Raw genomic sequence first — 57,295 nt, 5'->3', positions numbered from 1 at the left:
GCATCGGTGGGAGTGGCCTGCCGCTCGACCAGGTCGGCGATGCCACCACCGAGCCGGTCGAGCAGGACGCGGGCGCCGCGATAGCCGTAGCGTGGCCAGTGCACCGAGGTGTCGGCGAGGGCCTCGACCGTGACGACCGCCTGGTCCAGCTCGGCCGACCGCACCCGCTGCCACCGGGCCAGCGCCGGCCCGGCCACCACGACGGTGACGTCACAGTCCGAGTGGGCGGTGACCATGCCCCGAGCATGCGACCCGGTCAGCACGACCCCGCGCACGTCAGGATCGGTCTCCGTGTCGGCCAACAGCCGGTCCAGCACCGCACTCCCATCCATGCCCGCCATCGTGGCACGCCCCTACGACACTTTCCGGAGCCGCCCGATCGCCTCCGGCCCGTCACTGCCCACGATCCTCCTGGCGCTGAACTCCCTTGGGAGCCGGTCAGCTGGCGGTGCCGGTGCCGCGGATGGGCTGGGTGGCGGGGGCGGTGCGCTGGAGGACGATGATGCGGCCGCCGTTGTAGACCTGGCGGAAGCCCATCTGGTCGAGCTGTTTCATGATCTGCGGGATCTCGGTGCGGCCGATCGGGCAGCTCGGGTTCCAGATGTCGACGACCGCCCAGTCGCCCTTGTCGACGTTCGAGCCGATCAGGGTGACCTCGTTGGTGGGTAGCAGCGGGATCAGCAGGTTGTTGCTGGCCCGGACGGTGACGCCCTTCGGGATGCGCTCGAGGGCGTCGGTGGCCTCCGCGACCACGGTGGCGTTGTTGAACGGGGCCGCCGTCCCCTCGTACCAATCGACGATCTTGTGATTTTGAAGGTCCTGGACGGCGAAGAAGATGAACACCGGCGCGGCGATGGCGGCCATGACGGTCGCGGTGCGGAACTGGTACCAGGGGCGTTTCGGTTCCTCGACGGGTGTGCCGCGGGGCGCCATCGCGAGATCCGGGTCGGGGCCCAGGCCGCGGGCCCGGTCGACGAGGCTGCCGATCCGGCGGAAGCCGTCGGCGACCGCGGCGAACAGGATCGGGATGAGCGGCATGTCGTAGTAGAGGTCGGAGGACCACTGGGTGTCGCGCGACGACAGCATCCGGCTCAGCATCACCGGCGCGATCATCAGGATCAGCGGGGACGCGAGCGCCGCGAAGCCGACCGGGATCAGCAGCTGTTCCCAGGTGGTGAGCTTGGCGGGCTCGTTCGTCATCAGGTTCAGGATCTCGAGCGGGTGCGTGATCATGTACGGGATGCCGGCGAAGATCCCGTCCGCGTGCAGGCTGGCCTGGTAGTCCTTGGCGTAGGTGAAGCCGCCCGGGTTCAGGTTCGGGATGATGAACTTGAGCGTCACCAGGAACCACGAGGCGCCCCAGGCGATCAGGAACCCGCCGTGCTTCCACCGCCGGTTGAGCAGGGCGTAGAGGCCGAGCATGGCGCACAGCAGGCCGCCGTCCTCCTTGACCGTGACCAGCGCCGCGGACAGGATCGTCGCCTGCGTCCACTTCCCGGCGAGCATCCGCTCCAGGCCCCAGGCCAGGAACAGCGCGCCGAACATCACCTCGTGCACCGGGAAGGCGACGGTGCCGAACACGGCATGACTGCACAGGTACGCGATGAGCATCCCGGTGCCGACCGCGATGCCGTGGCGGCGGCGGAAGATGTGGTAGATCGGGATGCCGGATAGACAGATCAGGACGATCTGGGCGTACACCAGGGTTATCGCCGAGTCGTGGATCCACACCAGCGGCGCCAGCAGTGCGAAGACCGGTGAGAAGTGGTCGCCGAGCTGCACGTACCCCTTGATCGGCACCATCGGCCAGGCGCCGTTCGCCCAGCCCTGCACGGCCTGGTAGAAGATGCCGAGGTCGCACGCGCCGACGCTGAGGGCGTCGTATTGGGCCTGCGCCCACCGGGCGAACAGATAGATCGCCACCCCCACGATCCATCCGCAGGGGGACAGGAGCGTCCGGATCGCGGTGTCCCGCACTCTGATCAGCACGGATGCACAACCTAGTAGATCTCCTCGAGGCGGCTCGGCGGGGGCATGCAAGGGATATCCCTCTTGTGTGCTTCGGCCGATATGTGCGGGCATATCACGACCGGAATAGGTCACCCGTGATCTACCGGCATAGATCCAATCGTCCGTAGTGTCCGCTGCTGAAAGCCGTTAGGGGGACGACGGCTCCCTTCCAGAACCGACCGAAAGGGAACAGGGGACGTGAGACTCCGAACGATCGCCGGCATGGGCACCCTCGCGCTGACCGTCACCACGCTCGCCGCCTTCGGCGCGCCCGCCACGGCCGCCGAGCCGACCGGCGCCATCCGGCAGGCGAACTCGCCCGACGCCATCGAGGGCAGCTACATCGTCGTGCTCAAGGACGGCACCACCAGCACCCTCGGCAGCCGGGCCGGGAAACTGGCCGACCGGTACGACGGCGCCGTCGAAGAGGTGTACGCCAAGGTTCTGAAAGGCTTCGAGGCGCGCATCGACGCGAGCGACGCCGCCCGGCTGGCCGCCGACCCGGCCGTGGCCTACGTCGAGCAGAACCAGATCATCCGGCTGGCCGAGGGCACCCAGACCGGCGCCACCTGGGGCCTGGACCGCATCGACCAGGAGAGTCTGCCGCTGTCGACCACCTACACCTATCCGAACACCGCCTTCGGCGTGCACGCCTACATCATCGACACCGGCATCCTGACCACGCACGGCCAGTTCGGCGGGCGCGCGGTCAGCGGCTACGACTTCGTCGACAGCGACAGCGACGCCACCGACTGCAACGGCCACGGCACGCACGTCGCCGGGACGGTCGGCGGATCGACGTACGGTGTGGCCAAGGCGGTGCAACTGGTCGGCGTCCGGGTCCTCGACTGTGAGGGCAGCGGCACCACGGCCGGCGTCATCTCCGGCGTCAACTGGGTGACCAGCAACGCGATCAAGCCGGCGGTCGCCAACATGAGCCTCGGCGGCGGCGCCAGCACCAGCCTCGACACGGCGGTCGCCAACTCGATCGCGGCCGGCATCACCTACGGCGTCGCGGCCGGCAACGACAACGCGAACGCCTCCACCTACTCCCCGGCCCGGGTCGCCAGCGCCATCACCGTCGGCGCCACCACCAGCACCGACGCCCGCGCCAGCTACTCCAACTACGGCAGCAGCCTGGACATCTTCGCGCCGGGCTCGTCGATCACCTCCGCCTGGTACACCAGCACCACCGCGACAAACACCATCAGCGGTACGTCGATGGCCACCCCGCACGTCGTCGGCGCCGCCGCCCTCGTGCTCCAGGACAACCCGTCCTACACCCCGGCACAGGTCGCGTCGGCACTCGTCGCGAACGCGGTCAGCGGCAAGGTCACCAGCGCCGGAACCGGCTCACCCAACCTGCTGCTCCAGGTCGGCGACAGCGGCGGCGGCGAGACGCCGGCGGGATGCACCGGCACCAACGGTACGGACGTCGCGATCCCGGACGCCGGATCCGCGGTGACCAGCTCCATCACCATCTCCGGCTGCGGGCGGTCCGCCTCGTCCACCTCCACCGTGGCGGTCGACATCACCCACACGTACCGGGGTGACCTGGTCGTCACCCTGGTCGCGCCGGACGGCTCCACCTACACCCTGAAGAGCAGCAGCAGCTCGGACAGCGCCGACAACGTGAAGACCACCTACACGGCGAACCTGTCGAGCGAGGCGGCCGACGGCACCTGGCAGCTGCGGGTGCAGGACGTCTACTCCTCCGACACCGGCACCATCGGCTCCTGGACCCTGACGGTCTGATCTCACGACGTTCACCGAACGGCTCGGCGGGTGTTCGCCGGGCCGTTCCCTCCTGGGTGACAGACTCTGCGGTATGGGGTTGTTCACGCTCGCCGAAGCACGTACCGAACTGGCCCGGCTGCGCCCGGTCCTCGATGAGGTCATCACCCTGCGTGCCGACATGGTCGAGCTGTCCGCCGCGCTGGTCCCCGGCGGGGAGCCGACCAGCCTGGGCGGGCTGCCGGAGCGCAAGGCCGCCGAGGCCCGCCTCAACGAGCTGATGACCGAGATCCAGGAGACCGGCGCCGAACTCAAAGGTGTCGCCCCGCTGCTGGTCGACTTCCCGGCCGACCTGGACGGCGTCCCGGTCCTGCTGTGCTGGCTCGAAGGCGACACCGACATCACCTGGTACCACCGCGCCGACCTCGGCTTCGCCGGCCGCCGCCCGCTCCCCGACGACGCCGTCTGACCGGCGTCCCAGCCGGTCACGGCCCCATCGGAAAGCCCGGCCCGGCAGCTCAGCCCGGCGGGCGCGGCACAGGCGCGAGTGGGCAGCGCCTCGCGTGGCCGCCACGGTTCTGGTCGCCGCTCGTACGAAATAGGGGGGAAGGTCTCGCTGCGCTCAGGGTGAGAGATAAGTGGGGGTTTCTGCTTGACGCGGCGGTTCAGTGCGATGAAGGGGTGCCGGGGTTTTGCCGAGCTCCGGACCGCAAGGGGGCCGGCCGGCGGCCGTGTGTGGGATCGGCCGCCGGTGGGGGCGGTCTCAACCGTGATATGTCAGCGAGATCACGTCACGGCGGCGCTGGCTCAGATACCAGTCGCCTGACTCGGCCGGGTCGAAAGTGAGCCGGAGCAGGCCCTTCTCGCCCATCGGCAGCTCGGCGAGCACCTCACCGCGCGGAGAAACGATCATGCTCGGGCAATGCTGCGCCGGATCGGGGATGTTGGCGGAGAGTACGAAACGCTGGTTCTCGGCGGCCCGGCTGACCAGGTGGGAACGCCAGACACCGTCCGGCTCGCGGGGGTTCGCGGCGTTGGTCAGATAGACGAGGAATCGCGCGCCGGCGGCGGCCAGATGCTGCCACTGCTCCGGGAAGCGGATCTCCCGGCAGAGCTGGATCGCCGCGGTGACGCCGTGCACGGTCGTCGTCTCCAGACGGTCACCCGGTGTCATCCGGCCACGCTCGTTCATCGCCAGGTTGATCTTCCGGTAGACGTGCGGCGGGCCGTCGGGACAGAGGTGCAGGGCGGCGTTCGACCAGCCCTGCTCTTCGGGCAGCACGGACCCGCAGAACACGTGGACCTGCTTCTCCCTGGCCAGGTCGGCGGCCTGATGGACGGCGGCGCGGATCTCCACGGGATCGATGGTGTCCAATGGCGACAGGTCCTCGGCGTAGCCGGAGAGCATCCCCTCCGGGAACAGGACCACGTCGCCGGGCCGGGCCTCGGCCAGGACCTCACGGTAGGTGGCCAGATTGGTGGCGACGTCCCAGACGGTGGGGACCTGGGCGATCAGTACGGACATCTGCACCCCGACATTCTGTCGTACCCCCGGTCTAGCCTTCGTGGTCCAGTGATCGAAGCGGGGAGATGCTGTGCTGCCGAACGACAACTGCCGAGATCCGGTACGCGCCCGGCTACTACTGGGACGATCCCGACGTGCCCCAGAAGGTGACCGGCGTGTCCGCTGAGGACCTCGATCCGGTCGCCTACTCCGAGGTGGCCCGTGACCTCCGCTACCTCACGACTGCCTAGGATCCGCGCATGACGACACGGGAATCGGCCCTCGCCACCATGACCGAGCGGTTTCCGCTGGTCGCCGAACGCGTCCAGCGGGTGTACGGGCTACGCCTGCCCCGGCACGTGGCGGTCTTCGCCGCGCTCTGGGCCAGCGACCGGGCCGCTGTCATGGAGATGGAGCACTCGGCGTGGGGCGTCACCGACTACTTCCGTGACGGCGGTCTGGATCTGGTCGGCCGCGACGGGCTCGACGAGCGGCTGCACGCCCGGTTCCGGTGCGACCCGGCCGAGTTCGTCACCGTCATGGGCGGCGGGACGGACGGGTTGCACTACGGCCTCTGGTACGACGACCCCGCCCAACTGCCCACCCTGATCGCCCACAACTACGCCCGCGACAGCGCCGAGACCTGGGCGTCCCGGCCACCGACCCTGATCGGCGTGCTCCGCGAGCAGACCGAGCGGTTCCTCGCCGACTACGGCGACGAGCCGGAGGACGCCGAACGGGCCGTACCGCTGATCGAGGCCCTCGACTGGTATGCGGACGCCGACGTCGAGGCGCTCCGGCAGGACGGGCCACCCCGCTGGGCGTCCGGGACACGGCGGCGCACCGCGGTCTCGCTGTTTCCGATGCTGCCGCCCCGCAGCGGCAAGCCGCACCTGCCCTCGTCGGGGATGCGCCTGGAGGCCTTCCAGAAGGATCCGGCCAAGGCGGCCGAGTGGATCGCCGACGCCGAGAGCGAACTCGCCGCGGGCCGGCCGGCGCTCGCCCTCTCCGTCGGGAGCGAGCTGCACTGGGTGGACCGTGACGAGTACCGGGAGGTCGGCCTGGCCCTGCTGACCGGGGCCTACCGGGCGCTCGGGCGGGACGCGCTGGCCGAGATCGCCGAGGTGCACGCCGCCCACCGCGATCTACGGTCGGTGCAGGTGCTGACCACGCCGTGAGCCGGGGCCTATGCCGCCGCCCACCGGATGCCGTCGACCACGTGGGTCAGGAAGAGGGCGTCCGACCAGGCCTCCTCCCGGTGGCCGAGCCCGGTGTACCAGGAACGGCCCGCGCCCACCTCGCGAAACCAAGCCTGTGGGTGCGGCGACGGCATCCCGAATTCCGCCGGGGCGTAGGTGGACTCATCGACGCCGAGCAGCAGTGTGGAGCCGGGGCGGACGTCGGAGAAGGCGTACCACTCGTCGGTGAAGCGCCAGGCCGCAGGCAGATGCGCTGTCGACGGATGGCCGGTGGGAACGACGTCGACGGTTGCGGGCTGCACGCCTTCGGGATGGCCGGCGAAACGGGCGCCGAGCAGATCCGGCCACCAGTCCCAGGACGGTTCGGTGGTGGCTGCGGCGTGCACCCCGGCGAACCCGCGGCCGCCCTCGACGAACGAGCGCAGGGCGTCCCGGGCCCGCTCGCCCAGCACATCGCCCGAGGTCGAGACGAAGGCGACGGCGTCGAAACGGTCGCAGGCGGCGATGTCGGCCGGATCCTCGGAGGCGGTCACCCGGAGGTCGTCCCGCCCGGTGAGCGCGGCGATCGCGGACGGGATCGAGTCGTGCCGGAAATCGGTCGTGCGGGTGAAGAGGAGTACCCGTGGCGGCATCGGTCCATCCTGATCCCTCGGGAGGAGGGCCGTGCGGAACCGGAGCGCCGCGCGTGTCGCTGTGATCACCGGCGTGAGCTCACCCTCCACTCGCCGACCAGGGCCGGCACCTCTCCGATGTGCAGGGGAACCGGCCGGCGCTCCGGAAGATCAGGCGGCCCGCTCTCGCGAGGCGGGGGAGGGCGTCAGCGTCCCCCGTACGCGATCCGGGGGTTGATCTGGATCTTCGGACCGGGCCCCGCGCCTGCCGGGCGTGAACCGGACAGGACGGCCGCGGCCTCCTCGAGGCCGACCGTCGCGGCGACCAGCGGCCGCGGATCGATCGCCCCCGCCGCGAATGCTGCGATGGCGTCCGCGAGGCCGGCTGACGCGCCGAGGATCCCGACCGTGGTGACGTCCTTCAGCACGGCGTCCCGGGTGTCGATCATGCTGGGTGTCCCGGACAGGCCGATGTGGACCACCCGGCGTCCCGGTTCGACGAGCGAGATCGCGAGGCCCGGCATCGACGGCGCGTTGGTGGCGTCGACAACCGCGTCCCAGGACAGCGTGGGCAGGGTTGTTGAGGGCAGGGTTGTTGAGGGCAGGGTTGTTGAGGGCAGGGATGCCACATCCCAGGATTGCGAGAATCCGAGTGACCGGGCGAACTCCAGCTCCTGGCCGAGCAGGTGCACCTCCAGCCCGCGCGCCCGGGCCAGCATCGCGGTGAGCAGGCCGATCGTGCCGGTGCCCAGGATCAGCAACCGTTCCCCGGCCGCGAGATCGGCGGCATCGACGCAACGCTGGGCGTTGCCGGCCGGCTCGACCATCGCGCCGGCCACCGCGTCCACCGAGTCCGGGAGCGGGTGCAGGTAGGCCGCCGGAAACGCCATCCGCTCGGCCAGCGCTCCCGGGAGCCCGTCGCGAATGCCCAGCTCATGCCGTTCAGGGCAGACGTGATGTCGCCCCGCGAGGCATCGCCGGCAGTCACCGCAGCCGATCATGGTGTCGCCGGTGACCCGTCGCCCGATCCATGACTCGCCGACGCCCGCCCCGACCGAGCGCACCGTTCCGGACCACTCGTGTCCGGGCCGTAGCGGGTACGACGACGCCCCGCTGTGCAGGTAACTCATCTCGCCGGTGAACAGTTCGACGTCGGTGCCGCATACGCCGACCCGCTCGACGTCGACGATCACCTGCCCGGGTGCGGCGATCGGCATCGGCACCTCACGTACCTCGGCCTTGCCCGGAGCAGTGACCACCAGCGCCCGCATCATGATCAGGATCCTAGGACCCCCGCCCAGATCTCCATCACACCCAGATCTCCATTACGCCCAGATCTCCATTACGCCCAGATCTCCATTACGCCCGGGCCCGCTCCCAGGATCTGCCCCGTTCCCGCCCTCAGGATCGGGACCGGGCTCCCATGAGCCCCGCCCCGACCTGCAACACGCCCAACCCCACGATCATGACCAACGTCGCGTCCCATGCGTCGGTCCGCTCGGCGAGGACCCCGGCCGCCACCGGCCCCGCCGCCGCGAGCAGATACCCGAGCGACTGCGCCATCCCGGACAGCCGGGTGGTCTCCGCCGCGGTCCGCCCACCCAGGCTGATCAGCGTCAACGCCGTCACCAGCGCGGCGCCCTGCCCCAGCCCGGCGATGCCCGCCCACACGACGGCGAGCCCCGGCGCGGCCAGCAGCCCCAGCATCGCGACGATCACCGGGAGGCTCGCCACGACCGCACCCAGCCGACGGGTCCCGGGATCACGCAGCAGCAGCGGAATCGCCAGCCCTCCCAGGATCCCCATCCCCTGGAACAGGAACAGGTGCAACCCCGCGACCCGCTCCGGGAACCCGGCCGCGATCTCGATCGTCGGCAGCCATGTCACCAACACGTAGAAGCACGTCGACTGCAGACCCATGAACGCGGTGATCATCCAGGCCCGAGGCTGCCGCCACACCGCCACCGAACCCGTGACCGCGACCACCTCAGGAACGGGAGAGATCCGCGCCCGGGGCAGCCACAGCGCCGCCACGGCCAGCGCCAGCCCGCCCCACACGGCAAGCGACAATCGCCAGTCCACGGCGTCCGCGATCGGCACCGCGACCGCCGAAGCCGCCGACGCCCCGATCGTGATGAATGCCGTATAGAACCCGGTCGCCCGTGACACATTCGACGCGTAGTCACGTTTCACGATGGCCGGAACCAGCACGTTCCCGACCGCGATCGCACACCCGATCACCATCGTGCCCACCCACAGCCCCGCATGCCCGGTGTAGGACCGCACCAGCGTCCCCACCGCCAGCACCAGCAGCGCCGCGAGTATCGCCCGCGCCATCCCGAGCCGCCCGGCCATCCGGTGCACCTGCGGCGACACGAACGCGAACGCCAGCAACGGCAGCGCCCCCAACAGTCCCTGCGCCGCCTCGCCGAGCCCGACGTCCGTACTGATCTGCGGCAACAACGGCCCGACCGCGGTGATCGCGGGCCGCAGACAGAGCGCCACCAGGAAGATGGTGGCGGCAGTCGCCGCCGTCCCGGTCAAGGCAGGCATGACACGTTTCATCCGAGTGAGCCTCTTACGCGATGATCCACTCGGTCAAGAAGCCTGGCGCCCAGCGGTGCCGGATGAGGTCGCCTCATCCGGGCTGATCCGTGATCACGGTCCTTGGCCGGCGTACTAGCCTCGAACCCGCTACGACGTCGAGAACGATCTCCATGGAGGTGCCATGCCGCGGGACACCTTCGCCGCGCCGCCCGATCCTGCCGAGGCCGACACCGTCGACGACCTCGTCGAACGGTTACGCCTGCTGAAGGTCTGGGCCGGCGACCCCTCGTACGAGACGATCAAGGAGCGGGTCAACGCGGCCTGGACCGCGCAGGGCCGGCCGGCCGGCGAGCTGGCGCGACGGTCGACGGTGGCGAACTGCTTTCAGTCCGGCCGGCGACGGCTGAACACCGACCTGGTCGTCGCCGTGGTCCAGGCCCTACGCGACGATACCGGGTACGTGACGCAATGGCGGCAGGCCCTGCGCGTCATCGGCGGAGAGGTCGAGGCGGTCTCCCAGGTACGGGTCCAGGACACCCTGCCGCGGGATCTGGTGGAATTCACCGGCCGGACCGGCGAGCTGAACCGGCTGAGCGACGCCGTCCGGCAAGCCTCCCGGGCCGGCAGCGCGGTAGTGATCTCGGCGATCGAGGGCATGGCCGGGGTCGGCAAGACCCAGCTGGCCGTCCACGCCGGACACCTGCTCCTCCGGGAGGAACAGTTCGACCGGGTCCTGTTCGTCAATCTGCGCGGCTTCCACCCCGACCCCACCCAGCCGCCGGCCGACCCGGCGGCTGTCCTCGACGGATTCCTGCGGCTGCTCGGCATGCCCGGCCATCAGATACCCCACCAGCTGGCCGCCCGCGCCGCCGCCTACCGCAACCGTCTCGCCGGCACCCGGGCCCTGATCGTGCTCGACAACGCCGCCACCGCCGAACAGGTCGGTCCGCTCCTGCCCGACGTGTCGGGCTGCGTCACCCTGGTCACCAGCCGGCGCAGCCTCGCCGAGCTGCAGCCCACCGCCCAGCTCACCGTCGACGTCTTCGACCCGGACGAGGCGACGGCCTTCCTTGCCGCCGCCGTGTCCGGGCTGCCCGTAGGCCCGAATCCGGATGCGATCGCCCGGATCGCGCGACGCTGCGGCTACCTACCTTTGGCACTGGGCCTCATCGCCGGCCACATCCGCAACACCGCGGGCTGGACACTGACCGACCACGCCGATCGGCTCGACGAGCGCCACCATGACCGGCGCCTCGAGGCCGGCGTCGAACTGGCTCTCGACCTGTCCTACCGGCACCTCCCCACCGACCAGCAGCGTCTGCTCCGCCTGGTCGCCCTGCACCCCGGCCAGGACTTCGACGCGTACGCGGCAGCCGCCCTCACCGACACCGCCCTCGACACCGCCGAAGCCTGCCTGGGCGCCCTGTTCCGTGATCACCTCATCCAGCAGGCCACGGCCGGCCGGTACGTCCTCCACGACCTGGTCCGCGCCTACGCCACCGCGCGCGCCCACGACCACGACTCCCCACCCGCACGCCGCGCCGCCCTCACCCGCCTGTACGACTACTACCTGGCCACCACCGCGGCCGCGATGGAGATCCTGCTGCCCGGCGAGGCGAACGTCCGACCGCACGTCTCCCCGGCCGGCACCCCCGTCCCGCCCCTGGCCGATCGCCCGGACGCGCTCGACTGGCTGGACACCGAACGGCCCACCCTGGTCGCCGTCGCCAACCACACCGCTACGCACGGGTGGCCGGACCACACCACCCGGCTGGCCCGCACCCTGTCCCGCTACCTTCAAGGCGGCCACCACAACGACGCCCTGACCATGCACGGCCACGCCCACCGCGCCGCCCGCGGCAGCGGTGACCTGAAGGGGCAGGCCCACGCCCTGAGCGGTCTTGCCATCGCCCACCTGCGGCTGGGCCGGCCCGACGCGGCCGACGACCACCTCCGGCAGGCTCTCGAGCTGTTCCGCCAGACCGCCGACACGGCTGGGCAGGCCCGGGCTCTCTTCAACATCGGCCTCATCGCGGAACGGGCCGGCCGATACCCGGATGCCATCGAATACAAGCAGCAGGCCCTGGAACTCGACCGGCGCAACGGCGACCGCATCGGAGAGGCCACCACGCTGGGCGGGCTCGGCGCCGTCATGGAACGGGCGGGCCGCCTCGACGAGGCCACCGACTACTACCGTCAGTCGCTGACCGTGTCCCGCGAGACCGGCAACCCGCGCGGTGAAGCCCTGGCGCTGCACGGCCTCGGCGAACTCGCCGTTCGCATGGGCCGGTACGAGCCGGCCGGCGACCACCTCGAGCAGGCAATGCGGCTGTACCGGCAGATCGGCGACCGCACCTCCGAAGCCGGCGCGCTGGAGAGCCTCGGCTCACTGCACACCCGCCTCGACCGGCTCGCCGAGGCCACCGAGTACTACCAGCAGGCACTGACCGTCTTCCAGGAGACCGGCAACCAGGACAACGAGGCATGGGTGTGCAACGGGCTCGGCGAGGTGTCCCGCGCCGCCGGACGGACCGCTGACGCACTGACCCACCACACTGCCGCCTTCGCCATCGCCAGCGTCACCGGCAACCGTCATCAGCAGGCCCGTGCCCACGCCGGTCTCGGCGACGTCCACCGGGCCCTCGCCGACCCCGGGCGGGCCCGCGACGAGTACCGGCAGGCCCTCACCCACTACGTCGACCTCGGACTGCCCGAGGCTGACCAGATCCGCGTTCACCTGGCCGAACTCGACGCACCCGAGCAGAGCTGACCCTGACATCGGCCGCTCGCCGTGCGTCGCGTCACCCTCGCGTCCAAATTCGTCCAGACTCCGCCCACGCCACCTCGTCGAGGCGGATGCTCGACAGCGCCGGATCTTCCCAGGGATGGGCGGCGCTGGTCACGGGGGTCGAGGAGCGCAGAATCCTTGGCCGGCCAGCCACAGAGATCGGCCCTGCGCCTCGCCGCCGGGGCCGATCTCTCATCCGGTGTCCACGGTGTTCGCCGTGCACGCCTCGGTGACGGGCCAGCGTCGCGTGGTGAAGGCGTACGGGGTCGTGCCCATGACGCGGTGGAATTCGGCGGTCATGTGCGACTGGTCGTAGTAACCCGCTCGGGCCGACACCTCCGGCAGCCTCTGCTGGATACGGGCGAGCACCGCCCGAACGCGGTCGAGGCGCACGAACTGGCTGGGCGTCAGGCCGACTCCATCGGCGAACACCGTACGAAGATGTCGCTCGCTCACATTGAGGCGCCGGGCGACGCGATGGACGGACTCGCGTGACGAACCGTCGCCGATGGACAGCAGCGCCGTCGCCTCGGCGACGATGTGCCGGCGGAGAGCGGCGCGGTCGCCATGGGCCGACGGGGCATCCGGCAACGCCGCGGTCAGCGATCGCAGTCGTGCCGCGTGCGACTGCGAGGCGACCAGTGGACCGCTGTCGGCGATCGCCTGGACGAACGCTGTCAACGACCTACTGTCCAGATCGGCGGCGGCAACGGCCCGGTCGGCAAGGTCGCGCAGGGGAAGGCCGAGGAAGTCGGCAGCCCGTCCTGGCCGGAAACGTAGTTGTAGGCAGTCCCGGCCGGGCCGCCCGAGATGGTACCTGGCTTGAGTCCGGGGTCCCATGATCACGATGTCATGCGGGTCGTCGGAGCCGACCCGCCACGTCAGTGTGGCGGCATGGTCGGGCTGTTCCAGTACGGCCGGCGCATCGTGGATGACAGGTTGCGCTCCCACAGTGACACCGGAGAACCATGGCCGCAGCAGGTGGGCCATCTCCGGGGTGATCAATCTGTCGCGCTGCACAGTTCAGCACCGTACTTCGTGGTGCGGGAGAACATGGGTGCCCACATCGGGCTGTGCCGAAAGTTCCTAGGCCTGGCCACGGTGGTCCTGCAACGGTGACACCCATGATCCTCGTTACCGGTGCCTCCGGAACCATCGGCCGCCACGTTGTGCAGCTTCTGCGGCAGAGCGGGCAGCCCGTTCGCGCGATGACCAGGGCCCGGCCCGGCCACGCCATGCCGCCGGGCGTCGATGTGGTGCAGGCCGACTTCGAAGACCCTGCCTCTCTGCGCCGGGCGGTGGCCGACGTACGCGCCGTGTTCCTGCTGACCGCTCCGGCTACACCTACGCCAGATCATGACCTGGCGTTGCTGACGGAAGCTCGGGCGGCGCGGGTCGGCTCGGTGGTGAAACTCTCCGCGATCGGCACCGGCGAACGATTCGGCAGCGCAACCGTCGGCGCCTGGCACCAGACGGCTGAGGACGCCGTCCGCACCAGTGACCTGTCGTGGACGGTTCTGCGGCCGTCGGCCTTCGCCTCGAACTGCCTCCACTGGTCGGGCGCCATCCGCGCTGGACAACCCGTATCCAATATGACAGGCGACGGCGCGCAGGGCGTCATCGATCCGCGCGACATCGCCGCGGTCGCGGTCGCCGCCCTCACTGATCCCGCGCATGCCGGCAAGACCTACACGCTCACCGGTCCGGAGCTGCTCAGCGTTCCCGATCAGGCGCGTCAACTAGCCGAGGTCATCGGCCGCCCCGTCGTCAGCGTCGACGTCCCCTCGACCAGCGCATCCCAACAGCTCCTTTCCTCAGGGATGCCCCCGGCGGCCGTGGAGGCCACCGTCATCGGGACCGCCTGGGCGCGTGCCGGGCACAACCGCATCCTCACCGAGGATGTAGCGACGGTGCTGGCACGCCCCCCTGCGACCTTCCGGGACTGGGCACAGCGTCATCGGGAGGCCTTCATCGGAACCCCATGACGACAACTACAGGTTGTTGATCCGGGCCAGCAGCTCTGCCTCGGTCAGGTTCTCCAGGACCGCGTCCTGCTTGCGCCCCAGGACTGCCAACAGCTTTTCCTTCTCCAGCTTCTTGGCCGCCGCTGCCTTCGCCGCCTGCTCCTCCGCGAGGCGTACGGCGATGACGTGCTTGACGACCTCCAACTTGGTCTCCAGGGTTGCCTTGGCCGGATTGGTCTCGGTGGCCACGAACGACTCGGTGTCGATGGCCTTGAGTTCGGCGTTCACGGCCTTGGCCACGTCATCGAGGCTGAACCCGGACTTGGCGGTCAGTGGAAGCTCCCACAGCTGTTCCGTGGTCAGCAGGCCCTTGGCCGACGGGTAGCGGAACTTCTCCCGCGTGGCCTTTTCGAAAATGGTCACGGTGGCCTCTCTCGGATGTCCGGGTAGGGAATCAGAACTGGATGCTGATGAGGCGGCGCCGCCCGCCGGTCATGGTCACCTTGGCGACCACTGAATTGCGGACCGTGGAGCTGAAGCCGAGGCCGGACAGCTGATCCTCCGACGGCTCGCACTTGGTGCGGTCGCCGAGAACCTCGAACACCTTGCGGTGCGGGTGCAGGTCGCCGCGGAGGAACTCGTTGTAGATCCCCCGGGCCGGCTGGTCGTTCACGCACCCTTTCAGCATGAAGAAGTAGTGGCGGTTGCCGACCTCGTTGTCGTCGAAGTAGTTCGGCGAGTACATGACGGTGGACACCGGCACGAACTGTTCGGTGGTGATGCCCCACAGATCCTTGCCGACGCTGCCCGACCGCATGTCCTTACCCGGCCGGAAAGCGGTGATCACCTCGCCGGCGACCGTCATCCGGCCCACCTCGACGGTCTCCTTCTGGCCGACCGCCCGCTCGTGGCTGTAATGCTCGATCTTTCCGTTGTTCTCGGTCTCGATCACGAAGCCGACCCCGGCGCTGTCCCGCTTGCGGAACTGGTTCACCTCGATCCGGTACTCGCCGTCGGCGATCTTGCCGGCCCAGGTGACGTTCTCCACCGGCTCGCGCGAGAACGGCCCGTTCGCGTTCATGTCGACGTCCAGTTTGTTGCGCTTCTCCTGGTACCAGATGTGGTCGCCGTTGGGTTCGAACACGTGCAGGTCGAGGTCGTCGTGGTTGAACCAGGACAGGCTCACCCGCAGCTTGCCGGTGACGTTGCCGCCGGCCCGCTTGACCTTCTCCTTGATCGAGTCGGTGACGTTGCCGCCGTAGGACCAGCCGAAATCGTTGTCCCAGGTGAACAGTCGCGGGGCGTCCGGGTTCCGGCCGGTGGTGAGACTGACGAAGTGCGGTTCGTGGCTGTTGGCGACCCACAGGTCGATGGACGCGGCGCCGGGCAGGATGTCCTTCATGAAGGCGATCACGGGAATCTCCTCCGGCTTCGCGTCCCGAAGGCGCGCACCTGCCGAACCGGTGGTGGCCGCCTGCATGAGCAACCCTTCGATGCCGTCCTTCATCCGCGACTGCGTGTCGTTGTCGACCCACAGCACGTTGGTGACCGACACGTCGGACAGCCGGGCGAAGCGTCGCTGCAGCGACTCCTCGATGCCCAGCTCGCCGATGGTCTTCATGGCGGCCTTGACCATGGCCGGAGTGATCAACGCCGTGGGCCGCTGGTAATTCTGCGGCGCCACCTTCGCCTCGAACGACCGGACCGCCTGCTCCAGGTCGACGCCCGCGGAGAGATCCTGGACGAGGGTGCCGATCACCGTGTTGCGGAACCGGGCCGCCGGGTTCATGGCGTTGGCGAAAATGAAGGCCCGTCCGTCGGCCGCCTGCGTCCACTGGTTCCGCAGCGACCGGAACTCGGTCACCGCCCGGCGATGCTCCGTGCCGCGGTAGAGGGCGTTGTCGTCGATGAGGTCCACGACGGTGTCCAGAGCGTGCTGGGTCAGCTCGGCCAGGCCACGCTGGAACACCTGCACCGCGGCGTCGAAGGCGCCCCGTGCCGCGCCGACATCCCCGGTGTGGTGCCGCTTCTCTACCCGGCCGTGCAGGTGGTGCCACACCTCGACCTGGCCGTCGCGCAGCGTCCGGGTCGTCTTCGTCCCGTACTGCGCCTCGGCGGACCGGAAAACGCCGGACAACGGCAGCGAGCCGACGAATTCGTCCATTGCGGCGGCGACGACCGAGAAGACCGGGTCAAATGCAGAAACCCCGGACCAGACGGTACGGACATGTCCGTTGTGGATCTCGACGACGTTACCGAAGTTCTTGACGAACCCGCGGCAGGTCGAGCAGTCGTACTCGGACCGCTCACGGAACCGAGGATTGGTGCCGGCGGGAAAGGAATCGAGAAAGGTGAGCCAGAGCGAGTCCCGGTCGAGACCGTCGCCGACGACGTACAACTCGCCCTTGGACATCGCGGACAGACGTGTAGTCACATCCGTCACGAACTGCTGAAAATCGCCCACCGTGTCATCCCCCTTGATCACGAAGATCCTATGGAGCGCACGCCATCGGAGAAACGTATTTCCAGCCGTCCGCACGGTCACGGACGGGTGCCGGAGCCGGCGGTCAGTCGACCGGATCCGCGTACGGCGATGATGTGCCGAGCCGGCTCATCTGCGCGCTCGCCGCGACGGTCTGTTCCGTTGGCTCCCGGCGGATCGCCTCGTAGGCGGCGAAGGCCCCGGCGGCGTCCGTCTGCTCGCGGAGGCAGCGCGCCAGTGCCACCGCGTCCTCCAATGCCATCGACGCGCCCTGGGCCGCCGCCGGCGACGCGGCGTGTGCGGCATCACCGGCGAGCACCATGGATCCGCGATGCCAGATCGGCGTGGTCGGTACGTCGTACGAGTCGCCGCCCGTCACGTCGTCGCCGGTGGCACGGATGACGGCGGCGGCCGGCGACGCGTCGTCGGCGAACGCCAGCAACGCCCGCTCGCGCCACTGCGCGGCCGTGATCGTGGAAGGTCCCGCCTGCGGTCCGGGAATCCGCGCGAACCACCAGGTACGCCCGTCGGGGGCCGCCGTGTAGCCGAAGAACGCCCGGCTACCGAAGATCATGTGGTACGCGTCCGGGGCGGTGGGTGCCGGCACGCTGGACGCATAGCCGTAGACCACCGCCTGGCCGGTGTAGCGCGGGCGCGGGGCATCCGGGTCGATCAGGGTGCGGGTCGCCGAATGGATGCCGTCCGCGCCGACGAGGATGTCGCCGGCAGCGGAACCGCCGTCGGCGAAGGTCGCCCGCACCCCACCACCGGCGATCATCCCGGCGTGGACCAGCCGGCGTCCGTGCTCGATGCGCACTCCGCGCGACACCGCCTCGCCCTGCAGCGCCCGGTACAGCGTGGACCGCAGCAGGGTGCGCGGCCCCGCGTCGTCCGCGTCGCCGATCCCGCGGGTCTCCAGCAGGCGCCCTCCGGCGTCGTAGATCTCCACACTGGCGGCCGGGTACGACCCGGCGATCACCGGTCGGTGCGCGTCGAGGGCGCGCAGCGCCGCCATGCCGTTGCCCATCACGGTGAGGAACGCGCCCGCATCGTCCCCGCCGGCCGGATACGCCTCGTACACGACGGGCTCGTATCCCACTGCCTGCAACGCGATGGCGGTTGCGCAACCGGCGATGCCACCGCCGATGACAAGAGCCTTGGTCATCAGATTCCTCCCGTGAAATGCCCGGCGCGGCGGCACCCGCCGGGCGCTCCGGCAGCACACGCTACCCGGGCCGTCGTAGTGAGCTCTGGGCCTTCAGCAGCGACATGCAGCATTGGCTCAAGCCGGCGCCCGCCGATCCGGAGCTCGTCCTGCCGCAGATCATGCGCCCAGGAGACCCGGAAGCGCCGCCCGGGAACCGGGCGGCGCTTCTCGTACCAGGGAAAAGATCGGGTCAGCCGATCTTGACGTTGAAGATGGGGTCGGCGGCGAGCTTCTTGAACGACGCCAGGCTGGCCTTGGTGCTGTCGATGCTGATGTCGCGGTCGCCCTGGTCGTCCTTCTGGGTGTCGAAGTGCACGATCGCCTTGATCTGCGGGCGCTTCTTCAGCTCCGGGATGACGTTGTTGTAGAGGGCGGACTTGTCGGTGTTCTTACCGACGCGGTGGTAGGCGCCCCACTCGGCGACCATGAACGGCTTGTCGGCGTGCTTGCTGGCGGCCCAGTCGTAGAAGCCCTGACCGCCGCCCTTGGGCTTGCGGTCGAGCAGGCTGGCGAAGTTGCCGTGGTGGTAGTAGCCCTTCTCGACCGAGGAGTAGGAGTCCAGGCCGATCCAGTCGACGACGTCGTCGCCGGGGTAGAGGTCCTTCCACCAGGACTGGGCCATCCACTTCTCGTTGCCCATGTAGGCCATCACGTTGACGACGTTGGTGACGCCCTGCGCCTCGAGGCGCTCGATGGTGTGCCGGTACATCGCGGCGAAGTCCTTGGCCTCCCAGCCGGACCCCTTCTTCGCGATCACGTCGTTCTCCGGCTCGTGGTTGAGCGCGAGGAAGAACGGCTTGCCGTACGCCTTGGCCCGCTCGGCGAACGCGTCGATCCGGTCGTCCTGCTCGCCCTTGGCGACCTTCGCCCAGGTCGAGCCTTCGGCGACCTTCCAGTTCTCCAGCAGGATCCGCGGGTTCGCCGGGTCCTGGGTCATCGCGATCTCGGCCTTGGTCGGGAAGACCTCGTCACCCTTGTGGTACTGGTGGAAGATCGTCGCGGTCCGGCCCGACGCCTTCTCCCAGCTCTTGAGGGCCTGGTCACGCGGGGTGCTGGTGAAGCCACCCGCGGCGCCGCCCCACAGCACGCCGCAGGTCGGGACGAGGTTGTCACCGGTGGTGCACGTACGCGGCGCGGCGGACGCGGACGTCGGCGCCACGACAGCGGTGGCTCCGGTGATCACGGCGGTCAGAGCTGTCACGAGCATCGGCAGCTTGGCACGTCGCAAGATGAATCTCCCCCGGTAGTCGGCCGCGTTTCGGCCGGCATGTGAAAGAGATTCCAGGACCGCCAGAGCAGGCCCGGGACCCAACCGGGTGCCACCCGGTTGCCCTACTTGAGGAAACCCACGGTTGCATTCCGGTTGCCGGACCGGCGGGTTCGGATGGGTACGACAGAGCAGCCCGCCGGGCGCCGATAGGCGTCAATGGGTCAGTGCCTCGGTGGGTGCGAGGCGGGCCGCTGCCGCCGCGGGGTAGAGGCCCGCCACCGCGCCGACCGTGATGGTGGCGGCCAGGCCACCCATGAGCGCCCAGCCGGGTATCACCGCAGGCCACGTCCGGTACCAGGCGTAGCCGGCGGTGGCGATGGAGCCGAACAGAACGCCCGCGCCGCCGCCGAGAGTGGCCAGCAGCAGCGATTCGCACAGGAACTGCAGGCGGATCTGTCCGCGGGTGGCGCCCAGGGCCCGGCGCAGGCCGATCTCGGCGCGGCGTTCGAGCACGGAGATCACCATGGTGTTGGCGACGCCGACCCCACCGACGATCAGGGCGACCGCGCCCAGCCCCAGCAGCATCCCGTTGAGCGTGTTGCCGGCCACCCGGGCCGCCGACAACGCGTCCGAGGGCCGGGAGACCTTCACCTCGTTGGGGGCCTGCGGGTTGACCGTCGCGGCGAGCACGGCGCGGACCTGCTCGACCGACGCGTCCGTGGTGCGGGTGTAGATGGTGGTCGGCGATCCGTCGAAGTCGAGCAGGCGCTGGGCCGCCGGCCAGCCGACGAGCGCCGCCGAGTCCAGCTCGGGCGCGAGCGGGATCGGCGCCAGGATGCCCACCACGCTGAACCAGCGGCCGCCCAGCCAGACCCGGGGGCCGGGGGAGTCGATGCCGAGGCGAAGCGCTGCGCCGGCGCCGAGCACGACGGTCGGCCCGTCGGCCCCCTCGGTGAGCCAGCGTCCCGCGGTCAGCCGGGCGCCGACGTGTTCGAGCAGGTCCGCCCGCGCGGCCAGCACGGAGATGCTGCCGTTCTGCCCCGCGGGGATGTGCTCGTTGCGGTAGACCTTCGCCGCGAGCCTGCCGGTGGCGGTGACGCTCTGCACGGGACCGATGCGCCGTACCATCGCCGTTGATTCGGGCGGCAGTTTCGCCTGCGCGCCGGCGAGGGTGTTGCCGGGCGCCACCGTCAGCAGGTTGGTGCCCAGGGCGCGCAGGGTGCGGTCCAGTTCGGCGCGGCTGGACGCCGAGATCCCGACGACGGCGAGCATCGCGGCGATGCCGATCGCGATGCCCAGCGCCGACAGGACGATCCGCAGCGGCCGGGTACGCAGGCCGGCGGCCCCGACCCGGACCACGTCGTCCGGGGCGAGCCGGGCGGGTACCGGCCTCGTCGGCGCGCTCACGACTCACCCAGCCGGCCGTCGCGCATCGTCAGGCGGCGGGGGAGTCCCGCGGCGATCTTCTGATCGTGCGTGATGACCACGACGGTGGCGCCGTCCGCGTGCAGGCCGTGCAGCAGCGTCATCACCGCGGCGCTGGCGCTCGAGTCGAGGTTGCCGGTCGGCTCGTCGGCGAGCAGCACCGCCGGGTCGCCGACGACCGCCCGGGCGATCGCCACCCGTTGCCGTTCCCCGCCGGACATCTCGTGCGGCCGGTGGCCCGCCCGGTGGTCGAGGCCCACCCGCGCAAGGGCCAGGGCCGCCCGGCGTCGCCGTTCGCGCCGCCGTACGCCGCAGTAGAGCAGCCCGTCGGCGACGTTGTCGAGCGCGGACACCCCGGGCGCGAGGTGGAACTGCTGGAAGACGAAGCCGATGGTGCGGGCCCGCAGGGCGGACAGCGACCGGTCGGGCAGGTCCGCCACGTCGTGGCCGTCGATGCGTACGGTGCCGGCGGACGGGCGGTCAAGCGCGCCGAGCAGGTGCAGCATCGTCGACTTTCCGGAGCCCGAGGGGCCGACGATGCCGACCAGTTCACCGGCGGCCACGGTGGCCGACACACCGGCGAGCGCGGTGACCCCGCCCGGGTAGGTCTTCGCCACGTCGATCATCTGGATCATGCGGGCATCCCGACGGTCATGCCTTCGGCCAGGCCGGAGCCGCTGACCTCGGCGCGTCCCTCGGCGAACATGCCGACCTGTACGGCCAGGTACCGGGATGTGCCGTTCTCGACGACCTGCAGGCCGTATCCGCCGTCCGCCAGCGCGAGCAGGGCGGGGACCGGCACGGTGAGCACGTCGTTGCGCTGCCGGCCGGTGTAGGTGACCTCCACCGGGGATTCGCGCGGGCCGCCGGTGTCCGGGCGGCCGGTCAGCGCGATGGTGACCGGCACCGTCGGGTCCTCGCCCTCGGCGCCGGTCGCCCTCGCGCCGACGTGCTTCACCTTGCCGGAGGCCTGCTTGCCGCCGGGCAGCGCCACCGAAACCTTCACGCCGGGTGCGGCCCAGGCGGCGTCGGCGGCCGGAGCCTTGACGGTGACCACCGCAGCGGTGCCGGTGTAGGTGAGCACCGCACCGGTCCCCGGATCGCCGATCCGTACCTTGAGCTCGGCGATCCGGATGCTTCCGGGCGCCACGACCGCCCAGGACGTGGTGACGGTTCCGGTTCGTGGCAGGCCGAGCCGCTCCTGCCAGCGCCGTACGGCCTGGGCGGTCGACGCGGTGTACTCGTCGTCGACGGTGAAGCCGTCGTAGCCGAACGCGCGCAGGTTGCGCTCGAACTGCCGCACGTCGGGGCCCTCGGTGCCGGGCGCCAGCGGGCGGTACAGCGGCAGGACGCCGCCCAGCAGCACCACCGGCCGGTTGTCGACGCGTAGCAGGGTGCCGCCGGGCCTGATCGTGGCGGTCTCCTTCGGCAGCCACGTCACGGTGCCGGTGGCGCCCGACCTCATCGGCGCCGGGTCCCCGTACCCGAGACTGCCGTCGATCTTGATCTGTTCGGCGAGAGTCTGGCGCCGCACCGTGGTGGTGGCCGCCGGGCCGTCGGGGGTGGGCTCCGGTTCCTTCTCGCGGCCGAGGATCGCCGCGGCCGTGCCCGCGGCGCCGAGCGTCACCAGCGTGACCAGCAGCGCCGCCGTTGTCCGGCGGGTCATCCGTCCACCCGGATGGCCGGCATGGCGGCGCCCCCGCCGAGCTGCTGGCACTTCGGCGCCGCCGCGTCCAGCTTGTCGAGAACGCCGGCCTTGTCCTTGCCGATGCTGAACTCGCCGGTCTCCGGATCGGGGTCCGGGAACTCCGGCACTCCGTTCTCCCGCAGGCATTCGGCGTATTCGCGGCGCTTCGCGACATCCTCGGCCGGCATCTTCCCGGGTTCCCCGCCGTTGGGCAGGAACTCGCGGCACCTGGTCGACGCGGCCGTCAGCTTCGCCTCGTTCGCCTTGGTCACCTCGAGCCCGCGCATCATGCCGTCCGGGCCGGGATCCTCCATGTCGACGCCGTTCTCCCGCATGCACTGCGCGAATCTGCGGCCCTGCGCGGCCGCGTCCTGCGCCTGCGGCGCGGTCGCACCGGCACTGGCCGTCGGTTTCCCGCCGGCCGACGCCACCGACGGCTCCTGCTTCTGTTCCGCGCAACCGCCGAGCACGGCCGCGAGCAGCACCGGTACGACGATCAGCCGGGTTCTGTCGGCGAATGTCATCGTGGTTCCTCCCTGGGTTCGGGAACCACCACACCAGTTCGCCCGTTAAATGATCATTAGTGCTGGCGCTAACAGCTTTCTAACGGGTCCGCGCGGCAGGATGGCCCGATGCGTGTACTGGTGGCAGAGGACGAGGTCGTGCTGGCGGACTCGATAGCCGAGGGCCTGCGACTGCAGGCCCTCGCCGTGGACACCGCCTACGACGGCGACGCCGCATTGCGACGTCTCGCTGTCAACAGCTACGACGTCCTCGTCCTCGACCGGGACCTGCCGGTGGTGCACGGCGACGACGTGTGCCGGGCAGTGATGAACGCCGGTTGGGACGTGCGCATGCTGATGCTGACCGCCTCCGGGGGCCTCAGCGACCGGGTCGCGGGCCTTTCGCTGGGCGCCGACGACTACCTGCCCAAGCCGTTCGCGTTCGCGGAGCTGGTCGCCCGGGTCCGGGCGCTGGGCCGGCGTGCCCGCCCGGCCGCCCCGCCGGTGCTGGAACGCGCCGGCATCCGGCTCGACACGTCGCGCCGTCAGGTGTACCGCGACGGCCATCACGTCGCGCTGTCCCGCAAGGAGTTCGCCGTGCTCGAGGAGTTGCTGCGCGCCGACGGCGCGGTGGTGAGCACCGAGCAGCTGCTGGAACGTGCCTGGGACGAGCACACCGACCCGTTCACCGGCGTGGTCCGGGTCACCATGCTGACCTTGCGGCGCAAGCTCGGGCCGCCGCAGGTGGTGACCACCGTGACCGGAGTGGGGTACCAGATCCCGTGACGACGCACCGGCTGACCATCCGGGCCCGCCTGACCGCCCTGTACGGCGGACTGTTCCTGCTGGTCGGCACCGCGCTGCTCGGCATCACCTACCTGCTGCTCGCGTCTGCCCTGAGCAACCCGAGCTTCGGTCGTACCGCGGTCGTCGCGGCGATACCCGGGATCGAGATCACCGCCGTCGACACCGGCGTGGCGCAGCCGTCGGACGACGCCGCGACCGAACCGCAGCCGACCAGCCCCGACCCGGCCTGGACACCCGAACAGCAGCGGCAGGCCGAGAAGACCATGCGGCTCGCGGCGACGCTGCAGGAGCAGTTCCGCCAGCAGACCCTCACCTCCCTGCTGCGCCAGGGCGCCCTCGCCCTGGCCGGGGTCGGCGTCATCGGCGTCTGGCTCGGCTGGCTCGCGGCCGGCCGCACCCTGCGACCACTGCAGGAGATCACCGCGACCGCCCGCCGGGTGGCCGAAAGCAACCTGCACCAACGCATCGGCCTCAGCGGACCGCAGGACGAGCTGCGGCAACTCGCCGACACCTTCGACGACATGCTCGCCCGCCTCGACGCCGCGTTCGGCGCCCAGCGCCGGTTCGTGGCGAACGCCTCCCACGAACTGCGCACCCCGCTGACCATCAACCGGACCCTGATCGAGGTCGCGCTCAGCCACCCCGACCCGCCCCCCGAGCTGCGCCGGCTGGGTACGGCCCTGCTGGCGATGAACGCCCGGCACGAGAAGCTGATCGAAGGGCTGCTGGTGCTCGCCGGCTCCGAACAGCGGCTCACCACACGCGACCGCGTCGACCTCGCCGAGGTGACCGGTCGCCTCGTGGACGCCGCCCGGCCCGGCGCCGTCGCCGCCGGCGTTGACCTGCGGTTCTCCGGGGCGCCGGTCCAGGCGATCGGCGATCCGGTGCTGCTCGAACGCGCCGTGCAGAACCTGCTGCAGAACGCGATCGCCTACAACGTGCCGGACGGCGACGTGACGGTGACCTGCGCCGGATCCGTGGTCACTGTCGCCAACACCGGGCCGGTCGTCGCCGCCGACGAGATACCCGGCCTCTTCGAACCCTTCCACCGCCTGTCCGGCCGCACCGGCCCCGTCGACGGCAGCGGGCTCGGCCTGTCGATCGTCCGGTCCGTCGTCACCGCGCACGGGGGCGAGATCACCGCCGAGCCCCGCCCGGCCGGCGGACTCCGTATCTCCCTGCGGTTCCCCGTGCCTCCGCGACCCCGGTGAGGCTTCCTCAGCCGGATGTCAGCGGAACCGGGGGACCGGGTCCGCCGTCGAGCCGACCGTCGGATCGTGGAGATCGAGCGGCCGGCGGCGGACCCGTGACCCGGGCTACCGCTCGTCGAGCAGGTCGCGCAGCTCACGCAACGCTTCGCGGAGCCGGTCGGCAAACGTGTACATCATGCCGGCGACCGGGCGAGGTGTGCTGAGGTACAGGTTGAACCGGTCCGGCAGCAGCACGTACGCGATCCCGATGCAGCGACTGCTGGTGGCCCCGAACCCGAAGTAGCGGATGCCGGCCGACGGCGCCGAGCTGGTGCTCAGGTAGTCATCGCGCATCGTGAGCCACCCCGGCGTCTCGTACAGCCGGGACGCCTCCGGCACGCCGAGCTCGAGTCCACGCCGCTTCTGGATCAGCTGCAGCTCCCACAGGTGCTGTTCCGGTGCGGCACCGGCCTGGCACTGCTTCGCCCGCTCGACATGCTTGTCGGCCGCGGCCCGGAACGCTGCCCGCCGCTCGCCGGGTGACGCGGCGGGGTCGTCGAACGTGGACACGAACCGCAGCACCTCGGGCGTGACGACGCGCATCGCCTCGGTCCGCCCTCGCCGGTACTGACGGGTGGCGATGGACTCGTACGTGGCACCGATGAAGTCCTTGGCCCGCTTGTGCGCGAGCTGGTAAGCCATCTGCACGAACGCGTCCGGCGACATCCGCAGCCGCTTGACCTCGTCCACCCCGAACTCGTCGAAGGACAGCGTCGCGGTGGCGGTGTCCGCGCCGTACTGGGCGAACGACCGTGCCGCGGCGGCGATGTCGGCCCGCAGCGCGTCGTCGAGCACGAACGTGACCGGCTCGATCGCCGGCACCCCCTGCTCCGCCGCACCCGACTTCGCGGCATGCTCCTCAGGCGACGCGGCGAGCAGCGCGTCGACGAAGCTGAGGATGGTGGTGCCGTCCAGCTCGCAGTGCTCGACGTTGATGCCGGCCGTGCCGTCGGCGAACACGATGAGCGACACCGCCTTGTCGAACCACCGGTTGCCGCTGTCGCCGTGCAGCAACTGATCGCAGGCCGCCAGGTCGTCGGCCGGTGTCAGGTCCTCCAGGCACACGCAGAACAGCGCCGTCTCGATGGTGTCCAGCGTCGCCGTGTTCCCGGGATCCAGTGCCGCCAGCCGGTCCCTGGCCGCCGCCCACTCGGCCCGGGCCATCGTGGTGAGATGACCGGCCGCGGTGTCCGTCGTGGCCCGCGCGGCACCAGCCTTCTGCACCTCACGCAGGCCGGCCGCCAGGTCGTCGAGGGAGTACGGGCGCCCGTCCGGACCGATCACGTTCATCCGGAACACGTTGCCGCGCTGGAACACCACGATGTGCCGCGCCGTCGACGGGCCCGGCCACTCGTCGCTGTACGGCGCTCGGACGGTGTCCTGCACCGGCCCCGGGATGCGGGTGGTGGAGAACAGGAACCTGTGCTGCGCCATCGACAACGGCTTCCCGCGCGTCGCGACCGGCGGGATGCGCTCGCCGTCGAGCTGAGTCTTGTAGTTCACCGCGGCGGCGATGAGCCCCGCCGCGCGCTCCACCTGCGGCTCGGCGAACCCGTGCAACGGCGTTTCGCGGAACAGGAAGAAGAAGTTGGCGTTCAACGCGATCCGGTCCCGGCGACCGAGGTAGCGCGCCGGCCAGAACGTGTCCAGCCAGCTGTGCGTGGCCGGATCCGCGTTGTAGCGCACCAGATCGGCGTGCAGCTTCGGCCCCGGACCATCGGGCCGTCCGAACTCCCGTACCGCGGCCTCGGTGTCGGCGAGCTCCTCCTCCGTCAGCAGCGGCGTACACCACTCGAGGAACCGGGCGCAGGTGTCCTCCAGCGCGGGCAACGGCACCCGCGACAGCGTGTCGTCGTTTTCGAACGTGCTCACTCGGTCTCCTCGAATTCGATGCTCATCGGGCGGCCTTCTGGGTCATTGAATCGTCAACGTCGAAGGTCAAGGGGCCGGGAGTGCCGACGGGCCGGGAAACGTAGAGCTGAGCGTGCAACCAGCCATCGGTCTCCAGCCCCTCCGGATCGACACCGGCGGCGGACATCGTCTCCAGCACCTGCCGCTGTTCCCGGTCGGACGCGAAACGGCGCTGCCGGAACGTCCGGTCCACCCGCATCGTCTCGTAACCGAGGGCCGCGAGGCGATCGGCGATCGGCTCGAACGGGAACATTCGCAGCACGAAATGCGCCATCCACGGCCGCCGGTCCCGGCGGGAGCCGACCACCCGCACGAGCGTCCGGCCGGTGACGTAGCCGAGGCATCCGGTGGAGATCACGATGTCGGCGTCGGCGAACAGGGCGCGCTGCCTCGCCGTGGGTTCGCGCGCCTCCAGGTCGGCCTGCACGACCTCGTCGAGGAACCCGGCCGCCGATGCGTACGCCAGCGCCGGCCGGGACACGTCCAGCCCCACGAACCGGGCCGGGGACCCGTGCGACCGGACCAGCTCACGATCGCGCTCCAGCAGTTCCTGCCGGGTGCGCTCGGTGTCGGTGTAGCGGTCGTACAGGTCGTCCATGGTGGTGTCACAGCGCAGCAGCGCCGCGTTGATGCCGTAGGAGCAACCGACGTCGACGACGGTCGGGACGGCCACCTGCCGCGATTGGCGATACTGCCCGATGATTTGCTGGAAATAGGGCTTGGCGAGTTGAGGAATGCAATAGCCGAGCTCACGCAGAGTGGTGAAATAGGCGCGGGGATCGGGTTGCGTGTAGATGCCGTCGAGCGAAATTTTTCCGGTCTGGTCGAAACGCACGCTGCTCCTCGCGATTATCAGTCCAGCAACTGGTCGACCCGCACGGCATTGCGCTCGGCGTCGAGGTGCGCGGGCAGGACCCGGCCGAACAGTTGCCGGGTACGGGCGACGCTGCCCATCACGCCGGGGCGTTCGGAGTAGGCGAAGATCGCCGAGTGCCGGGCGGTGGCGCCGCGTACCGCGCTCACCCGGTGCAGCGCGTACCGGCCCTTGAACAGCTGGAGATCACCGGGGCGCAGGGTCAGGGCCCGCACCGGCGAGCGGTCGGCGCCGGTGAGCACCGAACGGACGGCGTCGAAGTTCTCCGCGCCCGCCGAGCGGATGTTCGGGCAGTACTCGAAGACGCCGCCCTCCTCCGGCTCCTGGGTCAGCATGCTGACGGTGAACTCGTTGGTGTCGAAGTGCCACGGGTGCTCCATCCCGGGCTGTACGACGTTGAGCACCAGGCCGGACAGCGGGTCGGCGAGCTCGTGCAGCTCCGGTAGTTCGAAACAGGCGGCGACGAAGCGTACGAAAGACGGGTCGGTGTACAGCCGGTGGATGACGCTGTCGGTGGGGATCCGGTCGCGCGGGACGAACGCGTTGCCGCGCTGCATGACGATGCGGCCCGGGTGATCGGCCGGCAGGTCGGCGTCGAACGCGATGTTGTAGACGTTGGTCTCCTCAACGTCGTAGTACGCCAGCGGGGCGACCCCGGCGCCTTCTCGCCGCAGCGCCTCCCGGCTGCCCGGCAGAATGAACTCCGGCAGCACGCTGCATCCGAGCTCGCGCAGTTCGGTGCGTGCCCGGGAAACGACGCTTTCCCATGCGTCGCTTCCCGGGTCGGCAACTGGATAGCGCGCAGTGTCCACAATAGCCATGGGGGAGCGGGTCCCCTTCCTCAATGGTGGCGGCTTGAAGGAATGGGGAATCCTAACCAGATAGACCGGCGTCCAGCTCTATGTTGGTTACATTGTTCACAGTGCCGAAGCCGGGGCGTGGCCGGCCGGATCAGCCGAACTACCGGTGGTCCGTCGGGTGGCCGTCGGCCCGGCCGGCGGCGTGCGGTGGCGCCGCGAGCCGGGCGGCTACCGCGGCGCGGCGTCCCACCCCGAGCTTGGCGTACACCCGGCCGACGTGCACCCCGACCGTGCCCACGCTGAGGAACAGCCGCTCGGCGATCTGCCGGTTGGTCAACCCTTCGGCGACCAACCCGGCCACCTCCGACTCTCGTGGGGTCAGGGTGCGGCTATCGCCGGGCCGCGAGCGGCGCGCGTTCATCCGCCGTTCGTCGCGGAGGGCGGCGTCGTGCAGCAGCGGCGCCTGTGCCGTGGCGAAGCGGGAACGGGCGTCGGCGAAGCAGGCCCGTGCCTGCGCCGGGCGGCGCAGCACAGCCAGGGCATTCGCGGCGAGGTGGTGGGCACGTCCGGCGGCGATCAGGTCACCCGCCTGGTCCAGGAGTTCGCCCGCGGCTCGGGCTGCCTCGAGGGCGCCGGCCGGGTCGTCGCTGAGCAGGGCGTACCCGCGTGCCATGGCCGCGTGTGCCCGGCTTCGGCGCAGACTGCTGCCGGCGGCCAGCTGACCGGCGTGTTCGGCGGCGTTCCGGGCGGCATCGGTGTCTCCGGCCGCCGCGCATGCCGCCGCCCGGACCTCCCACCAGCGGATCCGCGACCCCGGATCGATGGTCGGCTTGTGTGGCCGGTCACCGGCCGACTCGAGGAGCCGGATCGCCGCTGCCGGGTCGTCGTCGAGCAGGTGTGCGAGAGCGAAGATCGCCACGGAGCTCCAGGACAGCGGGTACTGCTGCGCCCGGGCGTCGGCGAGTGCCCGCTCACTCAGGTGCAGGGCGGCCGGTAGGTCACCACGCCACAGCGCGAGCCAGCTCTGATGTTTGAGCGCGGTGCCGCATTGGGCTGCGCTGCCGGTGAGCAGCGCGGCGTCGTACTCGTTGTCGAAACACTCGGCTGCCCGGTCGCGGTCGCCGGTCAACGCGTACGCGGTGCCCAACTGTCCGTACAGGTCGGTGAGCACGTGAGCCGGTCGGTGCCGGTGGGCCACCGCGAGGACCCGGTTCAGGTGCCGGATGGCGTCCGGGATCCGCTCATGGGCGATCTCGGCGGCGCCCACCAAGCCGACCGGTTGCAGAACCTCCACCAGGTCGTCGTCGGGCAGCCCGTCCAGGATCCGGGCCGCCTCGTCGAGCCGGGCCGCCGCGACGGTGAACGCGCCGGTGAGGTGACCGGCCATCGCGGCGAGCGCCAAGGCTCCGGCCAGCCGGTCCGGGCGGGCGTCGCGCCTGGCGTCGTGCAGCGCAAGCCCGGTCCACCGGTCGGCCGCGGCCGGGTCGGAGCGCAGCACTGCGCACGTGGCCAGGCCGGTCCGCAGCGTCACCCCGGCGGCGCCGTGCGCCTCGGGACAGGCGGCGAGTTCTGCGGCCAGCAGCGCCTCCGCCTCCATCGCGTTGCCGAGCAACCGTTCCACGGTGGCGGCGAGCACGGCCACCCGGGCGCGCTTGTCCGCGGGGTGCCGCGGCAGGAGCGACAGCAGGGTATGGACGCTGTCCCGGCCGCCGGACAGGTCCCCGGCCAGAGACCGTGCCTCGGCGTGCCGCACCAGCAGCTCCCACCGGACGGCGTCGGTGGTGGCGCCGGCAGGCAGCAGGCGCAGCGCGGTAGCCAGCCACCGGGCGGCCGTCGCCGGCCCCGCGGGCAGGACCGTCGCGGCGGCGTCGCTCAGCGTGGTGACGGCCGCGGTGTCTCCGACCCCGGCGCAGCGTTCCAGGTGGTACGCCCGAACCGTGCCCGCTGCGCCACGCTCGGCGAGGGCGGCCGCGGCGCGGGCGTGCGCGGCTGTCCGCCAGCCGGCCGGAGCCGACTCGTAGGTGACGGCGTGCACCACCGGATGCCGGAACGGGAACGTCGCGCTCCCGGGGACGGGCCGCAGCAGGTCCCGGGTCGCGAGCCGGTCGAGCGCGGCGACGACACGGGGTGCCGGGCACTCGGCGACGGTGGACAGCAGATCGATGTCGGCCGCCGCGCCGGCCACCGCGACGGCGGCCGCGACCAGCCGTTCGGTCGGTGCCAACGTCGCCAGTTCGGCGGTGAGCGCCGACCAGACCGGGTCCGGCAGGCCGGCCTGATCCGGTGGGCGGTGGCCGGTGGCCGACTCGGGCGGCGCCACCTCGGCAACGGCTGACAGCGCTTTGAGATAGAGCGGATTTCCGGCGCTGGCCACATGCAGGTCCTGCCGGCGCCGCGGGGACAGCGAGTCTGGAAGCAGCGCCGCGGTCTCGTCCTCGGTCAGTGGCGGCAGATCCACGCGTACGCTCGTCCCGGTCACGGCTGCGTCGGCGAAAGCGCCGCGTAACCGGCTCGCCAACTGCCGTGGCCGGTACACCGCCAACAGCAGCACCGGTCCGGGCGGCGGATGCCTGAGCAGGTGCCCGAGCAATTCGGTCGATCCCTCGTCGGCCCAGTGCACGTCATCCAGCGCAACCACCAGCGGCCCGTTCCCGGTGCCGGCGGCCAGCACGGCAAGCAGATTCCGTGCGGCCCGGTGCACCCGGTAGCGCTGCGCCGCCGGAATCGGCTCCGGCGCATCCGCCGGTCCCGGCAACTGCGGCCAGACGGCGCGCAGCACCGGAAGGTCCGCCTGCGCCGCCGCCAACTGCGCGGCGCGCAGTCGGCTCACCACGTCCCCGAGCGCGTTGACCAGCAGGCCGTACGGGACGTGCCCGTCCGACTCGACGGCCTGCCCGGCACACACCTGGGCGCCGGCGCTGCGGGCATGCGCCAGAAACCGGGCCAGCACGCTCGACTTGCCGATGCCCGGGTCACCGGTGACCTCGGCAACGGTCCACGCGCCGGCTGACGCCTGGTCGTACGCGGCATGCAGACGCTGCAACTCGGCGCCGCGCCCCACGAACGCCGCACCGGAGGTGTGACCGCTGCTGCCTCGGGATGGTCGCGGGTACGGCATTCGCCAGATGCTAGGCGGTCGGCACATCGACAGAATCCATTGGCGGCAGGCGTTGTGGCGTGCGGCACGCCCGCGCGGGCGCGGCCGTGGACAGGAGGAAATTGATGACTGGAAAGCAGTTTCTTCCCACGGTGGGACGTACGTTCCACCTGTTGACGGCCGCACGGGGGCGCGCGGCCGTTGCCGCTCTGTCCGTGACAGCGGCGTGCGCGACGCCGCCGGCGGCAACCAGGTGTGGGACCAGAACGGACTGACCGGCGTGGCGGAGCCGTACGACAACCTCGGAGCCGTTCTGGCCGCCGGCTGACCCGACCATCCACCTCGAGGAAGGAACACCTACAGATGAACCGTCATCAAGCCAGGATCCGCACGCTGACGGGCGGCACGGCCGTCACGCTGCTCACCGCGGCCGGCCTGATTCTCCCCACCGCCGGCGCGCAGGCTGTCGTCACCTGTGCCGGACTCACCGCCACCATCACCGGCACCGCCGGCATCGACACCCTCCGCGGCACCGCGAACCGCGACATCATCGCCGCCCTCGGCGGCAACGACACGGTGGAAGGGCTCGGCGGTGACGATGTCATCTGCGGTGGAGCCGGCAACGACACCCTCATCGGCGGAACCGGCAACGACACGCTCAACGGCGAGGACGGAAGCGACACCGCACGGTCGCTGAACGTCGCGGACGGCGCCGACAGGTTCTCCGGCGGACCGGGATCCGACCTCGGCACCTACGCGGATCGCACCACGGACGTGAACATCAGCCTCAACGGCATCGCCGACGACGGCGTTGCCGGTGAGGGCGACAACTTCCTCACCGATGTCGAGAACGCGCAGACCGGCTCGGGCGATGACCTCGTCGTCGGCAATGTCGCCGACAACCTCCTGGTGGGAGGAGTCGGCGACGACGACCTGCTCGGTGGTGGCGGCGACGACGAGCTGCTCGGCGCATCCGGGGCCGACGAGCTCTTCGGCGGACTCGGTAGCGACGAGCTCTTCGGCGGAGGCGGCAGCGACACCCTGTCGGCGGACGACGGCGTGTCCGCCAACGACACCTCCGATGGCGGCGACAGCTCCGACAGGTGCACATCCGATACCGGCGACGTGAAACGAAACTGCGAGTCCTGAGGAAGGAAACGCGGGCCGGTTCCCCGGCGTCACGTAAAGGCCGGCGCTGAATCCGCCTGGTCCGCCGGGATCGCGGCGGACCAGGCCAGGGGGTGGTTCAGCAGCGCCGCAGGCAGCGTACGAAGAGGTGCGCCCGGCCGTCGCCAGGGTCGACGCCCAGGTTGGTCGCCTCCGAGGTGAACAGGACACGGCTGCCGTCGCCCGACGGAATGCCGCCCCAGCTGTAGTCGTTGCCGCTGTCACCGGAGGCGGACCTGGTCACCAGGGTGGTGCGGTCCCTTCTCAGGTCGCGGAGGAAGACGTCGTTGAGCTCGCCGTTGGTGTCGGTCGCGACCAGGTCCGAGGCGAGTGAGAAGAACCCCGCGTAGCGGCCGTTGTTGGACAGCGCTCCCTCGAAGGTTTCGCCGTTGCCGGAGCCCGAGCCGGCGTGATTGGCGCTGACCAGCACGGTCGTGCCGGCGGTCAGGTCGTGGACGTAGGCGTCCGAACCCGCGTTGGTGTCGGACGGGACGAGCGCGGCGTTGCTGGTGTACAGCACCTTCGTGCCGCTCCGGTCGATTGCCGGCGTGCGCCCGTCCGCCGGGTCGGTGCCGATCGATTGCGGGCTGATCCGGATCGTGGCGCCGGTGGCCAGTTCGGACAGGTAGACCGCACTCGTGCTGCCGCCGTCGCCGGTGTAATCGCCGGTGCCGCTGAAGGCCACCCGTTCGCCGTTGCCGGAAAGGACGGCCTCGAAGGCGGCCGTCTGGGCCGGGGCGCCGCCGGCCGGTGCGGTGATCTGCCTGGTGACGCCGGTTCTCCGGTCATGGAGGAACGCCTCCTGACCCACGCCGTGCAGGTAGTCCGTCTCGATGAAGGTCACGTACCGGCCGTCGTCGGAGATCGAGGGGCCGGACTGGATGCCGTCGAGCTGGACGTTGCCGGTGGCGACACTCACGCGGGTGGTGATGCCGGTACGCAGGTCGTGGACGAATACATCCTGGTCGCCGTTGGTGTCGTCGGCCACCAGATTGGACGCGAACGAGGCGAACGCGACGTACCGGCCATTGCCGGAGATTTTGGTGTCCGCGGCGTAGCCATCGGCCGGCTGGCCGCCGATGCCCCTGCTGACCAGGTTGGTAGTGCCGGTTCGGAGGTCGCGAACAAAAACGTCGTAGGTGCCGTTCGCGTCATCGGGAACGAGGTTGGACGAGCTCGAGGTGAAGGCTACGTACCTGCCGTCGTTCGAGATGTCCAGTTCGCCGATGTAGCCATCTCCGGGAGTGCCGTCGGCAGCCACGTCGACCTGGATGATGTTGCCGGTGCCGGCGGCAGCCTGAGTCGCCGTCGGTGTGAGAAGTAATGCGGCCATGGCACCTGTGGCCACAAGTGATCGAGCCCCCCATGAAGTTCTCATGATCGAGAGGCTAACGACCGCGGATCGGCCGCCGCTGTCCCGTTTCACGATGCTCCGCAATCGACGTGGCCGACCGGGCGGGCGTGCCGATCCGCCTGCCGCACACGTCGTTCGGCTTCCTGGGGCGATGGTTGGGGAGGGGAGGTCGTACGCGCGAAAGAGTTCCAGGTGTTCCGGCGGTTCCGGAGGCCGTGCCACATTGATGATCGTTTAGCGTGTGAGCGTGAGCGGCTATTGGGGGACGATCGTCGTGGCCCGGCCGTCCGGGCTCCTTGCTGCGGAGGACGCGACCCAGGGGTATGGATTCCAGCACCGCTGGCTGCGAGAGCTCGGCGATGGCTGGCAGATGCTGGAGACGCAGGGCTTCAACGACCCGCCGGATCTGATCGCACCATCGCGTGAACTCGCCGGGGTGACCGGGCAGCCGGTGCTGGCCGCCTACGTCAGTGACGATCACTGCGCGGTGATGTGTGCGGCGGTGCCCGGGCGGGTGGGGCCGTTGACTCATCTGTGGGGTGTGGAGCAGCCGTGCCGGGTCTTCCAGCATCAGCCGAGCAGGTTCCCGAAGCCTGCCGGGCGAACGGTGCCCGACGTGGTCACCGAGCTGGCGCAGTGGTCGGCTGCGGCCGGGCTCGTCGCGGCCCGGGAAGCGTTGCAGGACCTCCTCGCTCGTCCCGACGCGCAGGGCGAGGCGGGCGATCTGATGTTCGAGCTGGTCAAGGCGCTCGGGGTGGCGCGGATCGGCCGGACCAGGCCGTGGTCGGTGCCGGTTTTCAACTACCCGTTTTCGTTGCTCGGCGGTGGCGCCGCCCTGCGGGCGCGGAGCAGGGCGGCGGAGCGGACCGTGTACGAGGAGGACGGCGACCCCTACCCGCCGCCCGAACCGTGGGAGACGGAGACCATCGCGCTGGAGAACGAGTTGTACGCCTCCCTGTACCGCGATGACGTGGACGTGGTGGCCCTTGCGCGCCGCGTGGTTCACGTCTGCGCGGACGCCAAGCGTGCTCAGCGGTACAGGCTTCCGGAACCTGTCTGGTATTCGATCGAGGACAGGGAGCGGAGGACGCCGATCAGTGAGGAGGAGATGACGGCGGAGCTGGTGGCCCGGTTCGAGGCGCGATGGGTGGCGGGAACCGAGCAGCCGGACTCCACAGAGGTGCGGGCGCGGCGGGTCGCGGACGCACGGGCGTGGAATCGCTGAGTCACCTCTCTGGTGCGTCAGGCGACCGGAAGCGGTTCTCCAACCTGACGGCGCTGGTCACGGCAGGTGAGCGGCGCCTTTCGGGCATGTCTTTCGTCGCGGGTGTCCCGGATCCGAGATGGGGGCGGCCACCGGTGCGAGTCGCACCGGTGGCCGCCGGGTTCAGATCAGTGTTGCCGTTACTTCAAGGATCAGGGGTACGCCACGACGTTGCGCGGCGTGGTGTTGCCGGCCGGGTTGGGGACGGCGCCACCGACGTCGTTGACGACGTTGGCGATGGTGCCGACGTCACCGAGCGACACGGTCAGGACACTGCGGAGCCGGACACCCGACCGGTTGGGCACCTCGAACGCCCGGTCCACCCGCACGCTGGGGTTGGCGCTGAAGAAGGCGTAGGAGCCGCCGCCCCAGAGTTCGTGGTCGGTGACGCTGTCGGCGACCTTGTAGGCGGCGTACCCGTTCCCGCGGGGACCGATCCAGGCGGCCTGGTTGGGTACGTCGTACGGCTTCTCGTTCTGGAAGAAGATCGTCCGCCCGCGGTTGCCGTTCCAGATCACCTCGTACTTCTGGTAGTGCTCGACGAACAGGCCGGTGGCCAGGACGTCGTCGCCGTTGACGAGCAGGCCGGTGTCGCCGGTGTTGACCGCCCAGCCGGTGGGCGCGCCGCCGTGGTCGGCCCGCCAGGCCCAGATGTGGTCGATGATCGTGTCGTCGCTGTGCACGGCGAGGGTGGTGGTGGCCTTGCCCTGGACGCTGCTGCCGATCCGGAAGAAGACGTCCTGCAGGCTGATCGGGTTCGCGGCGTGGTCGGTGTGTACGCCGGCGCGCCCGACGCTCATCAGGGTGGGGCTGTTGGTCGTACCCGCATCGAAGGTCAAACCGCTGACCTTGATCCCGTCGACGTCGGCGATGTTCAGCGCCTCGACCCCGCCGGTCGGGATCAGGGTCGGGAAGCCGATGCCGGTGACCACGGTGTTGGCGCGGGTGACCCGGATGGTGTCGTTGAGGGTGTACGTGCCCGGGGTGAAGAACAGGTTCAGGCCCTGGGCCAGAGCCGAGTTGATCCGAGCGGCGCTGTCACCGGGCTTGGCGACGTAGAACTCCCGCATCGGAATCGACGTGCCGGCCGTGTTCGGCCAGTTGGCGCCCGCGGAGTTACGCCGCAGAGCGGGCACGAAGACACGGTAGAGACCGGCGCTGTCGACGTACAGGAAAGGCTTCTCCCGCGTCACCGGCGTGGTCGCCAGGGTGGTGTGCGGCGGGTTCGGGAACGCGTTCGCCGGCGCGCCCTGGACGCCGGAGTACACCATGTTCCAGACGCCGCCGTCCCAGCGCCCGATCCGGGTGTCCCGGGTGTACCACTGCTGCTGGGAACCGGAGGAGACGACGCCGTCGACCACCGAGTCGGCCAGGTAACCGCCGCTGGAGTAGCCCTGCCCGTTGTCCTGGTTCGACGGCGCCAGCGTCAGGTTGCCCTTGATGTGCACCCGGCGCATCGGGGCGGCCTGGGAGACCGCCCACCGGTTGGTGCCGCCCTCGGGCACGATCGACAGGTTCTCCATGCTGCGCCAGAAGTTCTGCGTCGCGTTGGACTCGTCGCCGTAGTTCCAGCCGGAGTCGACGTTGACCGCGCCGTTGATCGTCACGTCGTCGGGGTTGAGACCGAGACCGGCCAGCGTGGTGTAGAACCCGACGTTGGCCCACACCCGCCCGTACGTGCCGGGCTTGAACAGGAACACGTGACGCTGTGCCCCGAACTGCGCGGTCGGGCTGCGCAGCTGCGCGTTGAACGCCTGGTCCACCGCCGACTGGATGGTCGACGCCGGTGTGGACGGCTCGAAGATCCGCACGTTGGGGCCCAGGTCGGGGGTGTCCGAGGTGGGCAGCGACGGGTCGGTTCCGCCTCCGCCGAAGACCTGGAACTCCCAGAGCGAATAGCCGTACGGGGTGGCGCGGGTGGTGCCGTTCATCCGCACGTACCGGCCGCTACCGGTGACGTTCAGGGTCTGCAGGCCGTTCTGGCCGACCGTGACCGGGCTGATGTTCGTCCAGGTGCTGCCGTTCGCCGACGTCTGGATGGTGAAGGCCGAGGCGTAGGCCGCTTCCCAGTTCAGCACGACCTGGCTGATCGACTGGGTGCTGCCCAGGTCGACCTGCAGCCACTGCGGGTCGGCGAACGTGCTGGACCAGCGGGTGCCGGTGTTGCCGTCGACCGCGGCGGACGCGGGGAAGGTGGCGTTCTCGACGGACGAGGCGGTGGCCGGCTTGCCCTGCGAGATCAGGGCGTCCGCGGCACTGGCGTTGGTGGCGACCGAGACGACGGTGATGCCGAGGGTCGCGGCGAGGACGGTGCTCAGCACGACCCGCCCACGGCGGCGGAGTGTCTGCGGCGGTGGGGAAGTCAGTGTCGGGGGTGTCATGGACCTGCCTGTCGGACGGGTTGCCGCGCGTCCGTGAGGACAGACGTACGGCGGGGCGGGGTGTCATGCGGCACCGGTCAGAGAGCGCTCTCCGGTGGAGTGAATTGTTACCTCGGCGTTGCGGTTCGTCAATATGCCGAAAACAAATGACCGGCGGCACCGGAATGGAGGTGGCCGAAGAAACTCTCGAGAAGAGTGTTATTGCGCGCATCAAGCCTGGTGGCAGTCATGGTGGCGTGGATCATCGCTTGAAGCGCGCCGTGACCTGCGCACCGGCACTGCCGCCGCCGTCGGCCGAATTGTTAGCGCTCACGGCATGGCCGGGTTCCGTGAACTCAGGTCAGGCGGTGGCGCGGGCGATGACTTCGGCCCATACGGGCCGCGCGGTACGCCCACCTCGCGGGCCGAAGGCGCCGGCGACGAAGCTTCCAGGCTGTTGCCACGGGACAGGCCCGGCCGTGAAAGAGACTTGGAGCCGCGGGCTGGCATACGGGACCGCCCTCAAGAACCGGGAGCGCGCCACCATGAAGTACACCGTCTCCATCGAGATCGCCCTGCCGAGGGAGCAGGTGGCCCAGCTGCTGGCGGACCCCGCGCATCTTCCGAAGTGGCTGCGGGGCTTGGTGCTGCACGAGCCGGTCAGTGGCACACACGGGCAGCTCGGCGCCACGTCGCGCGTCGTGATGCAGATGGGTAAGCAGAGGATGGAGTGCACCGAGACCATCACCCGCCGGGAGCCGGCAGACCTGCACGGGATCCCCAGCGAAGCCGTCGTTCATTTCGACCGCGAGATCGTCGGCGAGGGCATGTGGAGTGTTTCGCGCGATCGGCTGACCGAAACCGGCCCGCAGCGGACGCTCTGGGAGAGTGAAAACGAGTACCGGTTCACCGGCCTGCTGATGCGGCTGGTGGGGCTCGTCATGCCTGGCGCCTTCCGCAAGCAGTCGCTGCAGCACATGCAGGATTTCAAGAACTTCGTCGAGTACGGACAGGACGTCCGCGACGCAGCGGGCTGATCGGCTCCGAACTGGGAGCGGCCATCAGTCCGGACCGCCGGTCACTCCGGGCGGCCGGCGGCGCGGCGTCGGGTGTACGGCAGGACGAACAGGTACAGGCCGGTAAACAGCAGTAGCGCGAGCGGTGGCAGTGGTGTGTAGGAAACCCAGACGAGCGGGTCCTCCTGGGCGAGAACGATGAACGTAACGACAACCGTGGCCGTGAAGACAATCGATGTCCACCGATGGACTTGCCGGACTCGCTTCTGCATCGTGAACCTCCTGGGCGGGAATCGCTGTACCCGCAACGCTAGGTTCCGGCATGCGCCGGCGGCTTCTCGATTCCTGATCATCAGCGAAGGTGCCGTTACCCTCGGGGCCGATGCCGCCGGCCGCGAAAGTGGGCAGGCCCGCCGTGATCGATCCCGGCACCACCCGGGCGCGCGACTGGACGGGGGGGATCCGGCATGATCGTCTCGTGACGGTGACGGCATCAGTTGACGACTACCTCTGGTTCGGCGAGGACTGCCCGTTTGGCCTCAACTTCTGCGTCACCCTGGTCCGCGGTCTCACACCGGACCAGGTGATCGCCGCGTTCGACGGCAGCGAGGCCGTCGACATCACCGGCGCGCACCGGCTCGAGAGGGCCGCCGATCAGGTCGGCTATCCGGATCCCATCGGCGAGGACGGGGCGTTCTACGCGGACCTGGACAGCGGGCTCGACTTCATCGCCGCCTGCGACGTCGGCGGCTGGACGTTGATCACCGAGCCGAACGGCTTCCGGTGCTCCACCGAGGAATCCGCCCGGCTGCTGTCCGCTAGCGGCGAACTGGTGTCGTTCTACTTCAACGAGAACACCGACCCGGTCCTGCGGTGGGCGCGCGACGGCGAGACCCTGTTGACCTTCGATCCGTCAGGCGGGGCCGGATGGCGCGAAGGCAGCGACCCGGACCGGTTGGTGCCGGTCCTGGAGGCGCTCGGCTTCGACCTCAGCACCGAGGAGTACGACCCCGCCGACCCACGCTGGCAGTACGACGAGGCCTGGCAGGCGCGAACGCTCGCCCTCATGCAGCACATGACCGGCGTACGGCTCGACGCCGACCTGCTGGAGAATGCCACGTTCCGGTGCGCCGCCGTACCCGATCCGCACTCGCTGACCTGGATGCGAGCCAACCCCGACCGCATCGGCCCCCTGACGGTCGAGCAACTGGCGGTGCAGGCCCGCGGCCGGCTGGCCGCCTACGCCGCGGACCCGGACCGCGACGAAGACGACGAGTGGGGCGAAGACGGCGACGAATGGGATGCCGAGTGATCTTGCCGGGCCGGCCGCGGGCTCGCGCCCGAGATAGGTACTCAAGCCGGTCGAGTCGATAGCAGCCGGCGCACACCGGGCGGCGGGATCGACGTCACGCCAGGTGAGCGGCCGGAAATCGGGCAGGTGGACACGGGCAGCGGCCAAGGGCGGGCTGGGCCTGCTCACCAAGGTGCTGGCCCAGGAACTGGCGGCCGCCGGGATCACCATGAACGCGGTCGCCCCCGGCGAGATCGCCACGGCGATGACCGGCAACGAGGACGTCGACCCGCACACGGTGACCCGCCCCGGCATCCCGGCCGGCCGGCCCGGCGACGCCAACGAGGTAGCTGCGGTGATCGCCATGCTCGCCTCACCCGAAGCCGGCTATGTCACCGGCGCCTCCTGGGTCATCGACGGCGGCATGCTGCTGATGGGCCCTCAGGCCGGCTCGCACCTCACGTCCGACGACTGGCGCGAGGGCTGACACCGCCCATAGGCGCATGCAGGAGAGAGGCGTTTCTCGAAGGTCACGTCCATGCCCGAAGAAGCTCGGCAGCTTTCCTCCGGGCCGGCTCTCGTTAGGATGACTGCTGCTTTTCCGGCGTCCCGCTATGGGATGCTGAAACGGCAACAGCATGGAATCGAGGCGAAGATGGAACACGCCCGACAACTCGCCAGTGCCGGCATGTCGCTGACGCGACGCGGCCTCGTCATCGCCGGCTTGGGCGCCACCGCGGCCCTGGCCGGGCTCGCCGTGGAAAACACCGAAAAAGCGCTAGGATTCTGGGAGCTTCAGCAACAGGGACAGCCCGACTGGCGTTTCTGTGGCAAGTGCAATGGCATGTTCTTTTCCGGTCGTGATGGCACCTATTACCGCCAGAATCAGCGTTGTCCGGCTAGCGGTTTGCACGAGCCGATGGGATTCAACTTCGTGCTGCCCCATGATGTGCCGGGGTCGGCGACCGCACAGCCTGACTGGCGTTTCTGTGGCAAGTGCAATGGCATGTTCTTCTCCGGTCGTGATGGCACCTACTATCGCCAGAATCAGCGTTGTCCGGCTAGCGGTTTGCACGAGCCGATGGGATTCAACTTCGTGCTGCCCCATGATGTGCCGGGGTCGGCGACCGCACAGCCTGACTGGCGTTTCTGTGGCAAGTGCAATGGCATGTTCTTCTCCGGTCGTGATGGCACCTACTATCGCCAGAATCAGCGTTGTCCGGCCAGCGGTTTGCACGAGCCGATGGGATACAACTTCGTGCTGCCGCACAAGGGAATCGTTCCGGACGGGTCGGCGCCGCTGAGCCCGGCAGAAAAGCAAATCCTGGACCAGGTCAACGTCATCCACCGCGAGTCGTGCGGCACGACGCTACAGGTCGATCCGCAGCTGGTCGGCGTGGCCCGCAGGCACGCCGACGACCTGTCCCAGCATCCCGGGCCGCCCGGCCTGTGGGAGAAGGGCGATCCCAACAAGCAGGGCCACGTCGGCTCCGATGGCAGCGACGCCGCCACCCGGATCTCCCGGGAAGTCGGCCGGGTCGGCACCGAGAACGCCTACGTCCGCTATTACACCGGCAGCGCACCCGCGCCCGAGGTCAACTACGCGCTCGACTATTGGCGGAACAGTCCGGGCCACAACGCCACGATGCGAAACTGCGCCTATCGCACCACCGGTGTCGGGGTGGCCGTCGGCAAAGGCTTCGTCCCAGCCGGCCAGCCCAATGCCGGCGCCCCGGCGACCCTCCACTACTTCATCCAGACATTCGCCCAGGCTTAGGCCGTCTCGGGATGGGCGCCGGTCTGCAGCCGATCAGGTTGGTCGGGTGGTCTCCGCCTCTCGGCGGGCGGTGGTGATGGGAGGCAGGAAGCAGCCGATGATGATCGCCAGGATCGGCAGCACGGACAGGATGGCGAGCGGCTCCGCCCCGTAGATTACGAAACCGCCCCAGTACACCGAGGGGCCCGGTCCGTTGCGGTGGGTGTTGGCCATCAGGGAGCCGGCCGCGGTGGGGATGTTGCCCAGGCAGGCGGGGGTGAGCATCAGCAGCGTGACGGAACAGAGACTCACGTACGCCCGCTGCATCCTCCGGCTGTGCCTCCGCCATCGCCGCGAGGTGAAGAACCCGAGCAGCGCGCCGAGCAGCGCGCCGGCCAGACCACCGGCGACGGCGTAGCGCGGCTGGCTGGGCGGCTCGGCCCACATCAGGTCGAACCCCAGGGTGGCCGGATTGGCCTCGTCGGCCCGGGTGAACTGCACGGCGGCGAGGTACCCGCCGCGGGTGCCGGTCACCTCGACGGTCGCCAACGGCGAGTTCTGAATCGTGCTGTGCACGTCCTGCCAGCCGCCCGCGCGCATCTGCCGGGTGACGGCGGCGGCGACCTCCTCGGGGCCGGCTTGCGCGGGCACGGCGCCGGTCACGTGGGCCCGGCCCACCCGTACCCCGGTGCCGCCGTGCAGGGTGTTCTTGCTGTACGGATTCCAGAAGGTGTGCCGCCCGTAGTAGTCGACCCGGTCGTCGAATGCGCCCGGCAGGACGGTGGGCGCGAGCTGGAGCGTCGTGGCCCGGTCCGGCGCCATCGGGTCCACGTCCCGCCATGCCAGCCAGGAGCCGAGCGCGATCCCGCTCAGCCCGCCGAGCACGGCCGCGAGGGCCGCGACCAGGAACGCCCGCCCGCCGAACCCGGCAACCCATCGACCGAGGCCACCCCGCAGTGGTGGGGCGGGCTGCCGCGACCGGTCCCGATCAGCGGTGTCGAGTAGCGTCATGGCCGCCAATATACGGTCCGTCGGCCACGTGCCCGGGAAGGCCGCGCGACGGTGCGCATGGACATCGCCGCCAAGGGAACGAAGCAGCCGGTCAACCAGGACGCCTTCGCCGGAGCCGGTTCAGGATTGCGCTCACGCGGCATCACGCCCCGGGGCGCAGCGCCGCGATCGCCTCGTCGACGGTGCTGCCCAGGCGGGCCGCGGTGGCGAGGTAGGACTCGGCGGCGGCTCGCAGCAGCCGCTGCCGCTCGGCCGCGGGCAGCGTGGGGAGCTGCGACACCGTGGTGCCCCGGCCGACCCGGGTGACGATGAGCCCGGCCGATTCCAGTTCGCGGTAGGACCGGGCGACCGTGTTCGGCGCCAGCCCCAGATCGGCTGCCAGTTGGCGGATCGATGGCAGGCGCACCCCGGCGGCCAGCACCCCCGCCTGGATCATCGTGGTCAGCTGTTCCCGGATCTGGTCGTACGGCGGGACGGTGCTGTCCGGATCGACGGCGACGATCATGCCGGTCGTGGCCGGGCGGTTCCGTGGCGCCAGCCCCACCATGGCACCCCGATCGCGACCAGGGGGATCAGCAGCAGCGCGAGGTCCGCGGACCGGCCGGCGACCGCGCGCAGCAGCAGGTCCGCGGCGCAGTAGGCGACCAGGGTCGTTCCGGCGGCGGTCACCGCGTGCAGCGACCGGGACCGGATCGCCTCGTCGGCGGCCAGCGCACCGGCGGCTGCGACGGGCTGCGGGCGTAGCAGGATCCGGCGTACGGTCAGGGCCACCAGCGCCGCGACGACGGCGACGGCGGCGGACAGCGCCGCCAGCCGGCCCGAAGGCGCGCCGCCGGCCGCCGCCAGCGCCGCGAAGGCCAGGATCACAGCAGGCAGTGCGTACCGCTGGGCGGCGGGCAGGTAACGGGCCGCGGTGCGCGGGGTCAGTCCGGCGCCCGGCCGGCCCGGCGGCAGGGCCGCCAGCTGCGCCTCGGCGATCACCGCGCCGGCGAACCATCCGGCCAGCAGAAACGTCACGCTCACGCTGAGCCGGTTGTTGCGCACGTCGACGATGGTGTACGCGGTGAGCGCGGCGGCCAGCCCGGCGGAGCGCCAACGCCGGACCGTGGCCAGATAGTCGGCGATCCGAGCGCCGTTGTCCGCGGTGACCACGAAGCCATGACGTTCGGCGAACCGGCGAACCGCCTCCCGTTGCACCGGGAAATCGGTCAGCACGGCGGTGAACAACGCGACGGCGACCGGCAGTGTGACGATCAGCAGCCAGAAGCTCATCGCCACAATGTACCAAGTTGCTGGTACATTCCTGCCGTGCCGTCCGACTCCGTGCTGACCGATGAGGTGTGGCGTGGGCTGAATCCGCAGGCCGGGATGCTGCCCGTGCGTACCCGCCGACGCCTCGCCCTGATCGCGGCCGTGCTGCTCGCACTGGTCGTCGCCGGCGTGGCGACCGACCGTTCCGGGGTGGTCGCCCCGCGCCTGACCGCCTTTCCCGGCTGGAACGGCTGGTACGTCTACGGCGACGCCACGAACCCTCTGGCCGAGACGGATTCCCTGGTCAACCGCCTGCACGCGGCGCCGACCGAGCACGTCGCGCAGGAATTCACCGTCTCGAACGACAACCGCCTGTCGCTGACCATCGTCGGCGTGGAGGAGGACCGGCCGGGCATGAGGGTCGAACGGGTCACCGTCGGCGACCTCTACTACGACACAGCCCTGCAGATGACGCGTGTCGGAGGCGAGACGCTGACCCCGGACCGCCCTTACGTGCTACCGCCGGGGGAGACCCTGAAAATCAGGGTCTACTACCACGTCACCGACTGCCGCGCGGTGCCCGCCTCGGCCCAGCCGGTCCCGGTACGCATCCGGCGCCTGACCGGCCTGCACACGATCGAGGTCCCGTTGTACCCGCTACGACCGCACCCGACCGGCGGCTGGCGGGTCAGTACGATCGACGACCCGGACGCCGTGCCGTGGCAACGCTTCCTCGCCGACCACGTCTGCCGATAACGGTCCGCCGCGCTTCCCGGGTAGGCAGTTGATCATCACGCCCATGATCACCTAGCCTCACGCCCTGTGAATCTTGTGAGAATTGGTTCCGCCGTACTGATCGGCGTTTCGATGATGGGTCTTGCCGCGTGCGGCGAGGAGGAGAAGGCCTCCTCGGCGGCTCCGGCCGTCACCACCCCCGCGGCCACCACGACCTCGGCCGCGGCCCCCGCAGGCGCCTCCGAAAAGGAGATCTGCACCGCTGCCGAGAAGGCGAGCCTGGCCTACGGCGAGGGGTTGATCGCCCTGGCGGCGAAGGCCACCAACGGCGGCGCCGACCTTCCGCTCGCCGAGAGCAAGGGGGTGCTGAAGAGCCTCGCGGCCTCCCTGACCGAGGCGGCCGGCAGCGGCGACACCGCGACCGCGAAGGCGGTCACGGCTCTCGCCGCCGCGGCGGGCTCAGCCGCCAAGGACAAGGCGGACCCGATCGGCGAGTACGACAACAATGCCAAGGCGACCGCGGCCCGCACGGCGGTCAACAAGGCTTGCGAGGCTCTCGGCGTCGACACCGCCCTCTGACCCGGCCGTGATGTCCCGGCAGGCGGTCCGCCCACCGGGACATCACCCCTCTCGACGTCCGAGGAGTCCCGGAATGTCCATCCCCCCGCCGCAGCCGCAACCGGGGATTCCGTACCTGCCCCGTCAGACTCGCCTGCCGATTCACAGCTCTCCGCCCCCGTTCAGGAGGCGGAGGAAGTTGCCGATCATTCTGGGTGCCGTACTCCTGGTCGGCCTTGGCGTGGCCCTGGGCAACACGGACGACAGCGACCGTCCGGAGGGCGCCGGAAACACCGCTCAGCAAGCGACCACCGCCCCGGCACCGGCCGAGCCGAAGCTGTCCGTGGAAGAGCAGAACGCGATCGGGTCCGCCAGGAGCTTCCTCGCCACGTCGCCGTTCTCCCGCACCGGCCTGATCCAGCAACTGAAGTTCGAGGGCTACCCGGAGCAGACCGCGACCAAGGCCGTGGACTCCCTGGGTATCGACTACGAGGAACAGGCCGCCGAGTCGGCGCGGAACTACCTCGACACCTCGTCGTTCTCCCGCACCGGCCTGATCGGGCAACTGACGTCCGACGGCTTCACCCAGGAGCAGGCCACCGACGGTGTCGACCAGGTGATGTAGGGGAAACCCGCGGCGTTCGGTGAAGCATCACTGCGCCTCACCGAACGCCGACCCGCTGAGGAAGGACGTGAGAGTCGGCAGTACCTGTTACAGGTGTGCCCGGCCGGCCGCGTCCGCCTCCCGTACGGCCGTGGACCGGCGCTCCTCAGCGCGTTCCTCAACCGTTTCCTGCCGCGGGGTGGTCACCGTCAGCGCCTGGTGCTGCCTCTGCGCGGCCGCGGCGGGTGGCGCCCCGGCCACCCCGCGGCGGATGCGATTGTTCGCGGCGATCACGGCGGCCGGTTCGTTGCTGTGTGCGGTCAGCTGCCCGTCGATGATGTTGTCGTCCACGGTCGTCGCGCCGGTGGTGTTGGTGACGCTGACGTCGCCGCCGAAGTAGCCGCCGGAGGCGCAGCTGTCCAGGGCGCCGTTCGGGCCGAGCTGGACGCCGCCGACGTTGCCGGCGAACGTCGCCTTGCCGCGTACGGCACTTCCGCACACCACGGCCCCGGAGCCGCTGTTGAGCACCGACAGCGTGCCGTCCACGAACGAGTCGTGCAGGTCGGTGTAATAGGTGCCGGAGCTGACGAGATTGCCGGCGACCTCGGTTTCCTCGCCGAGGCGTACCTCTCCACCCTGGGTGTTGACGGTACCGGTGATGCGTGCGCCTTCGGTGAACAGGAAGCTGTCGATCGACGCCGTGCCCTTCGGCCGTACCGTGACCGCGCCGCTCGTCGCGTCTTTGAGGAACACGCCGTAGCCGCCGGACGCCAGAACCACGGAGCCGCCGATCGTGGTGGCGCGGGCGTCGAGATAGCCGTCCGCGGCGACGCGGATCGTCCCGTCCGTGCGGCCGCCGTCGATCACGAGGTTGGCGCCGGCCGCCACGGTGACGTTGCCGGTGATGACGGTCCCGGTCAGCGCACACGATTCACCGGCGGGAACGAGCAGGTCGTTGGGAACGGTCACCGCGCCGCCGGTGCCGATGCAGTGCGTGACCAGGCCGGCGTTGGCGGCTGACGGCCAGGGCAGCAGGGAACCGGTGACGACGGCGATGGTCAGGGCGGCGAGGGCGGCGGTACGTCGCATGGGTGCGCTCCCGGGCGTCGAGGTGCGGGTGATGGTCATGAGCCCACTCCGGATCGTGCGGCGGCCCGTACGATCGCTCCGGCCTGCCGTGCGGTCAGCTTCCCCGCGGTGACCAGGCCGGCGGTGACGGTTTCGACGTGCCGGACGAAGGCGGCGTGGTGGGGGTATCGGTCGTTCTCGGCGATCAGGTCGTTGACGGTGCAGCCGTTGCCGGAGTCGGTGTTGGGCACCCGGGTGTCGGCGCCGTCGATGATCACGGTGTCCCGGGTGTCGGAGTCCGGGCAGGCGTCGGCGCCGGTTGCGGCCACGGTGAACGACACCTGCTGCTCGGCGGCGGTGTTGCCGGCGTTGTCGGTGGCCCGGTACCGGACGGTGTGGGTGCCGGGCACGCTCACCGCGAGCGGCGAGGTGTACGCCGTCCACGCGCCGGAGCCGAGCCGGTATTCCACGGTGCCCACTCCGGACCCGGTGTCGGTGGCGGTGACGGTGACGGTCGCCGTACCGATGTAGTCGCCCGCGGGATCGCGCTGGCCGGTCACGGCGGCGGTGACCGCCGGTGGGGTGGTGTCCTCGGCGGGCCGCTGCACCACGGTGAAGTGCGCCATCTGCTCGGCCGACACGTTGCCGGCCTTGTCGGTGGCCCGTGCGTGCAGCATGTGCGCGCCGAGGGCGCTGATCACCAGCGGCGCCGTGTAGGCCGCCCAGGCGCCGCCGTCGAGCTGGTACTCCACCCGGTCCACGCCCGACCCGGTGTCGGCCGCGGTGACGGTGGCGGTCGCCGCGCCGAGATAGCGTCCCGCGGTGTCCCGGTCGCCGGTCAGGGCGACGGTCGTCGTCGGCGGGGTGGAATCGGAGTTCCCCGCCACGACGCGGAACGACACCGAGCCGGTGGTGGAGACGTTGCCGGCGTTGTCGGCGGCCCGGAACTGAACCGCGTGGTCGCCGATCGCGGCGACCGCGACGGGTGCGGTGTACGGCCGCCAACTGGTGTCGTCGATCTGGTATTCCACGGTGTCCACCCCGGAGCCGGTGTCGGTGGCGGTCACCGTGACGGTGGCGGAGCCGACGTAGTGGCCGTCGGCGTTGCGGGTTCCGGTCACCTCGCCGGTCACCGTGGGCGCGGTGGTGTCCTCGCCGCCCCCGCCGGTGACGGTGAGTTCGCCGACCATGGTGCTGTGGCCCGGGATGGTGCAGTAGTAGCGGTACCTGCCCGGGGTGAGGGTGACGGTGGCCTGGTGCCGGCCGTTGTTCACGTCGAACGGGCTGGCCAGGATGTTGAGGGTGACGTCGTGGTTGTAGCCCTCGGCGCTGGTGTCGAAGGTCAGGGTGTGCGGCATCCCGGTGGTGTTGCCGGTGGCCGTGCTGTTCTCGAAGACGATGGTGGTCGCGCCGGCCTCGGCGGTGGCCGGTGTGCTGCGGTATCTGGTGATGTCGTCGTCGGTGGTCCAGGTCAGGGTCTGTGCGTCGTCGGCCACCGCGGATGGCGCGGTGACCGGCAGCACGGCGAGCAGCAGGCCGATCAGCGCCGCGCCGGCGCGCCGGCTCACGGATGTTCGCAAGGGTTGGCACCTTTCCCGATGGTGGGGACCGGCCGGGATACCGGCCGGTCCCCACCGGATCAGAGCTTGCGTACGCGGATGTTGCGGAACTCGATCAGGTCGTTGTCGCCGTGGTTCTGCAGCCCGATGTGCCCGCGCAGGAATTGACGCAGGTCGGTCGGCGGGTCCGAGGCCCGTGACGACGTCTTGCCGGGGGTGTTGTCGAACTCGTTGATCACCACGCCGTCGCGGACGATGGTGTAGCGCTGCCCCACGACACGGATCTCGTAGTCGCTCCACACGTTCTTCGGTGTGGCTCTCGCGTCCGGCAGTGGCGCCGGGTCGAAGTTGTAGATCGAGCCGGTCTTCTGCGGCTCCCCGGTCTCGCCGTCGTAGATCTGCACCTCGTGTCCGCAGTAGATGGCCACCCAGGCCGCCGAGGTGCGTGCCGAGCCGAGCGTGCCGCAACTGCCCGGTGGCCGCTGGTCCACCGGGGTTCGCGGGTCCGGGAACCGGGTGAACACCCCGCTGTTGCCGCGGGACGTGCCGGGTGCGACGTCGCGGAACTGAAGGCGCAGCGAGAAGTCCGCGAACTCTGCGGTGTGCCAGAGCATGCCCAGGCCGCCGGAGGGGCGCAGCGAGCCGTCCGGTTGGATGCCGAACGATCCGGACGGCGCCTGGATCCAGTCCCGCAGCGACCGCGCGGTGCCGTCGAACAGCGGCTCGTATCCGGTGTGGCCGGGCCGGCCGACCGGTGCCGCCGCGGCCGCGCGGGTCAGCGTGCCCGCCTGCCGGGCGGTGAGGAGCCCGTCGTCCTCGAGCTCACGGGCCACCGCGGTGACGTGGCGTACGAAGCTGTCGTGGCCGGCCCAGGTGCTCTCGTCGTCGATCAGGTCGTTGATCGTGCAGCCACCGCCGGCCGCCTTGTTCGGCACCCCGGTGTCGCTGTCGGCCAGGAACACGGTGGCCCGGTCGTCCGGCACGGCGCATCCGGCGTTCACGGTCGTCGTCACGGTGACCTTCTCGCCGTCGGCGTAGGTGACGGTGTGCCGGGCGGTGTAGCTTCCGGGATCGTCGTAGACGTGCTGCGGGTCGGCGAGCGCCGAACTGGTGCCGTCGCCGAACTCCCACAGGTGGCTGACTCCACCGGACCGGGAGCCGCTGAAGGCGTACGTCAAAGGTTTGTTCTGGACCGCCACCGAAGCCGCGGCCGGCGCCGGGGTCGCGGCCCCGCCGGTGTAGATGACGCGCAGCAGCTTCTGTGCCGGGTGCAGGCTGAAGAAGCCGCCGCCGTAGTCGAGCAGGTACAGCGCGCCGTCCGGGCCGAACTTGGCGTCCATCCAGCTCATCAGCCGGTTGTCGGCGTTGCCCCCGGGCAGGATCGCGCGCAGCGACTCGCCGAACAGCGGCGGCTTCTGCTGCGGCACCCCGGCCGGGTCGAGGGTGACCGCCACCCGGTTGGCAGAGTTGGACTGGTCGCCGATGAACCACTTGTCGTCCCAGTAGGCCGGCCAGGCGACCGTGCTGCCGGGGTCGACCCGGTCGCGGTGGTATGTCGGGCCGGACATGATCGCCTGGCCGCCGCCGCGCAGGTACGGCTGTGTGTAGACGGCGTCGGCGGCGTTGTAGGTGGGAATGCCGCTGCCGTCGGCGCGCGGCGGGAAGACCGGGCCGCCGCCGCCCGGCGCGTACCAGATCATGTTGTCCCGGGCGGGCGGGATGTCGACCAGGCCGGTGTTGCGCGGTGAGGTGTTCTTCAGGTTGCCGCAGTCGTACCAGCCGGTGAGCACGGTGGCGTCGGTGGTGCTGCGGTCACGGTACGGCTGCCGGTTGCCCATGCAGTACGGCCAGCCCTGGTTGCCGGCCGAGGTGATGACGGTGGCCGTCTCGTACTTCGCCGGCCCCAGTTGGGGGTTCGGCTGCGCGGCGTCCGGGCCGACCCAGCCGGCGGTCAGCCAGTCGTGTTCCGGGTCGATCTGCAGGCGGGCGATGTTGCGTACGCCCATCACGTAGATCTCCGGCCGGGTCTTCTCGGTGCCGGGTGGGAAGAGGTTGCCGTCGGGAATCGTGTACGTCCCGTCCGGCTCCGGATGAATGCGGATGATCTTCCCGGCCAGGTCGTCGGTGTTGCCGGAGGTACGTCGTGCGTCCTGGAAGGACAGCCCGGCGTACTCCTGGGTCCAGTTGTTGCCGGAGTAGCCCTGTGAACCCTCCGACGAGTTGCTGTCCCCGGACCCGACGTACAGGTTGCCCTGCCTGTCGAAGGCCATGCCGCCGCCGGCGTGGCAGCAGCTGTGGATCTGCACCGGGAATCGCAGCAGATCCCTGCGGGTGGCCTGATCGATGCTCTGGGTCTCGTGGTCGTAGGTGAACCGGCTGACAGTGCGCTGCCCGATGCGTTTGACCCGGTCGATCGACTCGTGCGGCATCCAGTAGACGTAGAGCCAGCCGTTCTCGGCGAACTTCGGGTCCGGCACGATGCCGAGCAGACCCTCCTCGTTCTTCACCAGCTCCGATCCGCTTCCCCGGTTGCCCATCACCGGCAGCGTGGTCAGCAGCTTGACCTGTCTGGTGCGCGGTTTCCAGGAGTGGATGGTGCCGCAGCCCAGCCCGACCTTGGGGTCGTCCCAGCTGACGACCGGTCCGCTCGGGCAGGCCGCCTTGCCCACGTAGAAGACCGTGCCGTCGCCGGCGATGGTAAGCCCGTGCGGTTCGCCGATCTGGTCGAGCTGCCCGCTCTGGTTGGCCACGGTCAGCCGCTCGGTCCGGTAGTTGGCCGCGATGGTCGCCTGGCAGTCGCCGCGCACGATGCCGGTCGCCCAGCCCAGCGCGCCGGTCAGGTGCTGCCGGAAGCCGGCTTCGGCGTAACTGTCCGCGGTGTGGCCCATGCCGGTGTAGAAGGACCGCCCGCCCTCGTAGTCGCGGCACCACGACACCGGATGGAACGGCCCGTTGGCGCTGGTCCCCGGGTTGTAGTGGCGCTCCTCGACCTGGGCGAGGGTATGCACCGTGCCGATCGGGTTCGGCGACCAGTTGTACCAGCGGTCCGCCCGGGTGATGGTGGCCGGCAGGTCCTCGGTGGCCGGATGCTGCCGGTCGAGCACGTCGACGACGGAACGGTTGACCGCGGGGGAGCCCGGCGCGGTGCTGTCGGCGGTGAACAGCCTCAGCTCGGCGAGCTGGATGAGCGGTTCACCGGCGTTGGCGGTGATGTTGAGGCGGAAGAATGTGGCGTTCTGCGGTGCGGCCAGGTCGAAGCGGCGGGTCTGGAACCGGTCGGGGAACGTCTGCGCGGTGCGCCGATCCACGTCGGTCCAGGTCTGCCCGTCCGGTGAGGTCTGCAGCGACCAGTCCCTGGGGTCGCGCCCCGCGGCGTCGTTGGCCGAGGTGAGCGCGTACCCGGTGATCGCCTTGGGGGCGGCGAGCTCGTAACTGACCCAGCCGGTGGTGCTGCGGGTCAGCCATTTGGTGTTCGCGTCGCCGTCGGTCAGCTTCTCCTTGGTCTCGTTGGGCGGGTTCTCGCCGTTGGCGCCGACCTTGGCCACCGGCTCGGCGGCCGGGACGGCGCCGGCCGGGCGGGTGCCGATCAGGCCGGTGAACCAGGCCGAGTCCAGTTGCGCCTTGGCCGCGTCGGCGATGCCGACAAAACCATTACCCCCTCTGATGTACGCGGTGAGCGCGCTCTCCTGATCGCGGGACAGGGCCGTGCCGCCGGCCGACAGGAACACCACCGCCCGGTGTTCGGCCAGTTCGGCGGCCGTGAACACGGACGGGTCGCTGGTGACCTCGACGGTGATTCCGGCCGCCTGCCCGAGCTGCTGGATGGTCTGCGCGGCGGTGCTGACCGGGTCCTCCTGCTCTGCCGCCGCGCCGTGGAATACGATCACCGAGATCTGCTCCGCCGCGGCGGCCGATGCCGGCACGGCGTACCCCATGGCCGGTGTCATGCCCGCCACCAGGGCCATCGCCGTGATGACGGCGAGCCCTCGTCGTGGTGCCCTTGTACTCATCCGCCTGCCCCCTGATGGTCGGTGTGGCTCGCCGGGTCGTGGTGGGCGTGGCCCTGGAAGCGGTGGATGGCCTCCTCGGCGCCGGGCGGCATGCTGCCGTCGGCGTTGCGGACCAGGAAGATCCCCGCCATGCCGCCGTCGGAGTGGTTCTGCACGTGGCAGTGGTACATCCAGGCGCCGGGGCCGACGCCCTCACCGGCCAGCACCTGGAAGCCGAAGGAGCTGCCCGGGTTGAGATCCTTGTTGTCGATCGCCGGGCTGGAATCGCTCAGGCTTTCCAGCATGCCGGTGCGGTTGTCCACCCAGCGATGCGCGTGCAGGTGGAAGGTGTGGAACAGGTTGCCGTGCCCGATCGCGATCCATTCCACCCGCTGGCCGAGATCCGCCTCGAACAGGGGCGTGTCGGGCGCCGTCCGGTTGTTGATCGTCATGTCGTGGAAGACCACGGTGAACTGCTTGTCCGGCAGGATGTCGCCCCGGCGGCGCACGATCAGCGCGCCGTAGAGCCCTCTGGCCACGCCCGCGGTGCCGTGGTCGGTCCCCATGGCGTGGTCGTGGTAGTGCCAGTAACCGGCGCTGCCCGGCATGAGGCGGCGACCGGCGGCCGCGAACATCTCCCGTGAGCGCCACACGTAGGTGCGTGTCTCGCCCGGATCGTTGTACGAGTCGTTCAGCGGACTGCCGTCGGACCCGGTGCTGTAGTCCACCCCGTGCGGATGGATGGACAGGCGCTGGTTCGTGGTGTTGACCAGCGTGATCTCGAGCGTGTCCCCCTCGTAGATCTCCAGCACGGGACCGGGCACGGTGGCCTTTCCGGGTTGCAGCCCGTAGCCGAAGAGGCCACCCGGCAGCGCCTCGGCGTAGATCGTCACCCGTCTCGTGACGGAGAGGACCGCGCGTGCGGGGGTGCCCGCCAGGGTCGCCGCGCCGCCGATGGCGGGTACGGCGGCGCCCAGCGTGCCGGCGGCGATCAGCGAACGCCGGGAGAACGTTGGTCGGGTCCGGTCGGCGGTGTCGTCCATGCGTCTCCGTTCCTCTCGAGCCGAATGGACGCGGCAGAGCACCCAAGATCTAAAAAGGATGGGGATGGCCTGGCGTCCCGCCGAAGGGCGTCGTCGCGTTAACGGCTCGCTGATATCAGTGATGCCTGATACGACAGAATCTATGGATGGGATCGACGAAAGTAAAGGTCTGCCCGACGTAACTACGGCAGAACAATGCGAAAGTTTCCCTGAAAAGCCAGGTCAGGACATTGACGACGATGATATTTGATCTTCGGTCGGCCGGGCCGGAAATTCGCACGGCGGCCGCGTCGGGATCCTGAACATGTCCCGGATTCACCAGGCAAAACGTGGCCTGGCGGAGATGAAGCGGGCCATCTCGAGCGCTGCCGCCGGTCGATGGCCGCCTCGCCGAGCAGCCCATTCATCAGGCTAAATGCGATGGCAATCGCCAACTTGACCGATTAAGGATTGCCGACTCGGGAAATGGTGGTGGGCTGGTGGCGGGCGAGCAATCGCACCACCGGCCCGGCGATCGCGGCGGTGACGGCGAGAAGCACGGCCAGCGCCAGCCAGCCGGACCGGCCGTGCGGGACGATCACCGAGGTGACCAGCGCGGGACCGGCGATCTGCTGCACGGTGGCGCCCAGGCTGAACACCGACAGGTATTCGCCGGCCCGATCCGGTGGGGCGTAGGCGTACGACAGGTCCCACGCCCCGGTCGCCTGCCACAGCTCCCCGGCGGTCAGTGCCAGCACCGCGGCGAGCAGCACCGCCACGGCGGTCCAGCGGCTGGTCCCGGCGGCCGCGGCGAACAGGGCGCAGCAGACGGCCAGCGCGAGCCCGGCGTAGCGCAGGGCCCGGAGGGCGCCGTCGGACCGCTGGGCGATGCCCGCCATCGGGACCTGCAACACCACCGCCAGCACGGTGTTGACCAGCACCAGCAGCGGAAGCGCCGACGCCGGGGCGGTGGTGGCCTGCAGCGCCCACAGCGGAAGCGCCACCGAGAGCAGCGTCATGTGCAGGGTGAGCCATCCGTTGACGGCCGCGAGCAGCAGATACCGCCAGTCCCGGAAGCCCCACAGGGAGCGCAGCGGCGCCGGCTTGCGGGCGGTTCGCGCGGGCCGTACGTCGCGGACCCGGGTCAGCAGCAGCGCGGCCAGCACGAAGGAGAGAGCGTCGGCCAGCACGACACCCCGGTACGCCCACGTCGAGTGGTGCGCCAGCAGCGGAGTCGCGAGCAGCGCGCCCAGCCCGAAACCGACGTTGCGCACCGAGCGCATGACCGCCATGGTGCGGGTCCGGTCCTCGGCGGTGGCCGTGCCGCCGACCAGCATCTGGGTCGTCGGCGACGCGGCTCGCTCGGCGACCGCGACAGCGGAGGCGATGAGGGTGAACGCCACCGGGCCGGTGGTGAACGCGAACGCCGCGAACCACGCCGCCCGCCACACCTGCATGCCGATCAGGGTGCGTTTGGCGCCGATCCGGTCGGCGAGCAGGCCCATCGGCAGCGTGGTCACGAAACCGACGCAGCCGGCGACCGCCAGGCCGAGGCCGATCTGGCCCGGGTCGAGCAGCATCGCCCGCAGGAAGAAGACCGTGGCGCCGGCCAGGTAGAGGCCGGTGCCGGTGGAGTCGATCAGGGCGACGACGGTGAGGATCCGCCCGTCCCGCCCGGCCGGGACGTACCGGCCCGCCAGCCGGCCGATCACCGTGGGGAACTGTGGACGGTGATCAGATCCGCGGCGTGCCGGGCCCGCCGATCGGCCTCGGCCGCGTCGTCGCCGGTCGCCAGCACGCTGCCGATCCGGTCCCAGGAGGACGAGACCGGTGCGATCACGTCGCCGGCGCTCGCGGTGACCTGGACGTCGTGGACGCCCGGCGCCGACCGGGCCGCACCGGCGCCGTCGACGGTCGTCACGGTGCCGGGCGCGCCGGTCAGGAAGCGGATGGCCGCGCCACGGCGGGCCGCGGTGCGCGGCCGTCCCGGGCCGCCCCGCAGGATCGTCATCCACGCGGCGGTGAGGTCGAGGTCGTACGCCAGGTCGATCAGGTCGACGATCCGGTCGCCGGGCAGCCGCCCGGCGCACTCGACCAGGTGCGGTCCGCCGTCCGCGGTGACGATCCACTCGGCGTGCAGCACGCCCGACCGGAAACCGATCGCGGCCGCCAGAGCGGCGGTCAGCGCCGCCAGCCGTTCCCGGTCCGGCTCGGCGATGTCGGCCGGCACCTGATGGCCGAGTTCCACCGGGTTCGGTCCGGGCTGCACGGTCTTCGCGCAGACGTTGACGAATCCCGGCCGCCCCTGATCGACGAGCATCTCGACGCTGACCTCCCGGCCCCGCAGCCGCTGCTCCATCAGGTAGCGGCCGGTGGACAGCTCACCGCGCAGCCGGGGCTCGTCGGCGCCGATCAGCCGCCGCCAGGCGCCGGCGAGGTCGTCCTCCGGCTCCAGCAGCTGCACCCCGAGGCTGGCCTGCCGGTTCGCGGGCTTGAGCACGCACGCGCCGCCCAGGGTGGCGCGGAAGGCGGCGGCCTCGTCGAGACCGGCGACCACGCGCCAGGCCGGCTGCGGCAGCCCGGCGGCGCCGGCGGCGTGACGCAGCCGGGCCTTGTCCCGCAGGAGCCGGGCGGCGGGCACCCCGGCGCCCGGGACCCGCCAGCTCTCGGCCAGGCCGGCGGCGGCCACCACCGCGTACTCGACGGCGGGCAGCACGGCCTGGAGCCCGGCCGGCCGGGCCACCGCGGCGGGCGCCGCGCCGGGATCGTCCTCGCGCTGCACCGGCGCGCCCGTCAGCGCGGCGACACACGGGTGGGCGGCCGCCCGGCGTACGGCGTCACGCGCCGACGCCACCTGGGGATCCTCCAGGACCAGCACCGATCCGGCGGGAAGGAGACCGTCGAGTCTCGACAGCAGGACATCGCTGAATCCGGCGACGACATGGGTGACGGTGGAGCTCATCAGGAAGCCTCGCAGGGCACGGTGTCGATGGTGATCGTCGCGGCATGCCGCTGGGCGAGCACGGCCGCCCGGTCCGCGTCCGCGGCCCGCGCGATCACGTATCCCGCACGGGAGTCCGACCGGGCCAGTTCGGGGACGACGTCGCCCGGCGCCACGGTCACCTCCGCGGCGACCACGGAGGGCTCGGCGCGTACCCGGTCGAGGTCTCGCACCGCCCGCACCCGTCCCGGCGCGGGGGTGAGGAAGCGGATCGCCGCTCCCGCCCGCGGCACGGCGCCGGCCGGCGGACGGTCCGCAAGCCCGAGCGGCCAGGCGAAGCTGAGCGTGACCGGGTCGACGCCGGTGGTCAGCCGGACCAGATCGGCGATCTTGTCGCCGCCGACCCGGTTGTGCGACTCGACGATGCGCGGCCCGTCGGCGGTCAGTTTGATCTCGGTGTGCGACGGCCCCTCGGTCAGGCCGACGACGTCCAGGAACGCCACGGTGAGCGCCTCCACACGGGCGGCGTCGCCGGGCGCCAGGCGGGCCGGAACGGTGTGCCCGACCTCCACGAAGTTGGCGCCCACCAGCTTGTCGGTGATGGCCAGCACCCGATGGTCGCCCGGCCCGAAGGTGAACGCCTCGACGCTGATCTCGGGGCCGTCGAGGTACCCCTCGGCCATCAGCGGCCGGCCGGTCGCACGCCGGGCCCGCGACCACACACTGTCGACGTCGCCGG

At 70.5% G+C, this 57,295-nt stretch carries 50 protein-coding genes (2 of these 50 cut by a window edge); 18 read left to right on the top strand and 32 right to left on the bottom strand.

Annotated elements, in window-relative coordinates:
- Positions 1-332, bottom strand: the start of a protein-coding gene (locus IEZ13_RS16945) for a nucleotidyltransferase domain-containing protein (RefSeq protein ID WP_183218642.1). 391 nt of this gene lie to the left of the window's left edge; the window shows 332 of its 723 coding nt (coding positions 1-332); its start codon is at positions 330-332; its stop codon lies beyond the left edge, outside the window.
- Positions 333-438: 106 nt separating this feature from the next.
- The gene (locus tag IEZ13_RS16940; RefSeq protein WP_183218641.1) at positions 439-1,989 is read right to left on the bottom strand and encodes a DUF2079 domain-containing protein; all 1,551 of its coding nucleotides are present in this window, start codon (positions 1,987-1,989) and stop codon (positions 439-441) included.
- A 243-nt stretch (positions 1,990-2,232) separates the two neighbouring features.
- Here IEZ13_RS16940 and IEZ13_RS16935 point away from each other — a divergent pair, with 243 nt between their 5' ends.
- Together IEZ13_RS16935 and IEZ13_RS16930 are read left to right on the top strand one after the other, a co-directional pair.
- The gene (locus IEZ13_RS16935) at positions 2,233-3,765 is read left to right on the top strand and encodes a S8 family peptidase (protein WP_183218886.1); all 1,533 of its coding nucleotides are present in this window, start codon (positions 2,233-2,235) and stop codon (positions 3,763-3,765) included.
- A 73-nt stretch (positions 3,766-3,838) separates the two neighbouring features.
- Entirely contained in the window at positions 3,839-4,213 is a 375-nt protein-coding gene (locus tag IEZ13_RS16930) for a DUF2203 domain-containing protein (protein WP_183218640.1), read from the top strand.
- 294 nt (positions 4,214-4,507) lie between these two features.
- Here the strand turns inward: IEZ13_RS16930 and IEZ13_RS16925 are convergent, their stop codons facing one another.
- On the bottom strand, positions 4,508-5,269 hold the full coding sequence (locus IEZ13_RS16925) for a carbon-nitrogen hydrolase family protein (RefSeq protein WP_183218885.1): 762 nt from the start codon (positions 5,267-5,269) through the stop codon (positions 4,508-4,510).
- 65 nt (positions 5,270-5,334) lie between these two features.
- Here IEZ13_RS16925 and IEZ13_RS16920 point away from each other — a divergent pair, with 65 nt between their 5' ends.
- Together IEZ13_RS16920 and IEZ13_RS16915 are read left to right on the top strand one after the other, a co-directional pair.
- Positions 5,335-5,499 (top strand): hypothetical protein, encoded by a 165-nt coding sequence (locus tag IEZ13_RS16920; protein WP_183218639.1) that lies wholly within the window; start codon positions 5,335-5,337, stop codon positions 5,497-5,499.
- 9 nt (positions 5,500-5,508) lie between these two features.
- A complete protein-coding gene (locus IEZ13_RS16915; protein ID WP_183218638.1) occupies positions 5,509-6,426 on the top strand; it encodes an ADP-ribosylation family protein in 918 nt (305 codons plus the stop codon).
- A gap of 8 nt (positions 6,427-6,434) precedes the next feature.
- On the opposite strand, the gene IEZ13_RS16910 is transcribed toward IEZ13_RS16915, so the two are convergent.
- From IEZ13_RS16910 to IEZ13_RS16900, 3 genes are all read right to left on the bottom strand, one after another.
- Complete coding sequence (locus IEZ13_RS16910) at positions 6,435-7,079, bottom strand: ThuA domain-containing protein (RefSeq protein WP_183218637.1); 645 nt, start codon at positions 7,077-7,079, stop codon at positions 6,435-6,437.
- A 185-nt stretch (positions 7,080-7,264) separates the two neighbouring features.
- Positions 7,265-8,332, bottom strand: a complete 1,068-nt coding sequence (locus tag IEZ13_RS16905) for a zinc-dependent alcohol dehydrogenase (RefSeq protein ID WP_229794745.1) — start codon at positions 8,330-8,332, stop codon at positions 7,265-7,267.
- 127 nt (positions 8,333-8,459) lie between these two features.
- On the bottom strand, positions 8,460-9,611 hold the full coding sequence (locus IEZ13_RS16900; RefSeq protein WP_183218636.1) for an MFS transporter: 1,152 nt from the start codon (positions 9,609-9,611) through the stop codon (positions 8,460-8,462).
- Between the two features lie 175 nt (positions 9,612-9,786).
- Here IEZ13_RS16900 and IEZ13_RS16895 point away from each other — a divergent pair, with 175 nt between their 5' ends.
- Positions 9,787-12,375, top strand: coding sequence for a tetratricopeptide repeat protein (locus tag IEZ13_RS16895; protein ID WP_183218635.1), 2,589 nt, complete (start codon positions 9,787-9,789; stop codon positions 12,373-12,375).
- Positions 12,376-12,585: 210 nt separating this feature from the next.
- On the opposite strand, the gene IEZ13_RS16890 is transcribed toward IEZ13_RS16895, so the two are convergent.
- The gene (locus tag IEZ13_RS16890; RefSeq protein WP_183218634.1) at positions 12,586-13,413 is read right to left on the bottom strand and encodes a helix-turn-helix transcriptional regulator; all 828 of its coding nucleotides are present in this window, start codon (positions 13,411-13,413) and stop codon (positions 12,586-12,588) included.
- A 104-nt stretch (positions 13,414-13,517) separates the two neighbouring features.
- Here IEZ13_RS16890 and IEZ13_RS16885 point away from each other — a divergent pair, with 104 nt between their 5' ends.
- Positions 13,518-14,378, top strand: a complete 861-nt coding sequence (locus IEZ13_RS16885) for an NAD(P)H-binding protein (protein WP_183218633.1) — start codon at positions 13,518-13,520, stop codon at positions 14,376-14,378.
- Between the two features lie 6 nt (positions 14,379-14,384).
- Here the strand turns inward: IEZ13_RS16885 and IEZ13_RS16880 are convergent, their stop codons facing one another.
- The 8 genes from IEZ13_RS16880 to IEZ13_RS16845 all read right to left on the bottom strand — a co-directional run bounded on the left by IEZ13_RS16880 (position 14,385) and on the right by IEZ13_RS16845 (position 22,892).
- Entirely contained in the window at positions 14,385-14,780 is a 396-nt protein-coding gene (locus IEZ13_RS16880) for a hypothetical protein (RefSeq protein ID WP_183218632.1), read from the bottom strand.
- Between the two features lie 31 nt (positions 14,781-14,811).
- Entirely contained in the window at positions 14,812-16,821 is a 2,010-nt protein-coding gene (locus tag IEZ13_RS16875) for a hypothetical protein (RefSeq protein WP_183218631.1), read from the bottom strand.
- Positions 16,822-16,924: 103 nt separating this feature from the next.
- Positions 16,925-18,004 (bottom strand): FAD-dependent monooxygenase, encoded by a 1,080-nt coding sequence (locus tag IEZ13_RS16870; protein ID WP_183218630.1) that lies wholly within the window; start codon positions 18,002-18,004, stop codon positions 16,925-16,927.
- 232 nt (positions 18,005-18,236) lie between these two features.
- Positions 18,237-19,274 (bottom strand): glycoside hydrolase family 26 protein, encoded by a 1,038-nt coding sequence (locus IEZ13_RS16865; RefSeq protein WP_229794744.1) that lies wholly within the window; start codon positions 19,272-19,274, stop codon positions 18,237-18,239.
- 195 nt (positions 19,275-19,469) lie between these two features.
- Complete coding sequence (locus IEZ13_RS16860) at positions 19,470-20,663, bottom strand: ABC transporter permease (protein ID WP_183218629.1); 1,194 nt, start codon at positions 20,661-20,663, stop codon at positions 19,470-19,472.
- Positions 20,660-21,316 (bottom strand): ABC transporter ATP-binding protein, encoded by a 657-nt coding sequence (locus IEZ13_RS16855; RefSeq protein ID WP_183218628.1) that lies wholly within the window; start codon positions 21,314-21,316, stop codon positions 20,660-20,662. Before IEZ13_RS16855 ends, IEZ13_RS16860 begins: the two co-directional genes overlap by 4 nt.
- Positions 21,313-22,347: a peptidoglycan-binding protein gene (locus IEZ13_RS16850; RefSeq protein ID WP_183218627.1), complete on the bottom strand. Its 1,035-nt coding sequence runs from the start codon at positions 22,345-22,347 to the stop codon at positions 21,313-21,315. The genes IEZ13_RS16855 and IEZ13_RS16850 overlap by 4 nt, the downstream gene beginning before the upstream one ends.
- Positions 22,344-22,892, bottom strand: coding sequence for a hypothetical protein (locus tag IEZ13_RS16845; protein ID WP_183218626.1), 549 nt, complete (start codon positions 22,890-22,892; stop codon positions 22,344-22,346). Before IEZ13_RS16845 ends, IEZ13_RS16850 begins: the two co-directional genes overlap by 4 nt.
- A 108-nt stretch (positions 22,893-23,000) precedes the next feature.
- Between IEZ13_RS16845 and IEZ13_RS16840 the strand changes: the two genes are divergently transcribed.
- Entirely contained in the window at positions 23,001-23,657 is a 657-nt protein-coding gene (locus IEZ13_RS16840; protein ID WP_183218625.1) for a response regulator transcription factor, read from the top strand.
- Positions 23,654-24,889 (top strand): sensor histidine kinase, encoded by a 1,236-nt coding sequence (locus IEZ13_RS16835; protein ID WP_183218624.1) that lies wholly within the window; start codon positions 23,654-23,656, stop codon positions 24,887-24,889. Before IEZ13_RS16840 ends, IEZ13_RS16835 begins: the two co-directional genes overlap by 4 nt.
- 105 nt (positions 24,890-24,994) lie before the next feature.
- Here the strand turns inward: IEZ13_RS16835 and IEZ13_RS16830 are convergent, their stop codons facing one another.
- From IEZ13_RS16830 to IEZ13_RS16815, 4 genes are all read right to left on the bottom strand, one after another.
- A complete protein-coding gene (locus IEZ13_RS16830) occupies positions 24,995-26,800 on the bottom strand; it encodes a choline/carnitine O-acyltransferase (protein ID WP_183218623.1) in 1,806 nt (601 codons plus the stop codon).
- A gap of 22 nt (positions 26,801-26,822) precedes the next feature.
- The gene (locus IEZ13_RS16825) at positions 26,823-27,674 is read right to left on the bottom strand and encodes a class I SAM-dependent methyltransferase (protein WP_183218622.1); all 852 of its coding nucleotides are present in this window, start codon (positions 27,672-27,674) and stop codon (positions 26,823-26,825) included.
- Between the two features lie 17 nt (positions 27,675-27,691).
- Positions 27,692-28,534, bottom strand: a complete 843-nt coding sequence (locus IEZ13_RS16820; RefSeq protein WP_183218621.1) for a HalD/BesD family halogenase — start codon at positions 28,532-28,534, stop codon at positions 27,692-27,694.
- A gap of 139 nt (positions 28,535-28,673) precedes the next feature.
- Positions 28,674-31,631 carry a helix-turn-helix transcriptional regulator gene (locus IEZ13_RS16815; RefSeq protein WP_183218620.1) on the bottom strand — a complete coding sequence of 986 codons (2,958 nt, stop codon included), beginning with the start codon at positions 31,629-31,631 and terminating at the stop codon, positions 28,674-28,676.
- 342 nt (positions 31,632-31,973) lie between these two features.
- Here IEZ13_RS16815 and IEZ13_RS47515 point away from each other — a divergent pair, with 342 nt between their 5' ends.
- Positions 31,974-32,759, top strand: a complete 786-nt coding sequence (locus IEZ13_RS47515) for a calcium-binding protein (RefSeq protein ID WP_183218619.1) — start codon at positions 31,974-31,976, stop codon at positions 32,757-32,759.
- 97 nt (positions 32,760-32,856) lie between these two features.
- Here IEZ13_RS47515 and IEZ13_RS16805 read toward each other — a convergent pair whose 3' ends face one another.
- The gene (locus IEZ13_RS16805) at positions 32,857-34,110 is read right to left on the bottom strand and encodes a TolB-like translocation protein (protein ID WP_183218618.1); all 1,254 of its coding nucleotides are present in this window, start codon (positions 34,108-34,110) and stop codon (positions 32,857-32,859) included.
- Positions 34,111-34,378: 268 nt separating this feature from the next.
- Between IEZ13_RS16805 and IEZ13_RS16800 the strand changes: the two genes are divergently transcribed.
- The gene (locus tag IEZ13_RS16800) at positions 34,379-35,356 is read left to right on the top strand and encodes a hypothetical protein (RefSeq protein WP_183218617.1); all 978 of its coding nucleotides are present in this window, start codon (positions 34,379-34,381) and stop codon (positions 35,354-35,356) included.
- 191 nt (positions 35,357-35,547) lie between these two features.
- Here IEZ13_RS16800 and IEZ13_RS16795 read toward each other — a convergent pair whose 3' ends face one another.
- Positions 35,548-37,776, bottom strand: a complete 2,229-nt coding sequence (locus IEZ13_RS16795; protein ID WP_183218616.1) for a discoidin domain-containing protein — start codon at positions 37,774-37,776, stop codon at positions 35,548-35,550.
- A 524-nt stretch (positions 37,777-38,300) separates the two neighbouring features.
- Between IEZ13_RS16795 and IEZ13_RS47740 the strand changes: the two genes are divergently transcribed.
- Positions 38,301-38,792 carry an SRPBCC family protein gene (locus IEZ13_RS47740; RefSeq protein WP_183218882.1) on the top strand — a complete coding sequence of 164 codons (492 nt, stop codon included), beginning with the start codon at positions 38,301-38,303 and terminating at the stop codon, positions 38,790-38,792.
- A gap of 41 nt (positions 38,793-38,833) precedes the next feature.
- Here IEZ13_RS47740 and IEZ13_RS16785 read toward each other — a convergent pair whose 3' ends face one another.
- A complete protein-coding gene (locus IEZ13_RS16785) occupies positions 38,834-39,043 on the bottom strand; it encodes a hypothetical protein (RefSeq protein ID WP_183218615.1) in 210 nt (69 codons plus the stop codon).
- Between the two features lie 212 nt (positions 39,044-39,255).
- On the opposite strand from IEZ13_RS16785, the gene IEZ13_RS16780 reads away from it, so the two are divergent.
- The 3 genes from IEZ13_RS16780 (at position 39,256) to IEZ13_RS16770 (ending at position 41,839) form a co-directional block, all read left to right on the top strand.
- Positions 39,256-40,083, top strand: coding sequence for a DUF6461 domain-containing protein (locus tag IEZ13_RS16780; RefSeq protein WP_183218614.1), 828 nt, complete (start codon positions 39,256-39,258; stop codon positions 40,081-40,083).
- Positions 40,084-40,186: 103 nt separating this feature from the next.
- On the top strand, positions 40,187-40,549 hold the full coding sequence (locus IEZ13_RS16775; RefSeq protein WP_229794742.1) for an SDR family oxidoreductase: 363 nt from the start codon (positions 40,187-40,189) through the stop codon (positions 40,547-40,549).
- Positions 40,550-40,600: 51 nt separating this feature from the next.
- On the top strand, positions 40,601-41,839 hold the full coding sequence (locus IEZ13_RS16770; protein ID WP_189285745.1) for a CAP domain-containing protein: 1,239 nt from the start codon (positions 40,601-40,603) through the stop codon (positions 41,837-41,839).
- Positions 41,840-41,872: 33 nt separating this feature from the next.
- Here the strand turns inward: IEZ13_RS16770 and IEZ13_RS16765 are convergent, their stop codons facing one another.
- The 3 genes from IEZ13_RS16765 to IEZ13_RS16755 all read right to left on the bottom strand — a co-directional run bounded on the left by IEZ13_RS16765 (position 41,873) and on the right by IEZ13_RS16755 (position 44,101).
- Positions 41,873-42,829 (bottom strand): hypothetical protein, encoded by a 957-nt coding sequence (locus IEZ13_RS16765; RefSeq protein ID WP_183218612.1) that lies wholly within the window; start codon positions 42,827-42,829, stop codon positions 41,873-41,875.
- A 142-nt stretch (positions 42,830-42,971) separates the two neighbouring features.
- Positions 42,972-43,334 (bottom strand): GntR family transcriptional regulator, encoded by a 363-nt coding sequence (locus IEZ13_RS16760; RefSeq protein WP_183218611.1) that lies wholly within the window; start codon positions 43,332-43,334, stop codon positions 42,972-42,974.
- A complete protein-coding gene (locus tag IEZ13_RS16755; RefSeq protein ID WP_183218610.1) occupies positions 43,331-44,101 on the bottom strand; it encodes a hypothetical protein in 771 nt (256 codons plus the stop codon). Before IEZ13_RS16755 ends, IEZ13_RS16760 begins: the two co-directional genes overlap by 4 nt.
- 36 nt (positions 44,102-44,137) lie before the next feature.
- Here IEZ13_RS16755 and IEZ13_RS16750 point away from each other — a divergent pair, with 36 nt between their 5' ends.
- The 3 genes from IEZ13_RS16750 to IEZ13_RS16740 all read left to right on the top strand — a co-directional run bounded on the left by IEZ13_RS16750 (position 44,138) and on the right by IEZ13_RS16740 (position 45,998).
- A complete protein-coding gene (locus IEZ13_RS16750; RefSeq protein WP_183218609.1) occupies positions 44,138-44,836 on the top strand; it encodes a hypothetical protein in 699 nt (232 codons plus the stop codon).
- 111 nt (positions 44,837-44,947) lie between these two features.
- Positions 44,948-45,394, top strand: coding sequence for a hypothetical protein (locus IEZ13_RS16745; protein ID WP_183218608.1), 447 nt, complete (start codon positions 44,948-44,950; stop codon positions 45,392-45,394).
- Positions 45,395-45,572: 178 nt separating this feature from the next.
- Positions 45,573-45,998 (top strand): Ltp family lipoprotein, encoded by a 426-nt coding sequence (locus IEZ13_RS16740; protein WP_203833706.1) that lies wholly within the window; start codon positions 45,573-45,575, stop codon positions 45,996-45,998.
- 87 nt (positions 45,999-46,085) lie between these two features.
- On the opposite strand, the gene IEZ13_RS16735 is transcribed toward IEZ13_RS16740, so the two are convergent.
- The 4 genes from IEZ13_RS16735 to IEZ13_RS16720 are packed head-to-tail and all read right to left on the bottom strand — an operon-like array spanning position 46,086 to position 53,636.
- Positions 46,086-47,066: a hypothetical protein gene (locus tag IEZ13_RS16735; RefSeq protein WP_183218606.1), complete on the bottom strand. Its 981-nt coding sequence runs from the start codon at positions 47,064-47,066 to the stop codon at positions 46,086-46,088.
- A gap of 35 nt (positions 47,067-47,101) precedes the next feature.
- The gene (locus tag IEZ13_RS16730; protein WP_221245267.1) at positions 47,102-48,625 is read right to left on the bottom strand and encodes a cupredoxin domain-containing protein; all 1,524 of its coding nucleotides are present in this window, start codon (positions 48,623-48,625) and stop codon (positions 47,102-47,104) included.
- Positions 48,626-48,684: 59 nt separating this feature from the next.
- On the bottom strand, positions 48,685-52,614 hold the full coding sequence (locus IEZ13_RS16725; protein WP_203833707.1) for a ThuA domain-containing protein: 3,930 nt from the start codon (positions 52,612-52,614) through the stop codon (positions 48,685-48,687).
- On the bottom strand, positions 52,611-53,636 hold the full coding sequence (locus tag IEZ13_RS16720; protein WP_183218605.1) for a multicopper oxidase domain-containing protein: 1,026 nt from the start codon (positions 53,634-53,636) through the stop codon (positions 52,611-52,613). Before IEZ13_RS16720 ends, IEZ13_RS16725 begins: the two co-directional genes overlap by 4 nt.
- Positions 53,637-53,700: 64 nt before the next feature.
- Here IEZ13_RS16720 and IEZ13_RS16715 point away from each other — a divergent pair, with 64 nt between their 5' ends.
- Positions 53,701-53,886 carry a hypothetical protein gene (locus IEZ13_RS16715; RefSeq protein ID WP_183218604.1) on the top strand — a complete coding sequence of 62 codons (186 nt, stop codon included), beginning with the start codon at positions 53,701-53,703 and terminating at the stop codon, positions 53,884-53,886.
- Positions 53,887-54,079: 193 nt separating this feature from the next.
- Here IEZ13_RS16715 and IEZ13_RS16710 read toward each other — a convergent pair whose 3' ends face one another.
- The 3 genes in view from IEZ13_RS16710 to IEZ13_RS16700 are tightly spaced (each overlapping or abutting the next) and all read right to left on the bottom strand, a layout consistent with a single transcriptional unit that may run on beyond the window.
- Entirely contained in the window at positions 54,080-55,327 is a 1,248-nt protein-coding gene (locus tag IEZ13_RS16710) for an MFS transporter (RefSeq protein WP_229794741.1), read from the bottom strand.
- Positions 55,324-56,577 carry an ATP-grasp domain-containing protein gene (locus tag IEZ13_RS16705; RefSeq protein WP_183218603.1) on the bottom strand — a complete coding sequence of 418 codons (1,254 nt, stop codon included), beginning with the start codon at positions 56,575-56,577 and terminating at the stop codon, positions 55,324-55,326. Before IEZ13_RS16705 ends, IEZ13_RS16710 begins: the two co-directional genes overlap by 4 nt.
- On the bottom strand, positions 56,577-57,295 hold the 3' portion of the coding sequence (locus IEZ13_RS16700) for an ATP-grasp domain-containing protein (protein ID WP_183218602.1). 502 nt of this gene lie beyond the right edge of the window; the window shows 719 of its 1,221 coding nt (coding positions 503-1,221); its start codon lies off the right edge, out of view — the gene reads right to left on this strand; the stop codon is at positions 56,577-56,579. The genes IEZ13_RS16705 and IEZ13_RS16700 overlap by 1 nt, the downstream gene beginning before the upstream one ends.

This window comes from Actinoplanes campanulatus (assembly GCF_014647795.1).
GTDB classification, from domain to species: domain Bacteria; phylum Actinomycetota; class Actinomycetes; order Mycobacteriales; family Micromonosporaceae; genus Actinoplanes; species Actinoplanes campanulatus.
This window is presented reverse-complemented; position numbering and strand designations above follow the sequence as displayed.

Coding starts and splice junctions, on each gene's coding strand:
- IEZ13_RS16935 (WP_183218886.1), top strand. CDS start 2,233: ATGGGCACCCTCGCGCTGACCGTCACCACGCTCGCCGCCTTCGGCGCG.
- IEZ13_RS16930 (WP_183218640.1), top strand. CDS start 3,839: ATGGGGTTGTTCACGCTCGCCGAAGCACGTACCGAACTGGCCCGGCTG.
- IEZ13_RS16925 (WP_183218885.1), bottom strand. CDS start 5,269: ATGTCCGTACTGATCGCCCAGGTCCCCACCGTCTGGGACGTCGCCACC.
- IEZ13_RS16920 (WP_183218639.1), top strand. CDS start 5,335: ATGCTGTGCTGCCGAACGACAACTGCCGAGATCCGGTACGCGCCCGGC.
- IEZ13_RS16915 (WP_183218638.1), top strand. CDS start 5,509: ATGACGACACGGGAATCGGCCCTCGCCACCATGACCGAGCGGTTTCCG.
- IEZ13_RS16910 (WP_183218637.1), bottom strand. CDS start 7,079: ATGCCGCCACGGGTACTCCTCTTCACCCGCACGACCGATTTCCGGCAC.
- IEZ13_RS16905 (WP_229794745.1), bottom strand. CDS start 8,332: ATGATGCGGGCGCTGGTGGTCACTGCTCCGGGCAAGGCCGAGGTACGT.
- IEZ13_RS16900 (WP_183218636.1), bottom strand. CDS start 9,611: ATGCCTGCCTTGACCGGGACGGCGGCGACTGCCGCCACCATCTTCCTG.
- IEZ13_RS16895 (WP_183218635.1), top strand. CDS start 9,787: ATGCCGCGGGACACCTTCGCCGCGCCGCCCGATCCTGCCGAGGCCGAC.
- IEZ13_RS16885 (WP_183218633.1), top strand. CDS start 13,518: ATGATCCTCGTTACCGGTGCCTCCGGAACCATCGGCCGCCACGTTGTG.
- IEZ13_RS16870 (WP_183218630.1), bottom strand. CDS start 18,004: ATGACCAAGGCTCTTGTCATCGGCGGTGGCATCGCCGGTTGCGCAACC.
- IEZ13_RS16855 (WP_183218628.1), bottom strand. CDS start 21,316: ATGATCCAGATGATCGACGTGGCGAAGACCTACCCGGGCGGGGTCACC.
- IEZ13_RS16850 (WP_183218627.1), bottom strand. CDS start 22,347: ATGACCCGCCGGACAACGGCGGCGCTGCTGGTCACGCTGGTGACGCTC.
- IEZ13_RS16845 (WP_183218626.1), bottom strand. CDS start 22,892: ATGACATTCGCCGACAGAACCCGGCTGATCGTCGTACCGGTGCTGCTC.
- IEZ13_RS16840 (WP_183218625.1), top strand. CDS start 23,001: ATGCGTGTACTGGTGGCAGAGGACGAGGTCGTGCTGGCGGACTCGATA.
- IEZ13_RS16820 (WP_183218621.1), bottom strand. CDS start 28,534: ATGGCTATTGTGGACACTGCGCGCTATCCAGTTGCCGACCCGGGAAGC.
- IEZ13_RS16815 (WP_183218620.1), bottom strand. CDS start 31,631: ATGCCGTACCCGCGACCATCCCGAGGCAGCAGCGGTCACACCTCCGGT.
- IEZ13_RS47515 (WP_183218619.1), top strand. CDS start 31,974: ATGAACCGTCATCAAGCCAGGATCCGCACGCTGACGGGCGGCACGGCC.
- IEZ13_RS16805 (WP_183218618.1), bottom strand. CDS start 34,110: ATGGCCGCATTACTTCTCACACCGACGGCGACTCAGGCTGCCGCCGGC.
- IEZ13_RS16795 (WP_183218616.1), bottom strand. CDS start 37,776: ATGACACCCCCGACACTGACTTCCCCACCGCCGCAGACACTCCGCCGC.
- IEZ13_RS47740 (WP_183218882.1), top strand. CDS start 38,301: ATGAAGTACACCGTCTCCATCGAGATCGCCCTGCCGAGGGAGCAGGTG.
- IEZ13_RS16785 (WP_183218615.1), bottom strand. CDS start 39,043: ATGCAGAAGCGAGTCCGGCAAGTCCATCGGTGGACATCGATTGTCTTC.
- IEZ13_RS16770 (WP_189285745.1), top strand. CDS start 40,601: ATGCCCGAAGAAGCTCGGCAGCTTTCCTCCGGGCCGGCTCTCGTTAGG.
- IEZ13_RS16765 (WP_183218612.1), bottom strand. CDS start 42,829: ATGACGCTACTCGACACCGCTGATCGGGACCGGTCGCGGCAGCCCGCC.
- IEZ13_RS16760 (WP_183218611.1), bottom strand. CDS start 43,334: ATGATCGTCGCCGTCGATCCGGACAGCACCGTCCCGCCGTACGACCAG.
- IEZ13_RS16755 (WP_183218610.1), bottom strand. CDS start 44,101: ATGAGCTTCTGGCTGCTGATCGTCACACTGCCGGTCGCCGTCGCGTTG.
- IEZ13_RS16745 (WP_183218608.1), top strand. CDS start 44,948: ATGATGGGTCTTGCCGCGTGCGGCGAGGAGGAGAAGGCCTCCTCGGCG.
- IEZ13_RS16735 (WP_183218606.1), bottom strand. CDS start 47,066: ATGCGACGTACCGCCGCCCTCGCCGCCCTGACCATCGCCGTCGTCACC.
- IEZ13_RS16725 (WP_203833707.1), bottom strand. CDS start 52,614: ATGAGTACAAGGGCACCACGACGAGGGCTCGCCGTCATCACGGCGATG.
- IEZ13_RS16720 (WP_183218605.1), bottom strand. CDS start 53,636: ATGGACGACACCGCCGACCGGACCCGACCAACGTTCTCCCGGCGTTCG.
- IEZ13_RS16715 (WP_183218604.1), top strand. CDS start 53,701: ATGGCCTGGCGTCCCGCCGAAGGGCGTCGTCGCGTTAACGGCTCGCTG.
- IEZ13_RS16705 (WP_183218603.1), bottom strand. CDS start 56,577: ATGAGCTCCACCGTCACCCATGTCGTCGCCGGATTCAGCGATGTCCTG.